Source organism: Sporosarcina sp. D27, from assembly GCF_000586555.1.
Classification (GTDB): Bacteria; Bacillota; Bacilli; order Bacillales_A; family Planococcaceae; genus Sporosarcina.
Genome location: NZ_AZUC01000045.1, coordinates 173015 through 224779 on the forward strand (window position 1 = coordinate 173015; position 51765 = coordinate 224779).

Here is a 51765-nt window from a genome sequence, read left to right on the forward strand (position 1 = left end):
TGGGAATTTCGGCGCCGCCATTGCTTCTTGTTTCCCAGCTGTCGGAGCACATTCCCCTGCTATTAGAGCAAATGTTGGTATCATTGCTACACAAGGATGGGTGAATCCAGCTTTAGGTTTAAGAGGGATGCACTATTTAAAAGAGGGACAGACGGCAAACGAAACGTTAAATACATTGCTCCACAGTGATCCCGGCAGAGAGTTAAGACAGCTTGCGATTGTAGATAGATTCGGCAATAGTGCAGTCTATACTGGAATTGAAAATGATGAGGAAAAAGGACATATTATAGGAAAACAATATGCCATACTAGGAAATTTGTTAGCTCATAAAGATATTCTTGAAGGCATGGAAGAAGCATTTTTAAAAACAGAAGGTAAATTAGAAGACAAACTAATTGCATCGTTGAAAGTTGGAGACAGTTTAGGTGGGGATCGACGAGGGAAACAATCAGCCATTCTCAAAGTGGAAGCTGTTGAAGGGTATCCTTATGTAGACTTCCGAGTGGATGATGAAGATGAGCCAGTTTTAAAATTAGAAAGTATTTATAAGAAAAATAAACACGTCTTAATAGATCGATACGATGAATGGATTGAGTCCATCGAGGTTGGGGTTCGACTAAAGTAAATTCGTAAGAGCGGAGGATCCAAGATGAACAAAACATACTCACTGATGACAGATAGTAGATTATACAAAGTTCTATCCTCTGCCGTTTCGAAAATAATGGACGCTGTAGGTAATGAAGATTTTGAACAAAGTATCGTAAATGAGATTCTACATGTCATACCTCAACTTGACGTAGGATTTTTACTGATTTTCAACGACAAGACGCAAAAGCTTATTGTTAAGCACGCAGTTGGTTACGATAAGGAAAACTATCGTAAAACACAACTCACTTCAGGTGAAGGCATTTCCGGTGAAGTATTTGGTACTGGAGAACCGATGTTTTTGACAACACAACAAGACATCACTCTCGCAATGCGTTCCATGAGCCCTATAAATCTTTCACACTATTTGCATTCAACAACCAAAGCAGATTACCCACAACAAACAATCGCTATTCCTTTAAAAGATACAGAAGGTACACTAGGCGTGATCACTCTAAGTAGCCATGATAACAACAGTCACTATCCCTCGAATTTCATGGATATTCTCCATTCGTTCACACCTATGATTTCGTTAGCTTATCGGCATCATGTATTGAAAAAGAAAGAAGTCGCTCTCGAAAAAGAGCTCTTACTAACAGCAAAGGCTTTAAGGAAAGAGCATGATCAGCAACAGAAAACAGCAGATTTATATAATGAACTGACAACATTAAGTAATCAAAATAAGGGCATTCAAACAATGATGTTGGCATTTCAACACTATATAACGGCTCCCATCTCCCTATACGATGAGCTATTCAATCGTATAGCCGATGTGAACCAGGCTCCAACTTTACTTCCACCTGGATTCATTTCAACCAAAGAGGTACAGTATGTTATTTCCATGAAGAAGTGGCAGGTTTATAACCAGACAGATGAAACATCGATAATTATTATCCCTATCGTCGGTTCTAATTCAGTTATCGGGTTTTTATTGACCTATATTGAAAAAGAGAAATTTCATCATGTCGATCGGATGTTGCTGGAATATGGCTCTTCCTTAATATCATTAGAAATGATGAAGCAACAATCTATATTAGAAGCACAGCGAGTCATCTACGGTGATTTATTTGAAAAAATAATTTTTGGTGCGTCTGACAGTCAATTAGATCAACAAGCGAAAAATTTGGGATTTCAACCTGAAGATTTTTATGTTGCTTTGATTTGCAGTGAAATAGAACATAATTCAAAAAAAGATAACCGGTTTGAAAGAGAAAAGTGGATGAGATGGATTGAGGAGGCACTAAAACTTTATAAAATTAAGGGCATAGTCACTCAAAGAGGAGACCAAGTCATTGCCTTTCTGTCATTCCCTGAAGTAGAAGGAAAAATAAGCGCTCGAAAAGCTCTGACGAATTTTACCGAGTATCTGAACAAAGTAAATTTTCCTGTCTATATTGGATTGGGAAGAATGTATGAAAGTTTTCATGATATTCGAAAGTCATATGGAGATGCAGAGAAAAGTTTACTACTACTGAAAAAAAGGAAAAATAGACGCGTACATAAGTTTTCCGATGGCGGCATCTATCGAATATTACTAGATTTCGACAACAAAGAACTAGAAACTTTTTTAGAGGATCATTTAGGAGCGTTACTTGACTACGAAAATAAAAAGAACGGAGATTTACTCGAAACGCTTATTGTATATGTAGAGAATAACAGAAATTTGAAGAACACAATAGATGCGTTAACTATCCACCAAAACACTCTCTATTATCGAGTTAAGCGAATCGAAGAAATTCTTGATATTTCATTAGCCAATCCAGAGCAGTGGTTTGATATCCAGCTCGCATGTAAAATTTATGAGTATGTGTATTTATGAGTTCCTGTTTTTGTTGAATAACTTTTATTTTATAGAATGCTTTGCTAGTTACCAGTATTGATTTTTAAAAATAGGTGGCAGAGGTGACGCTTGCTGTAACCAACTGCCACTTTGTTACGATGTATACTATTTAATGGGCTTGCCCGCATTATTTGTGGTACGGTTCTCCGTAACTAGTCTAAGTACGGTACTATTTTAATATTTGCGCTACATTCTAACTTGTAATCGGCAATGCCTATTTAAATTTCCCTAGTTTCTTCTCTTAGCCATACTCTCTCTTCTTCATTTAAATAAGGAGCTAGCTTTCTGTATACCTCTTGGTGATAACTGTTTAACCATTGCTTTTCATTCTCTGTTAACATATCTTTATTGATACCGGCTAGATCAATAGGGCAATACGTGATTTCTTCAAACCTCATAAATTGACCAAACTCCGTTTTCTCGTCTTCAACTACTACCATCATATTTTCAATTCTAATCCCATGTTTGCCTTCAAGGTATATTCCCGGTTCATTCGTAATAATCATGCCTTTTTCTAAAATTACATGATTACTATTCCTAATGCTCTGTGGTCCTTCATGAACATTCAAGAAAAATCCTACCCCATGTCCTGTCCCACATTTATAATCCAAACCATGCTGCCAAATTGGTTGTCTTGCTAAAACATCTAAATTAGAGCCTGTTGTTCCGTATAAATATTTTACTGCGCTTAATGCAATAAATCCTTTTAACACCAAAGTATAATCTCTTTTTTGTTCATCAGTAAGTTGTCCTAAAACAATTGTTCTTGTAATATCTGTTGTTCCATCATAATACTGTCCACCAGAATCAATTAAAAATAGGCCTTCATTTTTAAGAGTAAATTGCGTTTCTTTATTAGCTTTATAATGCATCATCGCAGCATGTTCTTTATAACCTGCTATCGTATCAAAGCTAGGTCCAACAAATCCTTCCTGCTCTCTTCTGAAATCTTCTAATCTTTCTTCCGCCGTAATCTCTGTAATTTCCTCCTTGTCTACAGAATCTTTTAGCCATTTGATAAATTTCACCACGGCTAAACCGTCTTTTATTTCACACCATTTTAAATTTTTTATCTCCACTTCATTTTTAATAGCTTTTAAATCAGTTGTGATGTCAGAACTCTCCATTTTCGTCGCATTACTGTTTATGGCATTATATAATCTGATATTTGTCTTATTCGGATCGTAAATAACGGCAGCTTCGTCTGCTAGTTTTTCTAGGAATGTTTGAATTTCATCATACGCTTTTAACTGAATACCCTCAGTCTCTAGCTCTAATTTCACCGCAGAAGGAACCTTGCATGAATCAATAAATAAGTAACATTGATGTTCTGCTACGATTACATTCGCTATTGCAACTGGATTGTTAGGCACATCAGCCCCTCTAATATTCAACAGCCATGCAATATCATCAAGGGAAGTTACGATATAGAAATTGGCTCCTTTATTTTTCATTTCTTCTCTTACTTCATTTAATTTTTCTACGCGCGATTTGCCTGCATATTTTACTTCATGAGTAAAAATCGGTCCTTTAGGAATCTCCGGTCTATCTTCCCACAGGTCATTAATTAAATCTTGATTCATTTTTAATAAGATACTCTTTGCTTGTATATCCTGCTCCATCCTTTTAACCAAGCTAGTTGAGAAAACATTGCCATCAAAACCAATCGTACTTCCTTCTTTAAGAACATCCGCTAGCCATTCTGAATAAAACGGGACCCCTGGATCTGCCATTCTGAATAATCTGATTCCTGAGTTTTCAAGCTGCTTTTCCGCTTGAATATAATATCTGCCATCTGTCCATAACCCAGCATCCTTTAATGTAATCACGACAGTACCAGCAGATCCAGTAAATCCTGATATCCATTCTCTACCTTTCCAATGCTCTGCTACATATTCACTCTGATGTGCATCAAAACTTGGAATTATATAAGCATCCATTTGATTTTCTTTCATTAGCTGTCTTAACTTTTCAACCCTATCTCTGATATTCATTACTAATACCTCCATTTTCATTAAACTAAATTCATTAATTTCACTGTCATATAGCCATGCAGTTAGTACTATACTAATTATTCCGCCAGCATTGCAAAGTATAGACACATATTCATTTTACCTGAATATATGTCTAGCTGATGATTAAAAATGTAAACACTTGCTCAAAATCATAAGAATAATCGAGGTTTCATTACTCTTTAAAGAAAAACATTGCCACATCCCATCATTTCACTAAGTAAACGATACCTTTTGCAACATAGAGTTCAAAATTGTGTATTGAACAGGAACCTAATTTTTGGAATCAATTACCGTCTATACAAAAAGACAGACATAAAAAATTATTATGTCTGCCTCATATAATATTATTTTATTTATTAAAATCTACAACGATAAACGGTTGTAATTGGAATGGTTTAGGTGCGATATTTCGGTCATTCCATTGCGCGAACCAGCGCTCTAATGGATAGAAGAAATATCCATCTTGCCAATGATCTGATGTATCATATGGGTCAGCAAAAATTAGCATATCATCACCGATACCCGTTGTACCGTTGTTATCATAGCCAATAATTGATTGCCAATGACCATCCCAGTCCGTCCACTCAACCATGATTGGACGATTATTTTCTAAATGATCTGTTAACCATTTTATGAAATAGCTGTCTTTGGCATCTGTTACCCAAGCCTCTGTTGTCTCACTATTTTCAGAAGCATACAAGCTATTCCAAGAGAATGTTGCTGGTAGGTTCCCTACGTTATTACCTGTTGCCCCAGAATTATCCTGGATTAAATCCGCATCTGTGTAATCTGCACGGTAACTTGTTTCTACTACTTCAAAACCTTCAATACTTGTGAAAAAGTTATATAGTTGAGAAACATCTGCACCATATTCATGAAAGTTATTCGCAGATCCAGGTAATGCACCTTCTACATCTAGATCAGTCATTGCTTTCATTTGAATAGCAATATCCATTTCTGTCATTTTATCGTAACCGAAATGATTCGCCACCATCAATGCTGTCGTTGGGCCACAAGACCATTCCGTTGTTTGCTGCATCGTTTGGTAGTTTTCGATAATTGTTAAATTGTCATCTGATTTTAAATTATAAAAATCAGGTGCTTTATAGTAGCGAGATTCTGTATTATCTCCAGCATTTGCGTATGCATCTGCACCGCCTGCCTCATCATAATCGTCACCTTTAATCGGGGTTGGTTTAACTGCCACAGTAGTTTCCGCTGATGTGTTTGTATCTAGTAAAGCCTCCGCATTATCTTTCGTTCCTTCACCTGAGCATGCCCCCAGTAACATTGCAGATGCTAAAACTGCTGTAAGAATTCTTTTCATCTATCACTCCACCTTTTCTTTTTGTTCTATGCTTTTTTGCACTGGAATTTATTATAACTAAAATGATAAATTTGACAATATATTTTTTTGCGCTTAACAATATTCGTAACAGGGTGAAATTTCAGTTAAAAAAGTAGACAATTGAACAATCCCCGAAAATGAAAGATATGAAAATCAAATATAAACTTAAAACCACCTAAACGCTGTAATTCCAACGTTTTAGGTGGTTTTTTCATAAACTGTACTTACTTGTGGTACGGGTCACCGAAATGTAAGTGCAGTTTAGTATTCATCATCTATGTTGGAACCGTCACATAAAATTATTCCATTCAATATTAAATAATACGTCATCTTTCCTGTATTCATTACATGCCTGATCAGCTACTGCATAAGTCCAATAGTACTCTTTGAATTGTTGACTATCTAAAGAATAAAAAAAAGAAGTTAGCGATAACTTCTCATTTCTAGTTCGTTATTATTAAATTTAGGCGGCTTTATGCACCCTTTATACGCTAAAGACATTTCTACCTAAAATGAGAATTACCAAACCTATTCTTGATAAAGTCCGCCCACTTTAACCTATTATTAATTCCACAATCCTGCTTTTACAAATTTCTTTTTTCCTTTAAATGCGAGGATAATGGCTCCCACATTCAGGAGAAACATTATAAAAATTCCATATAGCACATATGTGTAACTACCTGTCATTTCAAATATAAAGCCATATCCAGGTAACGCAACAATACCTGCAACTGCCAATCCCGTAATTGCAAGTCCATAAATTTGACTGAACTCTTTACTACCAAATAGAGCTGTTGTTAAAAGCGGCCCCAATGTCCCAAGAGATGCAACAACAAATCCATATAGGCTAGTAGCTAATGTAAACATCACGGGGTTTTCAGGAACTATTATAAGGATTCCTACTGGAACTAACCCTAGAAGCATGGCGATAATCGCTGTATTCTTCACTCCAATTCTATCACTGAGAAAACCGAAGAAGATCGCTCCAATTACAATACCTACGGACCATGTGCCCATTGCATTACCCGCAAACTTGATATCATAGCCCAAACCCATCGCGAATGGCGCAACATGTTGGTTAAAAGCAGCTATTGATGTTTCAAAGAAGAAGAAAAATAGTAAATAATATAATACACTTGATTTTTTTGCTATGGCAGCAGTAACCCCGCTATTTGTTGTAGTTTGAACTTGAACCTCTGCATTTTGCTGAACTACAACCTTACCATATGGCTCTAAACCTTTATGTTGTGGGGCCTTTCTAATCGTTAATAACACAACAGGAATAACAACCGTCATTACACCTAACCCTAAAATAATATACGTATTTCTCCAACCCTCACTTGCGATTAAGTTACCTGCTACCGGTTGAAGAAAAGCACCTATTAAACCTCCAGCTCCCACCATAATACCTATAGCCACGCCTTTGTGCTTTTCAAACCAATTATTAATAAGAACTGGACCCGCCAATTGTGTTACAAATACAGATCCCATTGCCATAGGTATAGCAAACAAATACCATCCCCATACGGAGTTCATTAATCCAAACATCGCAAAGGAGCCTGCCTCCAAAAATACAGCTGTCACTAAAATTACTCTAATATTATATTTCGCTATCATCTTACCTGCAATTGGTAGTGATATCATGGTTACGATTGATGAAATACTAAAGTACAATGTTAAACTTCCCATTCCAATACCTAAATCTTCTGTAACCGGAGTTAGAAATAGTCCACCGGTAGTCAAAATGCCACCTTTTGCAGCTCCGACCATTACAACTAATCCTAATAATACCCACCAAGCATAGTGGATTTTTTTCTTTGACTGACTCATGATGTTATCCCCTATTCCATAGTTTATTTCTATTTTCAAAACAAACCTCTAACTTTTTTCTACTTTGAAAGAAGTTTTACGATTAAAGTTTTTTTAAAAAAGAATCCTTCAGTTTGATATATCCATCACTAAATTTATAAATACCGTCTTGTTTGTTAAATAAATTATTTTATTTAAAATACAACCAACATTCACAATTATAGTGACTTTAAATAACCAAGTTACTTTTCGTAACAATAATAACTCGCTCGGTATAATGTGTCAATACTATGAATTTCGTTGGAATAATACGATAAATTTAAATAATCCTTATGTATACCATTTGCGAGGTCAGTTATTAATTCATAAATTACACATAAGGGTTTTTAATAAATTCATCTCTGTCCTAGTCTTACTTCAAAAATAAATAATGAAGTAAATTTAGCAATTCTATTAAAACAAAAAAAAACCCGTCTTATTGAATCGACGGGGTTGCATATTGTCAAACACGCAAATATAAATCAACTACACATTTCAATTAAATAGGAACACACGTTGTAATAATATCTCTAAGAAACAACTACAACAGCTATTTCTTTATAGTTCCTCACTTATTGGGTCTCGCATTAGTTTAAAAGAAACGATAGAATTTCAATGGAGAGTAACTCAAGTAAACCGTGCATAATTTCTGCTAATCAACACGACTAATAAAAAACAATAAAAACCTCATTTACTTTGATACGGTTCTCCTTCACAGGGATAAGTACAGTTTAATACGGCACTTCTATAAGTCCAACGAAGCCTCAATCTCAGGATTTGTAGTAGGCTATCCTTCATTACCCTCACTTACTTATGCTCTGGTTCTCCGTACTACATGTAAATGAGTATTTTCAGCTTCAGGCATTATTTTATAAGTTCTATAAATGATTTTGCAGCACGCGTTAGTGGAACATTCTCTAAATGGCATAGGCCAATAATCCTCTTTGGAATTTCCTCTACTAGCTGTATCTCGTATAATTCTCCACTTTCTAAATAATTTTTTGAGAACTCCTTGATCACACACGAAATCCCTAAATTTATTTTTGCGAATTCTAAAACCAAATCAAACGATCCTAATTCAAATACAGGAGAAAATTTGAAACCTTTTTTTTCAAAGAAATGCTCCACAAACATTCGTGAATTCGATTTCTTTTCTAAAAAAATGAGTGGCATTCTCATTAAATACTCAAAACTAACCGGTTGTTCAGTAAGAGTTTTATATTTTTCTCCGCAAACAAAGATATCTTGAATTTCCTTACAGGGAATGACTTGTAGATTTTCTTCATTGATTGGTAAATTACACACACCAATATCTACCTTTCCTGATTTTATTAAGTCACAAATTTCTGTTGTAGTTCCGTTTAATATATTTAATTTGATCCCAGGATATCCCTTATGGAATGTTTCCAAATAAGGTAATAAGAAATAGCGAGAGATGGTGTCTCCAACTCCGATACGTAATTGTCCAGTCTTTAATGTTTTAAATTCTAAAAGTTTGTCTTCTGCGGCGTTTATGATTCCCAATGCTGACTTAATGTGCTCATTTAACAGGTTGCCTTCATTTGTTAATACCACTCCCTTTGATGTTCGATGGAATAGCAGAATATCTAATTCTTTCTCCAATTTCGATATAGCTTGACTAACAGCTGGTTGTGTCATGTAAAGTTCTTGTGCTGCTTTTGAAAAACTTTTATTAGAGCTAACAACGTTAAATATACGGTATAAATCCAATTTCCCTATCATATAAGCCCTCCTTATATCCGATATAATGAATGTTAATTTTACTTATATCACGTTGTAAGGGTATAGTAAACATATAATGTTTAAATATATGGACATAATTATATTAAACATACTCGATTAGAGGAGAGATTAAATTGACAAGAGCCGTTGGAACAGTAGTTCGTGGGCTTCGCAGTCCCATCATCAACCAAGGTGATAATATGGAACAAATCACTGTTGAAACAGTATTAAATGCAGCAAAGCTCGAAGGCTTTTCGATAGAGGATCGCGATATTGTTACAATTACTGAATCCATTGTTGCTCGTGCGCAGGGAAACTACGCGACAATCGATCATATAGCAACAGATATAAACACTAAATTCGGTGATGATACAATTGGTGTCATTTTCCCGATTCTTAGTCGTAACCGATTTGCAAACTGCTTGAGAGGGATTGCAAAAGGAGCAAAAAAAATAGTCTTAATGTTAAGCTACCCTTCTGATGAAGTGGGCAATCACCTGGTAGACATCGATGAGCTAGATGCGAAAGGCATCAATCCATGGACAGATGTATTAACTGAAGCCCAGTTCCGTGAACATTTCGGTTATGGTAAACATACTTTCACAGGTGTTGATTACATCGATTACTATAAATCCTTGATTGAAGCTGAAGGTGCAACTTGTGAAGTTATCTTCTCTAATAATCCAAAAACAATTCTGGACTATACAAAGAACGTTTTAACATGTGATATTCACTCACGCGTAAGAACAAAACGTATATTAACAAGCAATGGTGCTGAAAAAGTATATGGCCTAGATGATGTTCTTTCAAAACCAATTAACGGCAGCGGCTTTAATGAAGCCTATGGCCTACTTGGTTCAAATAAAGCAACCGAAGACAGTGTAAAACTATTTCCGAACAACTGCCAACCAGTTGTTGATGGTATTCAAGCAAAACTCAAAGAATTAACTGGTAAAACTGTTGAAGTAATGGTTTATGGCGATGGAGCATTTAAAGATCCCGTCGGTAAAATTTGGGAGCTTGCGGATCCAGTAGTATCACCCGCTTACACAAAAGGACTTGACGGTACTCCAAACGAAGTGAAACTAAAATACTTGGCAGATAATAACTTCTCTCATCTTCAGGGTGAAGAGTTAAATCAAGCTATTACTGAATTCATTCAGAATAAAAAAGAAGACCTCGTAGGTTCAATGGAAGCACAAGGCACTACACCTCGTAAACTAACTGACCTAATTGGATCTTTATCTGATTTAACTTCAGGAAGTGGAGATAAAGGAACTCCAATTGTCTACATTCAAGGTTACTTCGATAACTTTACAAAATAAACTCATCATAAAAGGATGTCTCTTCAGTCGAGACATCCTTTTACTTTTTCTTATGTTACGGATCAACTAGCATTCTCTAGTTTATAATCTACTTTGCATATGAATCTTTATTGTCATGTATTACATCACTACTTAATAATTGAGAAAAATATTTTTAAACGAAGTAAACTTTAGCTCCATGGGTTAATCATCATCTAAGCAATTGCCAAGGAACAGATTTCCCGGCATATTAAGCGGTGGGGCTTGTCCCGTTATTATTCCCTTGAATAACCAATTTCGAGAAATAGCGTTGATGTTTTGTTATTGAAGCAAGAGATTCTTTAAGAAATGTGAGACATCACTTTTTGCTAATGCAAATAATGCTTAATTAAAACTTGGTACTCTACACCGGTAAATGCTTCTACTTCTCTAAAGATATAATATACTATAACTATGTAATTATTATTTTTGATATGGAGTGAATTCCTATGATAATCGTAACAACCGAGAATATTGCTAATCATCAAATCACAGAAGTGCTAGGCCCCGTATTTGGTTTAACCGTAAGAGCTAGAGGAATTGGCAAAGACATCGTTGCTTCTCTTAAAGGACTAGTAGGTGGAGAAATCAATCAATATACAGAAATGCTTGAAGATGCCAGAAAGCAAGCAATGGATCGTATGGTTCAAAATGCTACAGCAATGGGAGCAAACGCTATTATTATGATGCGTTTTGACTCTGGAGAAATAGGTCAAAATATGAGTGAAATTGTAGCCTATGGAACAGCAGTTATTGTAGAAAAGAGATAACGAATGAAATGGATTATAGGATTTTACGGTATCCAGTTTCTCATTCTGATTGTCTTAATCTTTGGATCATGGTTCATTTGGGATCGCCGTTTCAAAACAAAACATGGCAAGCAAGTACCAAAAGGATTTATACGGACAAATGAGATTTCCATTGATCCAATTACAAATAAAAGACTCGTCGTTTATTTCAATCCAGAATCCGGCGAACGGTTTTATAAAGAGGAAAATAAAAATTGACTAGGAGCCTGATTTCAATTGGCACTGCCAATTTTTTTAATAACGAAAATCGCTTTTTAACATGGGAAGATGTACAAAAGATACTACGCTCATTTACTAAAACAGCCGTTATTGAATTTAAATACATGAAAGGGACCCCCTAAAGCGCTGACATGTCAACGTTTTAGGGGGTCCTTTTCATAAACTGCACTTACTTATGATACGGTTCATTCCTCATAATTCTAAACCCACGATATACCTGCTCCAACAAAATCAACTTCATCAACTGATGCGGGAACGTCATCTTCGAAAACGACAGCAGCTCATCTGCCCTCTTGTAGACATCTGTATGTAATCCCAATGATCCGCCAATCACAAAGGTGATTTTGCTTTTACCATAAGTCATCAGTGATTGCAGATTTTCTGCTAGCTGCTCGGATGTTTTCTGTTTTCCTTCTATCGCTAATGCAATGACATGGGCATCTGGTGAAACTTTCGCCAGAATGCGGTCTGCTTCTTTTTTCTTAACGATTTCCATGTCAGCCTCGCTTAGTTGCTCGGGTGCTTTTTCATCTGCCACTTCGATTAAGTCGATTTTGGCGTATGCACCGAGTCGCTTGGCATACTCCTCGATGCCCATTTTCAAATACTTCTCTTTTAGTTTTCCTACAGTCACAATTGTAATATTCACAGCCTTGTCCACCTTTTTTGAAAAGTTATACACCGAAGTTATACACATATCCACAACCACTTCTAGATGTTGTGCCCGATTATATGTTCGTCACAAGATAGACAGGTGGTGCTTCACAGTAACCACATGTTGTGGATAACTTCTCTCCATCTGTAATTGTTTCCATGCTCGGAAATGTCTCCTCTTTTGCAACAAATTCGTCAAGTGCCCGGTTTATATGGGTTTCACAGCTATGAATTTTCATATTATTCACCTCTTTTTCACTTTTATTTCCCCACAGAGTTATGCACAAATTTTCAGTTTTATCCACAAACATAGAATTGTTGATAAAAAAAGCAGACACAATAGCTATTTTTCTGCTATCGTGTCTGCTGTGGATAACTAAATAGTTATTTTATGCACATGTGCATTAGAACGAGTTTCCATCTTTCAAAACCATTTCAATTGTGACAGGTTTCCCATCGCGATAGACTTTCATCGTCATACTATCGCCGACTTTCTTTTCGTTGTACAAGTGCTTGCGCAACGTCACCATGTCTTCAATCGGCTCTCCGTCCATTTCTACAATTGTATCATATTTTTGGACTCCTGCAGTTTGTGCTGGTGTATTGCGGAAGACTTCTGTAACCACAACCCCATTTTTAACGTCTTTGGGCAACTTCAGTACGCTCTGCTGTTGAACAGGGATGTTTCTTAAGTCAAGTAGGGATACTCCCATTGTTGGACGATTTACTTCACCTGTCTGTTCAAGTTGCTCAATTACTGGTAAGGCTAAGTTGATAGGAATCGCTAGACCAATTCCTTCTACCGTCTCTTCTGTAATTTTCATGGAATTGATGCCAATCAGCTGGCCCGCCATATTGATAAGAGCTCCCCCTGAGTTTCCAGGGTTAATGGCCGCGTCGGTTTGGAGAACGTCCGCTTGCCAGTCAACGGCGCCATCTGAGTTAATGTCTATAGGAATCGAGCGGTCTTTACCTGAGACGACACCTACTGTGACAGAACCAGAAAAACCAAGACCTAACGGATTCCCAATCGCAATGACCGTTTCGCCACGTTTTAACGCATCAGAATCTCCGAACTCCATAGTTGACGTGATATCTTTGTCGTCAATTTCAACAACCGCAAGATCTGTCCATACGTCACTTCCAATTAACTTCCCAGCCATCTTCGTTCCATCATCAAGTGTCACTTCTAATTCTTCTGCATCTTCGACAACATGATGATTGGTCACGATATAGGCTTTCCCATTTGCTTTCTTGTACAGGACACCAGATCCTGTTCCAATTGCTTGTGGTGTGTCAGATTGGGTCCAGAAATCTTGACCGCGTTGTAAATTTGTAATCCCAACAACTGCGTCAGTTGATTTTTCTACTACTCCTGTTAAATCACTGTTGATCTCAACACTCACTTGCTTAGAGCTTCCCGAATCCTTTACTGTACCCGTCGTCTTGTTGTCATTATTATCCGATCCACCTACGGTAAACATGAGCAGCCAGACGAGCAGTCCACCTATTATGGCTCCTAATAATGCAGGAAAAAATCCACCTCGTCGTTTGGGTGATTCTGGAGGTGGCGGTGGCGGTGGTGTCGTATTTTGTGCTCTGTACATGGGCTCGCTCTGTGGTGTTTCATAATTCTTCTCATGTAGCGGTTCATTCTGCGGGTCAGATGACCTCGGTTGTTCCTCTTCCCGATCCCTGTTGTATTCGTCCATGGCTCTCGTCCTTTCGATTCCATTCTCTCTTTACACTTTACCCCATTCTGATAATTTTAAAAGAAATATGGGGACTTCTATAAAAAAGACGATGGAATGGAGTAAATCGTTCCCATTTAGCTTAGGAGGTTATAAAGTATGTACCGCTCGAGTTTTGTATCTATTAATTTTTGGTGACGTGTTCTCTAAGAGGGAATAATCAGGTTCAGCCTTAGAACGGGCGGGTTGAACGAGAGAACGATCGGGTTCAGTCGCGGAACGGGCGGGTCGTCGGGCTAATCGAGCGCCAAATCGTTTTCTTCCCATCAAAAAACCGCATCGCCTTTAGCGATACGGTTTTCTCCTCAAACAGTGATTAATTCAGTTGGTTCTTCTGCATCGGTGTCATGCAAATGCACAAACTCTCCTGCTATAATGCCGCACGTTTGTAACGTCTGTTCAACGCTCATGCGGGCAAGATCTTTCATGTTATTGTCGCGGCTTAAGTGAGACAAATAAATCTGTGTCTCTTTTTGTTCGATGACATCATTCATCGCAATCGCTGCATCTTCGTTCGATACGTGACCGACATCGCTCAAAATACGTCGCTTGACACTCCATGGGTAACGCCCCATTTGGAGCATACCGACATCATGATTCGATTCAAACACAAAAGAATCCGCACTCTTAATGATCCCTTTCATGCGATCGCTCACGTATCCGGTGTCTGTAATGATCGCAAGTTTACGATCCTCTTCGTGAAACACGTAGAACATCGGATCCACAGAGTCATGGGAAACGGCGAACGATTCAATCGAGATCGAACCGAAAGAATGGACCGTTTCCATATCGAATTGAAACCGTTGTTCAAGCGAGATGTCACCAACTAACCCATCCATTGCTTGCCATGTCTTCTGGTTCGCATAAATTGGAACGCCATGCTTTCTCGCTAAAACACCGACACCTTTAATGTGATCGCTATGCTCATGCGTGACAAAAATAGCGTTAACGTCTTTCATAGATCGACCAATTTTCGCAAGCTGTGCTTCGATTCGTTTTGCCGTTAAGCCTGCGTCCACGAGATAGGCCCCTGAATCATTTTCTATATAAATTGAATTACCAGTACTACCACTGGCAAGTATGCTGAATCGCATCGTAAAAACTCCTTATTCGGATTGCTCTTCCTCTTCTTCCGGATCCTTTTCAAGTTGGAACTCAATCACTTTACCTTCGTTAGCACTGAGGAAGTGGTGCTCTTTTTCCCCACTATCTAATTTTACTTGAACATCCCACGTTGGGGCAAACACTTGGGTTTCTGTTAAGCGTACAAGTGTTGAATAGCCCATTTTGACATTGGTCACTTCAGAGTTCTGTTTCAACAGACCTCGCGAAGCGAGAGATCCAATAATTTCTAGTGGCGACAGCAAGTCTTTCTTATTGAAGTTCGTAAACTTCTTCAACATGCGTTGCTCATAAGATTGAATTTTTTCATCATCATCCCACGAGACCACAAGCATGGCGCTCGGACTATAATAGATCGGGCGTCCCTCGAATTGTTGGAAGAAGAATGCCTTCTTTTGTTCTTCCTGCACATCCCACAGTACGTATTCCGTTCCATTCAAAACGTATTGGGAAAGGAATGATTTGAAATCATCTTTCTTCGCTTCTTCAAGTGTTATTTTATCGGTTATTGTTGACCTTAAGAGGTTATCACTCATGATGGAAGTTTTTTGACCCTTTAAATCTTTTAGTGATTCTTTGTTAAAATCAACAACATCTGCAGAAACAAATGATGCTTCTTTGTCTACAAATGGAGGCAGCTTGTAAGTGATGTTTTCTTGCTTTAGGACATCTTCCATAGATGTTTTCCCCGCCACTTCAAGATTTTCAATATTAGCGTTCCGGTTCAAATACAGGAAACAAAGTAATACATTCAATATCGAAAACACAATGATGAAAATTGTTTTGGTTTTACTCCAATCCAAGAAGGCCGCCTCCCTTCCGATTTAGATCTTCCTCATACACTTCCCAATTTCCGTTGATGTAATAGAACCAATGGGGTTCGAATTTCAAGACACCAACATCCGTATCATGAACAAGTGAATAACCAGGCTTTATTTCTTCGATTGCTGTGAAATCGAGATCGTCTGATGCTTCTAGGTGACGGGCAACCTCCGTTGCTGGAGGGAGTGTCACTTCATAACTTTTGATAGGCGAGTTGAGTGTGAAATAAGGTCGTCTATAACTGGATACTCGGTTATCTCCCAGTATTTCCGTTATCTCTGCACTGTCCGGGCCGTCACTAAAGACTGGTAGTCCATTGTCATGGAGCTGAAACTGAATGTAACGCGAAACTGGGTTCATGTAAGAATAGCGGTAATCATCTGTCCAGCCGCTGTGATCATTTACAAAATCAATTGCAGTTGTCATCAGTTCAGAAGGAATCGCTAATTCCTGACTTTCAGGAGGGTAGAAGAAGTTCAGAACTTTCGATTTTGTGTTTACCTTCATCAGCGCATGATCATCACCATACTCTTCTTTATTGGAATCGACTAAATTTCTTCGGACAACATTTGGATCATTAAACAGCGCATCTTTAAACAAGGAAGGGTTGATTTCCTCTTCAATGTACGTCGAGTGGATCGCTGTAAGGGGTTCACTTGAAATCGCTAATGTCTTGGTTTTATTCACCTGGACTTCTTTAAATTGAGACAACTTTTTGCCTTTATCAATAATCGATTTTTGGAACCGTTGTGTATCCTCCATTTTCACTTTAGCTTTATAATGCGTCCTGCTAACTGTACTGACAAAGTGAACCTCGGGGAGACTGTCATCTGGATCCCAATTGACAATAAGTTTATTGAACATAACTTCAGGTACAGTTTTGTCTTCAATTTCTAGTACGTCCTTATAGACGGAAACTGGTACTTCTCCTGGATAATAGAGGACATACTGATTTCCTTTTGTGAGTAAGTCATGCATCTCATCTTTCGTTAGATCCAGGTTCACTGCAGTAAATCCAAACACTTTCCAGCGCATCATTTCCTCAAGCACAGGTTGAATTACTGTGGTATCTGTTGTTCCATATAATTCTTCATCATTAAACTTGAACACCCATTTGTAAGGAAGGACAATATCAGATATTGGTTTCTTATTTTGTATGCTTGTAATAGATCCATCCACTGACTGATTTTGATCAAATGGATCGAACTGTGGGGTATACGACCAAATTGAAAACGTAAACGTAATGCTCAGAAGGACGAGTAGTAGCAGGACGACCGATTTGATTGTCTCAATATGTCTCACACGTCCCACTCCCCATCATCGTTTTGTTCATAAGGCAATGTGAAGAAAATCGATGTTCCTTCGCCTTCGACACTATGCGCCCAAATCTTACCGCCATGTGCACTAATCATTTCTTTCGCAATAGCAAGACCTAGACCAGTTCCCCCCATTGCACGGGAACGTGCTTTGTCTGAGCGGAAGAAACGATCAAAGATCCGATTCACGTTTGCAGCCGGGATACCAAGGCCTTCATCTGATATACTTACGCGGATCGAGTTCTCCAATACTGCAACATTGAAGCGGACAATTCCACCGTCTGGCGAATACTTGAGCGCATTCGAAATAATGTTATCAATTACTTGTGTCATTTTGTCTGTATCAATTTCAACAAACAGATCCACTGGTGGGACAATTCTCCGGAAGCTCACTTCTTGTGATTTGGAAAACTCGAATCGATCAATGATTGAGTTGAAGAATGTATTGAAGTCTACCCACTCTGTGTTGAGCTCGTATTCGTTACTATCCATTCTAGAAAGTTTCAGCAAATCATTTACTAGCCGAATCATCCGTTCCGTCTCCGTTTGTGTCACATTCAAGAAGGCAGGTGCAATGTCTTCGTTTCTCCATGCCCCTTCAGCCAGCGCCTCCAAGTAACTGCGCATCGTAGTGAGTGGCGTCCTTAGTTCGTGTGAAACGTTTGACACAAACTCACGACGTTCCATTTCAATTTTTTCTTGCTCAGTGTTATCGTGCAGAACGACTATGAGACCATTCACAAAACCTGTCTCTCGTTGAGTCACAGAAAAGGTTGCGCGTAAAATTGACGGTTCTTCTTCCGTACTAAAGTCTAGCGGGATCGATTCACGCATCTCTATCAAATCTTCAAAGGAATACTCTTTCTCAATTCCGAGAATGGTATTAATCGGCCGGTTCAACACGAGATCACTGGTCATCCGAAGCATGCCGAGTGCCGAGTCGTTAATGAGACTCACACGGCCTTTCCGATCTGTTGAAATTACCCCGTCTGTCATATTCTCCAGCACAGATGCCAATTTCCGTCTTTCCGCCTCTGTGGTCGATTGAGACTCCAATAGCTGATTTGTTAAATGGTTGAACGCAATGGCCAGCTGCCCCATCTCATCATTTCCATAAACCCGGACTTTCCTGGAGTAATTACCTTTTGCCATCGCTTGTGCTTGCCTGCGCATGTCAGAAATAGGACGAGTGAACGTCTGTGCAATGAAAATTCCTATGATGATGGTAATCGTAAGCGAGACCGCAGCCGCTCCTGCAAGGATTCGATTGATTTCGTCGATCTGCTTAAAGACTTTCTCAATGTTTGACTCCACGTAGAGTGCTCCAATGACTTCACTGCCGTTCATAATCGGAGACGTCCGCTTTTGCACTCTTTTATTGGTTTCTTTATTGAAGTTAATAACACTTTGAGGACTTTCAGAGACAATGGCCCTTTTGACGATATCATCGGTGGATTTCTGTCCAACCATCGTTTTCTGATGATCCAGTATAGAGGACGATAAAATACGATATTTCGAATCGATTACTCGTACTTCAATAATATCATCCGAACTAAAACCTAAAAGGACGGTCCGCAAACTCGTTTCGAGTGACGGATCGTCCGAGGTTCGTTCTTTCAGCATTTCTTCACGTACGCTAAATTCAACGAGGTTAATACGATCTTTAATCGAGTTTGTGAAGTTATCTTTTAAGGTTTCTTCCAACTGCTGTGAAAAGTACAGGCCGATAATCTGCAAGGCAAGTAAGATAAGCATGACGTAAATCAACACAAACTTAACATGAATGGAATTGAAGATCCCCACTTTTCTCATTTGGTTACTCCTGTTCCGGATCTCGCAAGTAGTAGCCAACGCCACGGCGTGTCACAATCCATGTTGGGTGACTTGGTGTATCTTCGATCTTCTCTCGAAGTCTTCGAATGGTAACATCTACTGTTCGGACATCGCCGAAGTAGTCATAACCCCATACCGTTTGCAACAGGTGCTCACGTGTCATCACTTGTCCAATATGATTGGCTAAGTAATGCAACAGTTCAAACTCACGATGGGTAAGTTCGATTGTTTCCCCTCGCTTTTGTGCAAGATACGCATCCGGCTGGATGACAAGACTGCCGACAGCAATATCATTTGTAGCTTCTTCCGCGTCCTCAGCTGCAGCCTTTTGGTGTCTCCGCAAGTTCGCTTTGACGCGAGCAATTAGCTCTCTCGTTCCAAATGGTTTCGTGACATAATCATCTGCACCGAGCTCCAATCCAAGAACTTTATCGATTTCAGAGTCTTTTGCTGTTAGCATGATAATTGGAAAGTCATACTTTTTACGAACTTCACGACATACTTCCATCCCGTCTTGTTTTGGTAACATGATGTCGAGCAACATGATATCTGGCTGGACCTCTTCTACTTTCGCCAGTGCCTCATCTCCGTCATAAGCTGTATAGACGGTAAAGCCTTCTTTTTTCAAATTGAATTCTAATATATCCGCAATGGGTTTCTCGTCATCTACAACGAGTATTGTTTTGTTTTGCATGAGTTCTACCCTTTCCGGCCGAGTCGGCACATTTACTTGGTATCCTTTTACTCTACCATTCTTCATGCATTTTCGCACGTTCCAATCGTTTCCCAAACTGCTTAGGAAGAGCCTTTATTCTACGTTGTCAATTTATTTCCCGGGGAATATTTCCCGACTTTTGTCGAAATTCCCCGTAAGTAAAAAACGCTTCCCCACTCCGCCAAATAGGCAGAAACTGAGGAAGCGTTTTATAAGTTTAAGTTATGCACGCCAAACGCTTTTTACAACGTTTGTTTGTGTACGATCCGGACCTACTGAGAAGATGGAAATTGTTACGTCTGTGAGCTGCGCAATACGCTCTAAATAGTGACGCGCGTTGGCTGGTAGCTCATCGAGTGATTTACATTTTGTTATGTCCTCTGTCCAGCCTGGTAGTTCTTCATAGATTGGTTTACATTCAGCTAGCATCCGCAAGTTTGCAGGATACTCTGTAATTGTTTCACCTTTGTACTCATAAGCCGTACAGATTTTAACTGTATCCAAACCTGTCAATACATCAATTGAGTTTACCGATAGATCTGTCAATCCACTAACACGACGCGCGTGACGAACGACAACACTATCAAACCAACCGATTCGACGTGGACGACCTGTTGTTGTACCAAATTCTTTACCGACTGTACGGATCTGATCGCCAACTTCATCAAATAGTTCAGTTGGGAAAGGACCGTCACCAACACGAGACGTATAGGCTTTACATACACCAACGACGTGATCAATCTTAGTAGGGCCGACACCAGAACCAATTGTTACGCCACCCGCAACTGGGTTGGATGATGTGACAAATGGATAAGTTCCTTGGTCGATATCGAGCATAACACCTTGTGCACCTTCAAAAAGGACACGACGTGCTTGGTCAAGTGAATCATTTAACACTTTAGATGTATCTGTAACATACTTCGAAAGTTCTTGACCGTAACCGTAGTACTCTTCTAAGATGTCTTCAATATTGAATCCTTCTGTATCGTACATCTTTTCAAACAGGCGGTTCTTTTCTTTCAGGTTCATGCGTAACTTCATCTCAAATACTTCGTGGTCAAGCAAGTCTGCTATACGGATTCCGATTCTTGCAGCCTTGTCCATGTAAGCTGGACCAATTCCTTTACCCGTTGTTCCGATCTTGTTTTCCCCGCGGCTCTCTTCTTCCACAAGGTCTTGCTTCAAGTGGTAAGGTAAAATGACATGTGCACGATTAGAAATACGTAAGTTGTCTGTGTTAACGCCTCGGTCTTGAAGGCCTTTCAATTCGCCGACGAGTGCTTTTGGATCGACAACCATGCCGTTCCCAATAACAGACGTCTTCTCTTTGTAAAAAATGCCGGATGGCACGAGGTGAAGTTTGTATGTTTCCCCGCCGAAGATAATCGTATGACCCGCGTTATTCCCGCCTTGGTATCGAGCTATTACTTCTGCATTTTCTGAAAGGAAATCTGTAATCTTCCCTTTCCCTTCGTCTCCCCACTGTGTTCCAACAACTACTACTGATGGCATTATCAGCACCTCCGTTGGATGCATAAGCATCCTCATTCAAACAGCTATTATTGTAACAAGCTTGGTGTACCGCGTCAATAAAAAACACGAACGTTAGAGAACTACTATTCTCTTACATTCGTGTTTAAGCACCAAAGGACTCATGTTGCGACCAATCGATATTTAAGAACTTGTTATATTCCTTTGCAAATGCTAACGTCACCGTTCCTGTTGGGCCGTTACGTTGCTTTGCAATGATAATCTCAATCATATTCTGGTTTTCAGTCTCTTTGTCGTAATAGTCTTCACGATACAAGAACGAAACGATATCCGCATCTTGCTCAATACTTCCAGACTCTCGTAAGTCAGACATCATCGGCCGTTTGTCTTGACGCTGCTCAACACCACGGGACAGCTGTGACAATGCGATTACTGGCACTTTCAATTCACGGGCAAGAGCTTTCAGTGAACGGGAGATTTCCGATACTTCCTGCTGTCGGTTCTCACCCGATCTGCCACTCCCCATAATAAGTTGCAAGTAATCGATCATAATCATTCCGAGTCCATGCTCTTGCTGCAGACGTCGACATTTTGACCGAATTTCGTTAATGCGTATACCGGGAGAGTCATCAATGAAGATTCCTGCGTTGGACAGGCTGCCCATCGCCATCGTCAGCTTACGCCAATCCTCTGCCTCAAGATTACCTGTCCTTAGCACAGATGCATCAATATTACCTTCTGCACATAGCATACGCATAACGAGCTGCTCAGCACCCATCTCAAGACTAAAGATCGCAACGTTTTCATCTGTTTTAGTTGCAACGTTCTGTGCTACGTTCAAGGCAAAAGCTGTCTTACCTACGGAAGGTCTCGCCGCCACAATGATCAAGTCATTGGGTTGGAAACCAGCAGTTATTTTGTCAAGATCGGCGAAGCCCGTTGGAACACCTGTAACGTCTCCCCTGCGCGTATGTAAAATTTCTATGTTGTCATACGTATCCACAAGTACGTCCTTGATATGACGGAAGTCTCCGGCATTTTTACGGTTCGCAACTTCCATCATCTTCTTTTCAGCTTCTGATAAGAGTGCTTCCACTTCGTCTTCTCTCGTATAACCATCTTCCATAATTGTCGAGGCCACTGAAATCAGACGTCTCAGTAAAGACTTTTCCTCAACGATGCGAGCATAATGTTCAATGTTCGCTGCAGTTGGTACGGAGTTTGCGACCTCTGTTAAATATGAAAGACCTCCGACGTCTTCCAATTCTTTTTTTGCAGATAGTTCTTCCGTGACAGTGACAACATCGATCGCCTGCCCCTTATCACTTAAGCCAATCATAGTTAAAAATATCTTATGATGTGCAGTCCGGTAGAAATCCTCGGGCATCAAAATCTCAGCCGCTGTAATGAGGGCTTGTGGATCCAAGAAAATTGCACCTATGACGGACTGCTCGGCTTCGTTATTATGAGGGGGAATACGATCTATCATTTGATCCATCAGACTATCTCCTTATCATTCTTCTGTTACGTGGACTTTCAATACCGCGTTGACATCATGATGTAATTTTACAGGTACATTTGTGTACCCGAGTGCACGGATGGCATCAGGTAGATCCATCTTACGCTTATCAAGCTTAATGCCATGTTGTTTCTCTAGAGCTGCTGCAATTTGTTTGGAAGTAACCGATCCAAATAACCGACCGTCTTCTCCAGATTTTGCTGTCAATTCAACTGTGAGCTCTTCGATATGAGCTTTTAGCTTCTTCGCATCTTCCAACTCTTCTGCAGCATCTTTTGCCTGGCGATTCTTTTGCCCTTCCAACTTGCTGAGAGCTGCTGGTGTTGCCTCAACAGCCACATTGTTTTTGAGTAAGAAGTTTTGAGCATATCCTACAGAAACCTCTTTTACATCACCTTTTTTACCCTTACCTTTTACATCTTGTAGAAAAATAACTTTCATGTTCAATCTCCCCTTTCCTGATCATCCATAATTACTTGTTTTAATTGTTCTTCAGCCTCTTCCACAGTCTCTAAAGTAAGCTGCGTTGCGGCGTTCGTCAAATGCCCACCGCCGCCAAGCTGTTCCATCACTCGTTGGACATTCAGTTCACCGAGTGAACGGGCGCTTATACCAATTTTACCATCTGACCGTGGTGCGATGACAAAGGATGCAGATACTCCTTGCATCGTTAGAAGGATGTCAGCGGTTTGTGCAATCAGTACGGAATTGTATGGCTCACCATTTTCACCTTTCGCAATGGCAACACCACCATCCATGATTTCAACCGTTTCAATTAGCCTCGAACGCTCTACATACGTTTCAATATTCTCTTTCAACAACCGTTGTACGAGAACTGTATCTGCACCGTTTGTTCGTAAGTATGAGGCTGCTTCAAACGTACGGGAACCTGTCCGTAATGTAAAGCTCTTCGTATCGACCACGATACCCGCAAGCATCGCAGTCGACTCAAGCATCGTCAATTTCTCGTTTTTCGGCTGATACTCAATAAGCTCTGTCACCAGTTCAGCGGTCGATGACGCGTATGGCTCCATGTAAACAAGCATTGTATTTTGTACAAACTCTTCCCCTCGACGATGGTGATCGATGACAACTAGTTTTTCTGCCTTATCAATCACTCGTTCATCGATGACCATGCTCGGTTTATGTGTATCCACTATGACCACAAGTGATTTGTCCGTCATTTTAGCTAAAACCTCATCGGGATGAATGAAATGGTCATACAGATCAGGGTCTTGTTCAATCTCGTCAATTAGTCGATTAACACTTGCATCCAATTCATCGAAATTCACGACGACATATCCTGGAACATTATTCATCCGTGCCATCTTACGCACACCAATCGCTGCACCAATCGCATCCATATCGGGCATCTTGTGACCCATCACAAAAATTTGGTCACTCCCCTGGATTAAGTCACGTAATGCATGAGAGATGACTCGCGCTCGCACTCTCGTCCGCTTCTCGACTGGATTTGTTTTCCCACCGAAGAACTTCAACTTTCCGTCTGAACGTTTAATGGCAACTTGATCGCCCCCACGTCCGAGCACAAGGTCCAAACTGGATTGAGCCAGCTCACCTAATTCAATCAAGGACGGAGAGCCTGCGCCTACCCCGATACTTAAGGTAAGACCATTACTTTGTTTCGCAGTTTTTTCTCGAACATCATCTAAAATTGCAAACTTACTCTTTTCTAACTCATTTAGCATCGATTCATTGAACACCGCGAGGAAGCGATCCGAAGCTACGCGCTTCACAAAGATTCCATTGTCCGCACCCCAGCTATTAATAAGCGAGGTCACAAGAGAGTTCAGCTGACTTCGTGTTTGGTCATCCATCGTCTGTGCGAGTTCGTCATAATTGTCGACAAGTAATATACCGATCACTGTTCGATCTGCATAATACAGGGATTCAATCCTCTGCCTTTTCGTCACATCAAACAAGTAAATCAGGCGATCCTCTGGCTTGTAAGCCAGTCTGAAGGAACGTTCTCCCACCGTCAACGTCAAATCATCAGGTACATCGTCTTTTAAGAAAGAACGAAATTGTTCAGCTAGCTCAAAAAGCTCTTCACCAATTAAGGAATCCTCTTCAAAGATTTGTGCAGCATAAGGGTTGGCCCATTCAATGATTTGCTTATCATTGAGTAGAATAATTCCTATTGGCAGTTCAAGAAGCGCTTCTTCCCCTACCTTTTTCATCCGATACGACATTGTCTCAATATGTTTTTCAGTATCCATATACGTTTGTTCTTCAATCTTCCATGAAGAGCCAATCAGTGCAAAGAAAATCACTGTATAGATCAGCCCGATCCAAAAGTTAAACATGAACAAAAATACTGCCGCTAGGACGCCGAGGAGTGAGACGGCAGCAAGTGGATAACGAATCGCTCTCCTTCTAAAAAAAGATGTCATTGTCTCATCCTCCTAGTTCACCTTGTCTTTTCCTATCCAAGCCCGAATGTCAATGGCCGTGTCCAGTGTCCCAAGCAGTATCGTCATTGGATTCAACATCACCGCAAATACAGTCGCAAGCACAGTGATGAAACCCGGTAGCTTCCGTTCATGTAAAAAGTAGTAAATCAATGAGAGTCCTTGTAATAAGAAGACAAATCTCAAAATAATCATCGCATTAATGTAAATCAGATAGCCTGTTGAAGTTGTATCATTTCCAATGAGAAACGATGACAAGATAACAAGCGCATAAATGACGATTGTCATGAATGGCAATTTCATATCTCTAAATTGAGTGAACTTCGGAACTTTTGTCCCTATCCGTTCAGCAGTATAAAAACTTGCAATAACAAAAAGGTACCCAGTAAGAAGGGAGCCTAAAATCACCAAGGCAGGGATAGTTAAGCGATAAAATAAAAACGTGTCTGCAATTGTTTTTTCATAGTCTTGAGGAAGGAATTTGAGATCAGACGAATATTCTATCATCTCTTGTTGTGACTTTTTTAAGATCTCCATGATTACTTCCATCGCGTTGAATTGGAAGAACAACACTGCGCCTACGTAGGTTGCCACCAATGAAATGAGAATAGTCAAGCCTACCGTCATCACTGTGTAAAACTTCGATTTCCCAGCCTGTATGGTTTCTCCCATCACAAATCCGAGGAAAACGAACACAAATGCAATTGGAATCGTAAATAGTCCTCCGAATAATGAAGACACTAAAATAGCAACGACAGCAACAAGTAGACTGGCGTTTCGATCATAGCGAAGTCGGTAAAGTAAGATTGGGAGCGGTATAAAGAACAGCAATACACTACCAAGTAGCGGTATAAAGAGGCTCCCCGTTAATAGGACTGTAAACAGTACAATCATCATCGCTCCATATGTCAGTTTTCGTGCATTGTCTTGCATAATTTGGATTCCTCCGGTTCGTAGTACATCATCCATGTGAAAAGCTCTATGAGATTCATACAGATGTCCTCCTCTGATTGTATCACGATTAGAGTGTAGACACCAAAACCACACAGCTGTTCTCTGGATTTTTGCTGGGAATAAAAAAACCACCCCTCACCCTGGGGAATCCCAGGCTGACAAGGTGGCTTGTGTAATTATCTTTCTTCTGCTACGAATGGTAGAAGTGACATAATACGTGCGCGTTTGATAGCGGAAGTCAGCTTACGCTGATACTTCGCGCTTGTACCTGTAACGCGACGTGGCAAGATTTTTCCACGCTCAGAAATGAATTTCTTGAGCAAGTCTGCATCTTTGTAGTCAATGTGTGTAATGTTGTTAGACGTGAAATAACATACCTTACGACGTCTTTTTCCTCCACGACGTGGTGCCATAATCGTTTCTCCTCCTTTTTATCCGTATAAGTGAAATCCGGATCAGAACGGCAAATCATCGTCCGATACTTCAATCGGACCGCCACCTGATTGGAACGGATCCTCATCAGTACGTGTATAGTTTTGCTGGTTAGGCTGATAAGATGGCTGATTCTGTTGCTGATTCTGATTATACGGACGGTCTGACTGTTGGTTTCCGTACGCAGGTGCGCCACCTTGTGAGTTAGGTCGGTCAGAGTTAGCATTACGTGGTTCCAAGAATTGAACGCTATCTGCCACAACTTCCGTCATGAAGACACGCTTGCCATCTTGTCCTTCGAAATTACTCGTCTGAATACGCCCGTCTACACCAGCTAGACTACCTTTGCGTAAGAAATTCGCAGTGTTCTCCGCCTGTTTTCTCCAAGCTACACAGTTAATGAAGTCCGCTTCACGATCGCCTGACTGGTTTGAGAACGGTCTGTTCACAGCCAGTGTAAAGCGAGTGACCGCGATTCCACTTTGTGTATATTTGAGTTCAGGATCTTTTGTCAATCGGCCGACCAATACGACACGGTTAATCATCAGAATTCAGCCTCCCTCATCGTTTTTTACGTTGTTTTTTATGGATTATGCGTCAAGACGAACAGCCATATGACGAAGGATTCCTTCGTTGATGTTCGCAAGACGTGTAAATTCGTTGATTGCTTCTGTACCTGCGTTAAGAGTTACCAATTGGTAGAAACCTTCACGCAAATCGTCGATTTCGTATGCAAGACGGCGCTTGCCCCACTCTTTCGACTCGATGATCTCCGCACCGTTCGAAGTCAAGACTCCGTCGAAACGTTCGATCAATGCTTTTTTCGCGTCGTCATCTAGACTTGGGCGAATGATGTACATAATTTCATACTTTCTCATCTGTAGTCACCTCCTTATGGACTTGGGCCCTGCTGCATGCAGCGGGCAAGGAGTAAGTAAATTTGTTTACTCACATCAATACATACTATCATAGGTTCCATCGTAATTCAAGTGTTTCTCCTGTATAATAAAGAAAAAGTGAGCTAGTAAAGTGATCAATTGAAGAAAGAGGTGATCCAATGCTTGTGTCTAGTGAACCTGCACACATTGTGGACTTGGACCTAAAAAGAGTAGCAAAAACAGGACTGTGGGTTACCTTATGGACAACAGTTGGATTATTTGCACTCGATATCCTATTTCAACTCCTAATCCAATCTGAGCTTACGGTTTCGTTCTCTTTTTGGAAAATCCTTTTTGTAGTCATTGGATATATCGTACTGATTGTAGTGCATGAGTTGTTTCATTTACTAGGATTTCGTATCTTTGCGGGCATTCCCTGGAGGAAGATGATTGTTGGAGTAAATTTAAAGCTAGGCATCGCTTATGCTACGACAGATGAATGGATGACCAATGCTGCCATTCGCAAGGCATTGCTCCTGCCCTTCTGGACAACAGGGATTATTCCAGCAGCTGTCGGCTTGTACCTTTCTGACGGTGTATGGCTATTGCTCGGCGGCCTACTCATAGGGGGAGCTGCCGGTGATTTTGCGATGTACAAAGAACTTAAACAATTTCCAGATGAATGGCTCGTAAAAGATGATCCAGAACGTCCACGTCTCTATTTGTATGAATCTGTTCGATCTGTAGATTAACGCGTTCAGTCCTTCTTTTTAAACAGGGTATAAAGATAGCTAATCATTTTAATATAAAAAGCCAGACATGGAGGATTTCGCGTCCTCGCATGCCTGGCTTTTTTCAATCCTACTTACACATTAAAACGGAATAGCATAACATCGCCATCTTTAACGATGTATTCTTTTCCTTCAAGACGTACTTTGCCCGCTTCTTTTGCAGCCGCCATAGAACCTGCTGCCATAAGATCGTCATATGCAACCGTTTCAGCACGGATGAACCCACGCTCAAAGTCCGTATGGATGACTCCGGCACATTGAGGTGCTTTCATGCCTTTACGGAATGTCCATGCACGAACTTCCTGCACGCCTGCCGTAAAGTACGTTGCCAATCCAAGCAACTGATAAGCAGCACGGATCAACTGATCAAGACCAGACTCTTCGATGCCAAGCTCGTCTAGGAACATTTGCTTCTCATCGTCATCCAGCTCCGCCATCTCTTCTTCGATCTTCGCACAGACAACGATGACCTCTGCATTGTCTTTTTGCGCGAAGTCACGAACGGCTTGTACATACTCGTTGTTTGCAGCATCTGCAATTTCATCTTCCGAAACGTTTGCTACATAGAGCATCGGTTTAATCGTCAACAAATGCATGCCTTTTACAACTGCTGTTTCTTCTGGCGTGAGTTCTACAGAACGAGCAGACTCCCCTGCTTCAAACGCATCTTTCAATTTCAGCAACACCGGTTCTTCGATCATTGCTTCTTTGTCTTTCTGCTTTGCCATTTTGGTAACACGTTGAAGACGCTTATCCACGCTTTCCATATCTGCGAGTATCAATTCAAGATTAATTACTTCGATATCAGACAAAGGATCCACTTTACCACTTACGTGTGTAATATTGTCATCTGCGAAACAACGAACAACCTGACAGATTGCATCCGTTTCTCTGATGTGAGACAAAAACTTGTTTCCAAGTCCTTCCCCTTTGCTCGCTCCTTCTACAATCCCAGCAATATCTGTAAACTCAAAAGCAGTAGGTACTGTCTTTTTAGGTGTGACAAGTTCCGTTAGCTTTTGAAGACGCTCATCGGGTACTTCTACGATTCCAACGTTTGGATCGATTGTACAGAACGGATAGTTTGCAGCTTCCGCACCAGCTTTTGTAATTGCGTTAAACAACGTGGACTTTCCTACGTTCGGAAGTCCTACGATACCAGCTGTCAATGCCATAACTTTCCCAACCTTTCATCTATACCAATTTATTATGTTCGATTATTCAATGCAGCTCTTCCATTATAAGGAGAGAACGTCTTTCTGTCCATTCAGTTTTCCGTTTGTCCTTGCTGGATAACACGCTTCATTTTTTTAGTGAATTCGTTACGTGGAATCATAATACTATGACCACATCCTAAGCATTTAATGCGGATGTCTGCACCCATTCGAATGACTTTCCAAGAATTTGTTCCACATGGATGTTGTTTTTTCATCTCCACAACATCATTGATACCAAATTGCTTCGCTTCCAATCTATTCACTCCAATCATCCACTCTTATAATTTCGCTTGAGATTAGTTATTTACGTATAATCCAGCTTTGTTTTGAGTATACTGCAGGACACCACACATTCCTACTACTATTCCTAGACAGGAGCCTGATTATGCAAAAACTTGAACAAGCTGAATTGAACTCACGTATTCACTACAAAGAAACTGGAGCCGTTTGGAAATTGAGCACATTATTCCTAGAGAATATCCCTTTTACAACACGTGAAATCCTATTCCTATGTATTGGAACAGATCGTTCAACTGGTGATGCACTTGGTCCGCTCATTGGCTCGCTACTCACAGAAACTCGATCCTTTCCCTATCGTGTCCTCGGTACACTAGAAGAACCGCTTCATGCTCTTAACATTGAACAAACAATAACTGAGCTTGCTTTTACTCATCCAGATGCATACCTCGTCGCAATTGACGCTTGCCTGGGTAAAAGTGATTCTGTAGGACATCTCCTTATACAAGACGGTCCATTGCAGCCAGGAAAAGCTGTCGGCAAAGAGCTCCCTTCCGTTGGTGACATTGCTATAAAAGGGGTCGTCAATATCGGTGGCTTTATGGAGCATTCCGTCCTTCAAAGCACACGGCTTCATCTATCTTATGAAATGGGACGAACCATCTCAAGAGCACTGCAACTTGCTCATGGTCGACTACAGTCAAAACGCGTATATGATACTTACAATCAAAGCCACTACCGGAATAGCGGGAATGAAATTAGCTACTCGGATCTTAGTCAAGCCGATTAAGTTGAGTCCAATTGCCAAAATCATAAGGCCCCCGGTTGCCGTCATCTCAGATATAAAAAGCTCAAGTAGTTCGTCCGGAACAAAACGACTAATTTGTGTGGAAAATAATGTGATGAGTCCTTGATAAAGCAATACGGGTACTGCTGAAAAAACGACTCCGATCCCAAGTGTTGAACTGAGAATGATTGCTGTGAACCCGTCAATTATCCCTTTCATCACCAACACATCGTGATCATTTCGCAACCCGCTGTCAATGGCTCCTATTATCGACATAGACCCAATGACAAAAATCATTGTTGCTGTGATGAACCCTTGGGAAATGCCTTGTCCACTTTTTGGGGCAGGCATTTTTGATTCCAGCCATTTCCCTGCCTGTTCCATCATTTTATCGACGTTTATCCATTCCCCAATTACAGAACCAATCACAATACTAATAATTACAATGAGCAATTGCGTGCTTTCGAATGTCATTTGGATCCCGATTGCCATGACGGCAAGTGCAATTCCATACATAACTGTTTGTTTCATACGATCAGGAATATTTTTAAAAACTCTACCAATCAAAGCACCTACGATAATTAGTGCTACGTTCACTAGCGTACCGTAAAACACCACGTTAACCACTTCCCGACCATTAAAAAATAGTACCTATTCCGCTAGTGCGAAATAGGTACACGTTCAATCATTCAGCAAATCTAATATACGTTCAAAATCTTCTTCAGAGAAAAACTCAATTTCAATTTTTCCTTTGTTTTTTGTTTTCTTAATAGATACGTTTGTTCCAAAGTGTTCACGTAACGATGTTTCCTGCTCTACGAGAAACAAATCTTTCTTTTCTTTCTTCTTATTTGTTTCACGTGAAACATGTTCATTCAGTTTTTGAACTAACGCTTCCAGTTGACGAACATTTAAGCCCTCTTTCATCGTCTTTTCAGCGATAATATTAATCTGCTCTTTCTTACGCAAACCGAGTAGTGTACGACCATGTCCCATCGATAACTTCCCTTCCGTAATATCTTTACGGACCTTTTCAGGAAGTGCGAGTAATCTAATATGATTTGCGATATGCGGACGGCTTTTTCCTAACCGAAACGCAAGTTGTTCTTGGGTAAGCTCTAAACTATCCATTAAGTTCTGGTACGCTTCAGCTTCTTCAATAGGTGATAAATCTTCACGTTGAAGATTCTCCAAAATTGCAAGTTCCATTGACTCAGTATCTGTTAGTTGGCGAACGACTGCTGGAATTTCTCTAAGTCCCGCTAACTTTGCAGCACGGAACCGGCGCTCACCTACAACGATTTCATGTGCGGATCCGACTTTACGTAAAATAATGGGTTGCAAGACACCGTGTTCTTTAATGGAAGCACTGAGTTCTTGAATTGCAGCCTCATCAAAACGTTTTCTCGGTTGATATGGATTTACTGTAATACTTTTAAGATTGATTTGCTCCACTGATTCTGCTTTTACAAGCGACTCTCCCGGAAACAATGCATTAATCCCCTTACCAAGACCTTTACCCATTGTGAACCACTTCCTTTGCCAGCTCTAAGTAAACTTCCGCTCCACGTGACCGCGCATCATATAATATGATTGGCTCACCATGACTCGGTGCCTCACTCAACCTTACATTCCGTGGAATAATCGTTTTATATACTTTGTCTTGGAAGTATTTCTTTACTTCGTCAATCACTTGTATTCCTAAATTGGTACGCGCATCAAACATTGTGAGTAACACACCATCAATAACAAGATTTTCGTTCAAATGCTTTTGTACAAGACGAATCGTGCTAAGCAATTGACTTAATCCTTCCAGTGCGTAATATTCACATTGCACTGGGATGACAATAGAATCTGATGCAGTCAGAGCGTTAATCGTTAATAATCCTAGTGATGGCGGACAGTCAATGACGATGTAATCGTAATCTGCTTTCACTTCTTGAATGGCATGTTTCATGCGAACTTCCCTTGAAATCGTTGACACTAATTCAATTTCAGCTCCTGCCAAAGAAATTGTTGCGGGAATACAATCCAATTGAGGTACTTTCGTCGGCAAAATCACGTCTTTCATTGGAACATCATCTATAAGGATGTCATAAATACAATTTTGGACGTCGCCTTTGTTAATGCCTACCCCACTAGTTGCATTCCCCTGTGGATCTGTATCAATTAACAATACTTTTTTTCCAATATGTGCAAGACAGGCGCTGAGGTTTACCGAGGTAGTTGTCTTGCCAACGCCGCCTTTTTGATTGGCTATTGCGATAATTCTTCCCAAACGAGCACCTGCTTTCTTCCATACATGCTGTTCGATCCCTGCATATTTGTTCTATCTATCAGTTTACCAAAAAAGTGTTGTAAATGGTATGAATAACAGAGCAAAAACTCTTGCTACCTGAAAGCAAGAGTCAATTCCACTCTTAGTCACCATCGTTAACGACTGGCGAATCGTATTGACTGCAATGCGGACGTCTTTACTCACTGACTTCCTCCGTGGAGCTTTCTTTTTTTCTTTAGGCTCAGGAGGTGTTAACACTTCTTTAATTCTTGCTTCTAATTGTTTTACGTTGAGACCATTTTCTATTGCTTCCTGAAATACTTGTTTCTGAAGTTCAGGATCTTTCAACGCAATCAGTGCTCGAGCATGACGCTCTGATAACTCTTTTGTTAAAATTGCTTGTTTAATTTCTTCAGGTAATTTTAGCAATCTCATTTTATTTGCAATAGTTGACTGCCCTTTACCTAAACGTTGTGCCAAAGCTTCTTGAGTCAGCGCATGTAGCTCTAATAACTTTTCATAAGCATATGCTTCTTCAATCGCTGTAAGTTCTTCCCGTTGTAAGTTTTCAATTAAAGCAATAGAAGCCGTTTCTTTATCGTCCAAGTTACGTACAATAGCAGGAACTTCTTCCCACCCGAGCTTTTTCATTGCCCGGTAACGACGCTCCCCTGCGATGATTTCATATGCGTCTTCATCAGTCTGTCGTATGACGATTGGCTGGATGATCCCGTGTGTATGAATCGTACGAGCCAGCTCCTCGATTTTCTCTTCAGAGAAGATGGTGCGCGGTTGAAAACGATTCGGCTTAATACGATCAATTTGAATTTGTTCTACGGATTCATTCACCATAGGTTCCGCCTCTTCTATCGGGGGGAGTTCTTTTTCTCCATTCCCAAAAAAACGTGAGAACGTATTTTTCATTCCAGACACCACCTTTTTAAGACTATCCTCTGTTGTGAACACGAACAGTCGCTGCAGAGAGGATGATTTCCATCCATCATTCGTTCAACTTAATCCTTATTGAAACGTTTTGACGGCAGTCCACTTCCTTTGAATTGGACTGAAAACCTATGTAAGAAAGAGAGCAGCACATTCACTCTCCTTCTATATGGCCTACAATGTTCCACGTGAAACAGTTCAACAGATTGGCGTCTTATTTGGCATGCCTGGTTTTCGTGGATACTTTTTAGGCGTTTTTTTAACTTTTGAGAAAACAAATACAGTCCGTTCACTCTCTTCAAGTGGAAGAGAGAATGTATGCTTATCTTCTAACACAACGCCGAGAGTTTCAAGTGCTTTTTTTGCATCAACCATTTCGTCAGCTGCTGCAGCGCCTTTCATCGCAATGAAACGTCCATCAACTTTAAGTGCTGGGACGCATAATTCTGCGAGGACACTTAGTCGTGCTACTGCTCGTGCAGTTACAATGTCAAATTGTTCTCGATACTCTTGGTTTTGTCCGAAATCCTCGGCACGCGCATGGACGAATCGAACATTTTTTAACTCTAGTTTTTCTGAAAGTTCATTAAGGAAATTAATACGTTTGTTTAATGAATCTACGATTGTTACGTGCAGATTTGGGAAGCAAATTTTCAACGGAATGCTTGGGAAACCTGCACCTGCTCCTACATCACAAAGTGTAAGCTCTTTCGTCAAATCCGCGAAAAATGCTGCTGAAATTGAATCGTAAAAGTGTTTAAGATAAACAGAAGGAGCATCAGTAATTGCCGTCAAGTTCATCTTTTCGTTCCATTCTACGAGCAGTTTAAAATACAGATTAAACTGAGAGATTTGCTGATCACTAAGGGATATCCCCTTCTCCTGCAAAGCTTCAATAAATTGTTCTTCGTTCACTGAAATCCACCTTTCAAAAAAGCTAATACGGACTTCATATCCGTATTAGCTGGGGTTAGCCGGATATTTTAGCGATTTTACCTTGTTCAATGTAAACAAGAAGGATGGAAATGTCTGCTGGATTCACTCCTGAAATTCGGGAAGCTTGTGCAATTGATAATGGACGTACATCACTTAAATTCGCTCTTGCTTCTTTTGCAAGACCTGAAATTGCATGATAATCAATGCCTTCTGGAATCTTTTTGTTCTCCATCTTCTTCATACGATTCACTTGTTGCATCGCTTTTTCAATGTATCCTTCGTACTTAATAGAAATTTCGACTTGCTCCGCTACGTCTGGTGTACACGCCGTTTCCGGAGGGACGACCTTACTAATTTCGTCGTATTTCATCTCTGGACGCTTCAACAAATCTGCGGCTTTCATTGGCTCGCGAAGTGCTGTTCCACCTGCCGCTTCAATAATTGTCTGAACAGCTTCTTCGGGCTTCACAGATACTTTACGTAACCGCTCAATTTCTTCTTCAATTTGTTGTTTTTTCACTACAAACTTCGCATAGCGCTCATCAGAAATCATACCAAGTGTATGGCCAATTTCAGTGAGACGTAAGTCCGCGTTGTCATGACGCAACAATAGGCGGTATTCTGCACGGGAAGTGAGTAGACGATAAGGTTCGCTTGTTCCTTTAGTTACAAGGTCATCGATCAGGACGCCAATGTAAGCATCCGCTCGTCCAAGAACCACTTCTTCTTTTCCGAGAACACGACTCGCTGCATTAATACCTGCCATGATCCCCTGTGCAGCGGCTTCTTCATAACCAGATGTTCCGTTTAGTTGACCTGCAGTATACAAATTCTTAATTTTTTTCGTCTCCAGTGTTGGCCATAGCTGTGTCGGAACAATTGCATCATACTCGATTGCATATCCCGCACGTAGCATTTGTGCCTTCTCTAACCCAGGAACACTTTCAATCATTTTACGTTGTACGTGTTCAGGTAAGCTTGTAGACAATCCTTGAACGTACATTTCACGTGTATTTCGACCTTCTGGCTCAAGGAAAATTTGATGCCTAGATTTATCTGCAAAGCGGACAATTTTGTCCTCAATTGATGGACAGTAGCTTGGTCCTTTACCTTTTATGACACCTGAATACATAGGGGACAAATGAAGATTTTCGTTAATAAGTTGATGCGTTAACGGTGATGTATATGTTAACCAGCATGGTAGCTGATCTGTTATGAATTCAGTCGTTTCGAAACTGAATGCACGCGGTGTCTCATCGCCAGGTTGAATTTCGGTCTTGCTATAATCCACTGTATTACTATTCACACGTGGAGGTGTTCCAGTCTTGAATCGAACTGTGTCAAAGCCAAGTTCACGGAGGCTATCCGCTAATTTGATAGAAGGCATTTGGTTGTTTGGGCCGCTAGAGTATTTCAAGTCCCCGATGATGACTTCGCCCCGTAAGAACGTCCCTGTTGTAACTATGACTGTTTTCGCACGATAGATGGCTCCAATTTGTGTGAGCACACCTTTCACTTCTCCGTCTTCCACAATCAGTTCTTCAACGACACCCTGATGAAGAGATAAATGCTCTTCGTCTTCAAGCATGCGTTTCATTTCTTGTTGATAAAGGACTTTGTCTGCTTGCGCTCGAAGTGCACGAACTGCAGGTCCTTTTCCTGTATTCAACATCCGCATTTGGATGTGTGTTTTGTCGATTACTTTACCCATCGCTCCGCCTAGTGCATCAATCTCTCGGACGACAATCCCTTTTGCAGGACCCCCGAGTGATGGATTACAAGGCATAAAGGCAATCATATCCAGGTTCATGGTTAGTACGAGTGTGCTCGCTCCCATTTTTGCTGATGCATATGCTGCTTCTACGCCTGCATGGCCGGCGCCGATTACGATAACATCGAACGTGCCTGCTTCAAATTGTGGCATGCTCGTTCATCCTTCCTGTATGTGAATCACGTGGCAATCGCCAAGCGTTCAATTGTTTATTTCCCGAGGCAAAACTGAGAGAATAGCTGGTTAATGAGACTATCTTGAACGGTATCTCCAACAATTTCACCGAGCAGTTCCCACGTCCGTGTAATATCGATTTGAATCATATCGATAGGAACGCGCGCTTCTGCTGCTTGAATAGCATCTTCAATAGATGTTTTCGCTTGGTGCAACAGTGCGATATGCCGCTCGTTTGAAACATACGTCGGATCTTCTGCTTCGATTCCACCGCCAAAAAATAGGCTCGCAATCGTTTCTTCCAGCTCATCTACTCCTTCATCTTGAAGGATAGATGTAGTTATGACGTGCTTTTGACCTGCCAGTTGTTTGACGGTCTCTATATCGATTTGCTGAGGTAGGTCCGTCTTGTTAACGACAATAATCGCATCCATTGGACGAATCGTTTCAAGTAACCGTTCGTCTTCAGGAGACAATGCTTCAGAACCATTCAACAGCAATATTACGAGGTCTGCTTCTTTTAGTACTTGTCGTGAGCGTTCTACACCAATTCGCTCCACCAAATCTTCCGTTTCACGAATCCCCGCTGTATCGACCAATTTTAACGGTACGCCTTTAACATTCACGTACTCCTCAATAATATCACGAGTTGTCCCCGCTATGTCAGTTACAATTGCTTTATTTTCCTGGACAAGGCTGTTAAGCAAGGAAGATTTCCCTACATTCGGACGTCCAATAATAACTGTCGAAAGCCCTTCACGAAGAATTCTACCTTGAGAAGAAGTTGAGAGAAGCTTAATAATTTCACTTCGCACCCACTCGCCCTTCTCAATCATGAGCGGAATCGTCATTTCTTCTACGTCATCATACTCTGGATAATCAATATTCACTTCGACTTGTGCAAGCGTCTCAAGAAGTGCCTGACGTAACTCGCCAATCAGACGGGACAATTTCCCGTCCATCTGATTCAATGCAACATTCATAGCCCGATCGGTTTTCGCTCGTATTAAATCCATCACAGCTTCTGACTGAGACAGGTCAATCCGCCCATTTAAAAAGGCACGCTTCGTAAACTCACCTGGTTCAGCTAAACGTGCACCATATTGGAGTACCAGTCGGAGTACTCGATTCACGGACACCAAACCACCGTGACAATTCAATTCGATCACGTCTTCACGAGTGAACGTTTTCGGCGCTTTCATGAGAGACACCATAATTTCTTCCACGGTTTCGTCAGTCGATGGATCCACCAAATGACCGTAATGAATCGTGTGGGATGATGAATCTACTAAACGCTTCCCAGACGGTGAACGGAACAATCTATCCGCAATTTCAACAGCTTCATCTCCGCTGATTCGGACTATCGCAATTGCTCCTTCTCCCATCGGCGTCGAAATTGCCGCTATTGTATCAAATTGCACGCTGACTCACCTTCCTATTTTTCGTTATCCACATGTGTACAACCATTTTTCGGGCGTAACTATCTAACTGTAAATTTTATCATAAATCGGTCTGTTGTCCTAGCATGTGGTACGAAAAAATGTGGATAACTTGAAATTTTTGTGGCTGTCTCCTCTTTAATGTCGATATAACCGCTTTACCGCAAAGTAAAATTGCATATAAATGTCGTTTTCTCTACTTGAAATAGTTCGTGGAAACTGGAAATTTTGCATGTCAATTCAAGTTATGATGAGTAGGTTGGAAACAATTCAATGTAATGCAGATAGGAACTTATAGATTTCACAACCCTTTTAACCTTTTTCAGCTAAAAAAGACATAAAAAAAAGGGCTTTTCAGCCCTTTTTACACAATCGGTTCTATTACTAAATAACGACGCGGATCTTTACCTTCTGAGTACGTTTCAATGTCAAGTCGATCTGCTAATGCATGATGCAAGACTTTCCGCTCGTTCGAGGGCATCGGCTCCAGCTGAACCTTTCGTCCGCTACGAATGGCTTTATCGGCCATTCGCTCTGCAAGTTGCATAAGTGCCTGTTCACGGCGAACTCGGTAATCTCCAACATCAACTCGGACTACTTTGTAAGTCCCAGTTCCTTTGTTTGCGACTAATTGTGCCAATTGCTGTAACGCATTGAGTGTACTTCCTCTTTTACCTATCAAAAATGCTGCTTTTTCACTTTCTAATTGAAAGTGAATGACTTTTCCATCTGTTTTATGGCTAAGTTGAAGATCTTCCACACCCATATCGTTTGCAATCTGAGAGAGATATGCACTAGTTTCTGCGATAATTTCATCGTCCGTCAAGATGGGTTCCGACAATGCTATTGAGTCGGTTTTTGCTTCAGAATCTAACTTTTCGGTTCGTTCTTTAACTATTTCTATAGTAGAAACTTGAACGGAAGGCGGTTCTTGCACAAGTTCTTCCACACCCTCTTCTTCCTTTAAAGCGGAGGTTGGTGAAGTATTTTGAACCGGTTCTTCAGGAAGACGTTTAACTACTACTTCGGCAGGTACTGCACCAAATCCTAGAAAACCTTTCCTTCCTTGGGTGATCACTTGGACATCGACTTGGTTCCGCAAAGTATTCAATTTCTCTAACGCAGAGGCGATTGCGTCTTCAACGGTTTTGCCGGTCTGTCTGATCTCACTCATTTCCGTTTAGTTCCCCCTTTCCTCTTGGGTTGCTCAACCACAACTTCTTTTTTCTTGAATGGTTTGTAGATGAAGAAGTTTTGAATAATCGAGAATGTATTTCCGACAACCCAATATAACGCGAGTGCTGCTGGTAAAAATGAACCAAAAATCATAATGAAAAACGGCATGATGTACATCATGATCTTCATCTGAGGATTATCCATCGCTGGACCCGTGCGCAATACGATGAATTGCATAATTCCGGCAAAAACAGCTAACGCAATACTTGGTGCTGCTAGATCAAACACAAGGAATTTACCTAGTGGAATTTCTGGTGTTGCATTCATACGGCTAATTGCATGATAGAAACCAATCAATATCGGCATTTGAACAAGTACAGGGAGACAACCTGCTACTGGATTGACTTTGTTTTCCGACATGACAGCTTGCATTTCTTCACGGTACTTCTGTTGAGTAACCGCATCTTTTGACTTGTACTTCTCTTTTAATGCCTTCAGTTTCGGTTGGATTGCTTGCATTTGTTTTGAACTTTGAGTTTGCTTCAATGTTAGTGGCAGTAAGATGAGACGAATGATAATCGTTACTGCGATAATTCCGAGCCCATATGTGCCAAGTAATTCTTTAAACGTTTCGATTAAAGAAACGAGTGGCCAAACAATATATTTGCTCCAAAACCCTTCACTGGTAGCAGATATCGGCTCCTTAAAATCTGAACAGCCCGCCAAAAAAACGGACATTGCCGTTAGCATGAACAGCAACCCTGCTTTTTTCTTCAATATAGTTCCCCCAAATCTCATTCTTTTCTAGACAGTCTTAGTGTCAGTGTATCACGAACGCTGATTTTAGTTCTACTTCTTCTTTAAGACACGTGCGATTCGTAGCACATGCTGCAAGCTCTTTTTTGTTTCATGAAAATCTAATTTGGCCGCCGGATGTCTGGCGATAATGACATAATCTTGATCTTGCAGAAGATCTTCCTTCATCTCTAAGAAGGATTGTCGAATGCATCGTTTTATACGATTACGCATGACGGCGTTCCCAATCTTTTTGCCTACAGAAAGTCCAATTCGGAATTCACGCTGATTTTCTGCTTTACATACGTACACAACGAATTGTCGATTCGCAAATGATTTGCCGGTTTTAAAAACTTTTTGAAACTCTTCGTTCTTTTTAATACGTTGACTCTTTTTCATTAGGCACCTGCTCCATCGCGTGGTAGTAGTAATTTTGTGACTTTGGCATAAAAAAAAACCACTGAATGTGTCAGTGGCTTACGCTGAAAGAACTTTTCTTCCTTTTCTGCGACGGGCTGCAAGGACTCTGCGTCCGTTTTTCGAGCTCATGCGTGCACGGAAGCCGTGGACTTTTGCGCGTTTACGTGTATTTGGTTGGAATGTACGTTTCATATTAGAAGACACCTCCTGCTTTACTGACTCAATTACATGTTACATATAACAGTCTTGACAAGTATAGCTTTCTGAAGGGTCATTGTCAAACGATTTTTCCAGTACCACATGAGTTCTTTCTCGTGATTTGGTTCATCCTCTCCAAATTTAAGTACTTATAGTTATCCACAATGTTTTCCCGAGACGAAATTTTGTTCTGTGCATCAATGCCTTTTTGATTTTTTCAAAAACCAACATTTGTCGACAGCTTTTTCACATATCCCTGCTTGTGGATAACACTTCTGTCCACATTTGCCGGCAATGTGCATAACTCATTCAATCCCTTGCGATATAAGACCATTGCTGATACAATGAGAAAGATTTTGTTGTGTATATAATTTCATACATCTTCCCTTATCCACAATTGTTAATAAGTTGTGGATAATTTTTTCAACAACTTTGAATAATAGTTACCCACAAGCGTGGAAACTGTGTATAATACATACTTCCGGGTTTAGTTCGCGAAAAGGAGGTTCACTTGTGGAGCATTTAGAAAACCTTTGGCAGGATGTTCTGTCGAAAGTAGAAGAAAAAATCTCCCGGCCCAGTTTTGAAACGTGGCTGAAATCGACAAAACTTTTATCGTACGGATCTGAAAATGTAACAATTGCTGTGCCAAATTCATTTTCAAAAGAGTGGTTGGAGACCCATTACGTACATTTAATAACGGGAATTCTCTCAGAGTTGACTGGCGAAGACCGGTTAATTCAATTTGTAGTTCCTGAAGACATGGCCGAGAAAGACTTTGCCGTGCCTAAACCAGTCGTAAAAAAAGTAGAGAAATCAGCTGTTGCTACGACAGCTGCAATGCTGAATCCCAAGTATACGTTTGACACGTTTGTCATCGGATCAGGAAATCGCTTTGCGCATGCGGCATCACTAGCGGTAGCAGAAGCGCCCGCCAAGTCTTACAATCCGTTGTTCATCTACGGTGGTGTAGGACTTGGGAAAACTCACCTTATGCATGCAATTGGACATTACGTATTGGAACAAAACCCTGCCCTTAAAGTGGTTTACTTATCGAGTGAAAAGTTTACAAATGAGTTCATCAACTCGATTCGTGACAACAAAGCGGGAGAGTTTCGTGACCAATACCGAAGCGTAGATGTGCTGCTAATTGATGATATTCAATTTCTTGCGGGAAAAGAACAAACGCAAGAAGAATTCTTCCATACTTTTAATACATTGCATGAGGAATCCAAGCAAATTGTCATCTCCAGTGATCGACCTCCGAAAGAGATCCCTACATTGGAAGATCGGCTAAGATCTCGCTTTGAATGGGGACTAATCACCGATATTGCACCGCCTGACTTAGAAACACGGATTGCAATTTTACGGAAGAAAGCTAGAGCAGACGGTCTTATTGATATCCCAAATGAAGTGATGCTATACATCGCCAATCAAATTTACACAAATATTCGCGAGCTTGAAGGGGCACTGATTCGTGTTGTTGCCTATTCATCACTCGTCAATATGGACATCACACCAGATCTTGCTGCAGAAGCATTGAAGGATATTATTCCGAATGCTCGCCCACGTATGGTTACCATCGTTGATATTCAAAAGACTGTTGGCGAACACTTTAGCGTACGTTTGGAGGATTTCTCAGCTAAAAAACGAACTCGGGCCATTGCATTTCCACGTCAAGTTGCAATGTACCTTTCTCGTGAACTGACAGATGCTTCTTTACCTAAGATTGGTTCGGAGTTTGGGGGACGGGACCATTCAACAGTCATCCATGCACATGAGAAGATTTCTAAAATGGTCAAAGAGGATAAATCACTCCAACAAGACATACAAGATATTCGAGCAGCGCTAGGAAGAAGTTAACGAGACTGTGGATATCCTAGAATAACTAGTGCACGTTCACACACAAGTTATACACATGTGGAAAACCTTAATTGTTATTCATTCAAAGGGCTTTTCCACATATCCACAGCCCCTACTACTATTACTACTATTCTTTTAAGTACTTTAATTCATTATATAAGCGAGGGGTTCACATGAAATTTGAAATCATGAGAGATAAATTGCTCGAAGGTTTGAGCGATGTCATGAAAGCGATTAGTCAAAAAGTGACGATCCCGATTCTTACGGGTATCAAAATCGAAGTGAATGAAAAAGGATTAACGATGACAGGTAGTGATTCGGATATTACAATCTGTACATCCATTCCTGTAGAACAAGATGGTGAACAAATCATTCAAGTCATGGAAAGTGGCATGATTGTTCTTCAAGCAAAGTTCTTCAGTGAAATCGTACGCAAGCTTCCAACTAATGAAGTTGTGATTGAAGTAACAGAAGGCATGCATACACATATCCGTTCTGGAAAATCGGAATTCCATCTCATTGGATCTGATCCGTACGAATACCCGATACTACCTGAGGTCTCTGATGAACACCGAATGTCTTTGCCCTCAGATCTCATCAAATCTGTCATTCGAGAAACCGTATTTGCAGTCTCTCAACATGAGACACGTCCTATACTTACAGGCGTACATTGGGAGTTAAAAGAGGGAGAGCTCGTTTGTGTCGCTACTGATAGTCATCGTTTAGCTAGTCGAAAAACAAGACCTGAACAAGTTCCAGAGCAGCCATTCAGCATTGTGATTCCAGGAAAGAGTTTACAAGAGCTGAACAAGATCCTTCCAGATACCCAAGAGCCAGTAGAAATTATTTTTGCTGATCAGCAAGTATTGTTTAAAACACGTAATGTTTTATTCTATTCAAGATTGTTAGAGGGCAATTACCCAGATACATCACGTCTAATTCCTTCTGAATACAAAACATCTGTAACTGTAAACGGGAAACAGCTATTACAAGCAATTGACCGTGCATCGTTATTAGCCCGTGAAGACCGTAACAATATCGTTCGTTTTTCAGCGGAAGGTGGCAACACACTCGAAGTTTCTTCGAACTCACCTGAAGTCGGAAAGGTTGAGGAATTGATCGAGGCACAAGAAGTAACAGGCGAAGAGTTGAAAATTTCGTTTAGTGCTAAATATATGATGGATGCTTTGAAAGCGATCGATGGACAAAATATCGAAGTCCATTTCACTGGAACGATGCGTCCATTCATCCTAAAAGCAACAGACAATGATTCTATTCTCCAACTCATATTGCCAGTTCGCACATATTGAACAAAAAAGGATGGCCGTAAAGCGGCTATCCTTTTTACTTATAGTCAAAAGTCCGGTAAAATAGAAATACAAACTAACTTTGTGAGGGATTGAATGCAAATGGAAGAAATACACTTTAATACGGAATATGTAACACTAGGACAACTCTTGAAAATGGCTAATGTGATCAGCTCCGGAGGAATGGCAAAATGGTTTCTCAGTGAGAACGTAATTTACGTTAACGGGGAAGAAGAACAGCGAAGAGGTCGAAAACTGTATGATGGAGATCTTGTTATGGTACCAGGTGCTGGTAAGTTTAAGCTGATCGCTGACCCATATGGAACTCGGGATGTACATTGATCGCCTCGCGTTAACTGACTACAGAAATTACGCCTCCCTCGATTTATCATTTTCTCCGCACATTAACGTATTCATTGGCGAAAACGCACAAGGGAAGACCAATGTCATGGAAGCAATTTACGTGTTAGCTATGGCAAAATCACATCGAACGTCAAATGATCGTGAACTTATCCGCTGGGGCCAGGAGTATGGTAAAATAGAAGGTGATGTAGAACGCAAGTATGGACATCTTCCCATTGAGCTAGTAATTTCCAAAAAGGGAAAAAAAGCTCGTGTGAATCATATTGAGCAAAACCGGCTGAGTTTGTATATCGGGCAAGTGAACGTCGTCATGTTTGCGCCTGAAGATCTCAATCTCGTAAAAGGTAGCCCTCAAGTAAGACGGCGCTTCCTTGATATGGAGATTGGACAAATTTCGCCGGTTTATCTGCATGACTTACTGCATTATCAGAAACTCTTGAAACAGAGGAATGCGATTCTAAAAGATAACCGTGGAAAACGTCAATTCGAAGATGTCATGTTTGACGTCTATACCGAACAGTTTGTCGATAAAGCGGTGCAAATTATAAAAAAGCGATACTATTTTTTGGAGTTATTGCAAAAGTGGGCTGGACCGATTCACCATGGTATTTCTCGTGGACTCGAGAACTTGGAAGTCTCTTATAGCACATTAAAAGAATTATCGCCCCTGCAATCGGATGATGAGATGAAGGATATTTTGATGAAGAAGCTTGCGGAAGTCAAAACACGAGAACTTGATCGGGGTATAACTCTCATTGGACCACATCGCGATGATCTAACGTTTATGGTAAATGGTTATGATATACAAACCTACGGATCTCAAGGCCAACAGCGCACGACAGCCTTGTCGTTGAAGCTTGCTGAAATTGAGTTAGTACGTCAAGAAGTAGGGGAAGCACCTATATTGCTACTCGATGATGTGTTAAGTGAGTTAGACGATTATCGTCAATCTCATTTACTGAATACGATTCAAGGGCAAGTGCAAACGTTCGTTACAACAACAACCGTTGCAGGAATCGAACACGAAACCATTCGTCAAGCTGCCATCTATGAAGTTGAAGATGGAACAGTATCAAGACGAGACAACGTGTGAAACCTGTTTATGGATAGATACCGGAAAAATAAGACCGGGTTGCCGGCGTGTTCGGAAAGGAAAGGTGAACAGTTTGGCCATGGAAGAAAAAGAGTTGCAAAACGCATATGATGCCAATCAGATCCAAGTGCTGGAAGGGTTAGAAGCAGTTCGTAAACGACCTGGTATGTACATCGGGACAACGAGCGGTAAAGGGCTCCACCATTTGGTCTGGGAAATTGTTGATAATAGTATCGATGAGGCATTAGCGGGTTATTGTGACCACATCGAAGTGACAATTGAAAAAGGGGACTGGATCCGAGTCGATGACAATGGTCGAGGCATTCCTGTAGATATACAAAGTTCTACTGGACGACCTGCAGTTGAAGTTATTATGACTGTGCTACACGCTGGAGGTAAATTCGGCGGTGGCGGATACAAAGTTTCTGGTGGATTACACGGTGTAGGAGCATCAGTCGTGAATGCCTTGTCTATCGAGACAGAAGCATTCGTGAAACGAAATGGCAAACTATATGCGATTAAGTTCAGTCAAGGTAAAGTAGTTCAGGAATTGGAAGAAATCGGTGTATCTGATGAAACAGGGACTACAACTCGATTCAAAGCTGACCCTGAAATCTTTACGGAAACAACTGTTTACGAATATGGTGTTTTAGCAAATCGCCTTCAAGAACTTGCTTACTTGAATCGTGGTCTTCGAATTACGATTACAGATGATCGCGGTGAAGAAGTGCGTAAAGATACGTATTATTATGAAGGCGGCATCAAGTCATATGTCGAACACTTGAACGAAAACAAAGAGCCGATTTATCCTGAGCCGATTTTCATTGAAGGAGAAAAGGACGGAATTTCAGTGGAAATCGCGATGCAGCATAACAGCGGCTATGCTGATAACCTGCTCTCATTTGCAAATAATATTAATACGTATGAGGGTGGCACACATGAGTCCGGTTATAAAACAGCATTAACTCGTGTGATTAACGACTATGCTCGTAAAAATGGTTTGTTACGCGATGCCGATCAGAACCTTACAGGGGATGATGTACGTGAAGGATTGACAGCAATCGTCTCCGTTAAACACCCAGACCCACAGTTTGAAGGACAGACGAAGACGAAACTTGGAAACTCTGAAGTGAGCACAATTGTGAATTCATTGTTCTCAGAAGGATTCCAACGCTTCATGCTGGAAAATCCACAAGTTGCTCGAAAAGTAATCGACAAAAGTTTGATGGCAGCTCGTGCGCGTCTGGCTGCAAAAAATGCACGTGAGTTTACTCGCAGGAAGTCTGCACTGGAAGTTTCGAGTTTGCCAGGTAAACTATCCGATTGTTCATCACGTAATCCAGCGATTAGTGAATTGTACATCGTAGAGGGTGACTCGGCGGGAGGATCTGCAAAAGGGGGACGCGATCGTCACTTCCAAGCAATTTTACCGTTACGTGGTAAAATCCTGAACGTTGAAAAGGCCCGTTTAGATAGAATTTTAAGTAACGAAGAAATCCGTATGATGATTACTGCACTCGGTACAGGGATTGGAGAAGAGTTCAACTTAGAAAAAGCTCGGTATCACAAGATTGTGATCATGACCGATGCAGACGTTGACGGTGCACACATTCGTACATTACTTTTAACATTCTTCTTCCGTTTCATGCGCCCGTTAATCGAGGCAGGGTATGTATACATTGCACAGCCACCACTTTACCGGGTCAAACAAGGTAAGAACGAAGAGTATTGTTATGACGAAGAAGCACTTCAGGAAATCCTGAGCCGATTGTCGTCTACACCTAAACCAATCATTACTCGATATAAAGGTCTTGGTGAGATGGATGCTACACAACTGTGGGAAACGACAATGAATCCGGATCAGCGAACTTTACTTCAAGTACATCTTGAAAACGCAATCGAAGCGGATGCGATTTTCAATCGACTTATGGGTGATGAAGTAGCTCCAAGACGAAAGTTCATTGAAGATAATGCAATTTACGTGAAGAATCTAGATGCTTGATTGCCAAGCAGTGTGACTGTTATGGAGAGCCGCCCTTGTTTACTCATAAATAAGGGTCAGGCTGAAAGGAGTATGACAACATGGCAGATCTGCCAAAACGCGGTGTGCAGGAAATCAATATTAGCAAAGAGATGGAGACGTCATTCCTTGACTATGCAATGAGTGTTATCGTCTCACGGGCACTTCCTGATGTACGCGATGGACTGAAACCAGTTCACCGTCGTATTTTATATGCAATGCAGGATCTCGGAAATACGGCAGACAAGGCGCATAAAAAGTCAGCGCGTATTGTTGGAGACGTTATCGGTAAGTACCACCCACACGGTGATACTGCTGTTTACGACACGATGGTTCGGATGGCACAAGACTTCAACTATCGCTACATGCTCGTCGATGGTCACGGAAACTTCGGTTCGGTGGATGGAGACTCTGCTGCTGCGATGCGTTATACAGAGTCTCGTATGTCCAGAATCGCTATGGAACTATTACGTGATATTAACAAAGACACAATTGACTACAAAGATAACTATGATGGTCAAGAAAGAGAACCAATTGTATTACCAAGCCGTTTTCCGAACCTTCTCGTCAACGGTACATCCGGAATCGCAGTAGGAATGGCAACGAACATTCCTCCTCATCATTTAGGTGAAACGATTGATGGTGTTCTTGCACTTGCAGAAAACCCAGCAATTACGACGGAGGAATTGATGGAAATCATTCCGGGTCCGGACTTCCCAACGGGTGGTATTATTCTAGGTCGTAGCGGGATCCGTAGAGCTTATGAAACAGGTCGTGGCTCTTTGTTAGTACGTGGTAAAGTTGAGATTGAGCAAGCGACCAATGGAAAAGAGACTATTATTGTCCATGAGTTGCCATACCAGGTGAACAAAGCTCGATTGATTGAGAAGATTGCAGAACTCGTACGAGAAAAGAAAATCGAGGGAATCACACACCTTGCGGACGAATCTGACCGCACTGGTATGCGCATTGTCATCGAAGTACGTAGAGACGCAAATGCCCACGTGTTGTTGAATAACTTATACAAGCAAACGGCGCTTCAATCCAGTTTTGGTATTAACATGCTTGCACTTGTCGATGGACAACCTAAAGTTCTCGCATTGAAAGAAATTTTGTATCATTATTTGGAGCACCAAAAAGTTGTGATTCGTCGCAGAACACAATATGAACTGAAAAAAGCAGAAGATCGCGCGCACATCCTTGAAGGATTACGAATTGCACTCGATCACATCGACGAAATTATTGCACTCATTCGTGGTTCTAAAACTGCAGATGAAGCTAAACGTGGGCTAATGGAACGTTACAGTCTATCAGACCGTCAAGCGCAAGCTATTTTGGATATGCGCTTGCAGCGTCTAACAGGATTGGAACGTGACAAAATTGAAGAAGAGTATCAGCAATTGGTACTGCTAATCAATGAATTACGTGCCATTTTGGCAGATGAACTTAAAGTGATTGAGATTATTAAAGAAGAATTACTCGAAGTCAAGCATCGCTTTGCAGACAAACGCCGTACAGAAATTACGCTGGGTGGTACGGATATGCTTGAAGATGAAGATCTCATTCCTGAAGAGAACTCTGTCTTAACGCTTACACACCATGGCTATGTGAAACGTTTACCAGCAAGCACATACCGCAGCCAGCGTCGTGGCGGTCGTGGAATTCAAGGCATGGGTACAAACGATGATGATTTTGTGGAGCACTTGTTAAATACATCTACTCATGACACGATTTTGTTCTTTACGAGCAAGGGTCGAGTATTCCGGAAAAAAGGTTACGAAGTACCGGAATTTAGCAGAACAGCTAAAGGCTTGCCGTTAGTGAATTTGTTAGATGTTGAGAAAGATGAAAAAGTAACAACGATGATTCCAATCGAAAAGTTTGAAGAAGACCAGTACTTGTTCTTCACGACACGCGATGGTCTCGTCAAACGAACGTCTGTCATGGCATTTGCTAACATCCGTTCTAACGGATTAATTGCCCTGCGTCTTCGTGAAGAAGATGAACTCATTAACGTGAAGTTGACGGACGGTAGCGAGACGATTGCTATCGGTACAAAAGATGGTATGCTCATTCAGTTCACTGAAGAGTCGATTCGTCCATTGAGTCGTACAGCAAGCGGTGTAATTGGGATACGTTTACGTGAAGGCGATCATGTAGTCGGCATGGATATCGTCAAAGAAGATGATGAAATTCTTGTGGTGACGGAAAATGGATTCGGTAAACGGACTCCTGTCGCCGAGTATCGCTTGCAGTCACGTGGCGGATTTGGGTTAAAGACGCTTAATATAACGGAACGTAACGGTAAGATGGTTGCGATGAAATCTGTAGATGGCACTGAAGATCTCATGCTGATTACCCTCCATGGGATTTTGATACGCATGGACATTCACGACATTTCTATTATTGGTCGAAGCACACAAGGTGTTCGGTTAATTCGTTTAGGAGATGAAGAATTCGTTGCGACCGTTGCCAAGGTCGAAAAGGAATCACTAGAAGAACTAGATGAGACTGAAGACGAATCGATGGAAGATGGTCAAACCAGCACAACTGACACTGAAACTCATTCAGATGAGATTGAAGACCTTCCAGAAAATTCATCAGATACTGAAACTGAAGAGTAATACATTTAATACCGGTTTGGAGAAAATTCCAAACCGGTATTTTTTTGATGTTTAGAATAGAGTATGATGAGGAGAGAACAATCATCTGGAAAAGGAATGCGGTGACTAAAAATGGAAAACTACAAAAACTTAAGTGACCTTCGACCAGGTACAATAATTGCCGAAGACATTTACGCAAATACAGCATTTCCCATCATTCGAAAAGGAACAACACTTGAAATTGAGCATCTAGAAGTGCTAGATCTGTTTTCGATTAAAAGAGTGAAAGTTGAAGAACGTATCATCAATCGGGTTCAGACTGATCAACCTAAAATAGGAAAGACAGATGTTATTTCAAGCAATATAGAACAGTTGCTTGAAAACAAAATCAGTCGAACTTCAGATTTGCATACGATGTATAAAAAATCCGTAAATGAATATAAAAGGGAATTCACATCATGGAGATCTGGTGTGAAGTTAGACATTGCAAAAGTACGTTTACTCATTATGCCGTTGTTAGAGTCGTATATGGAACATAAGAAGATGCTCGTACTATTGAATGAGTATTCGAATAGGAAAGAATATCTCTACCATCATGCAGTCTCAGTAGGCATCTTGACTGCAGCACTCGCTAGTGAGCTTGACTATCCGAAAGGAACAACACTTCAACTAGGGCTAGCAGGAACTCTTACAGATTGTGGAATGTCAAAAATTAATCCGACTCTGTTGGAAAAAGCGGCATTTTTAACAAAGGATGAGTTTGCAGAAGTAAAAAAACACCCTGTGTTTAGTTATCAAATGATGCAGGATTCACCTTTGTTACGCCAAGAAATGAAGCTTGCTGTTTTGCAACATCATGAGAGATTGGATGGAAGTGGATACCCACGTGGAGATCAGGGAGAAAAAATTTCACAGCTTTCCCAAATACTTGCCGTTGCAGACGTTTTCCATGCAATGACGTGCGAACGAGTATATCGCGCAAAGGAATCTCCATATAGAGTTGCAGAAATGATGAAAGAAGAGGACTTCGGAAAATTCGATCCAACTATACTCAATGCATTGTATGAAATAATAGGTATGCCTTGTATGGGCGATAAAGTTCTTTTAACAAATGGTGATGTAGGAGAAGTTCTCTCAATAAATCATGATCATCCTTTGCGTCCAAATGTGAGATTACAAGGCAGAGCAGAAATAGTAGATCTAAGTCTGGATCGTTCAACTGCGATAGAAAAGGTATTAAACTAAATGAATAGTAGAAGATAATGAATCTTTATCGAAGCTTACCGTTTCACGGCAAACGTTGAAATGGTAAGCTTTAGTATGCTTTTTAGATATATATTTCTAGAAATATAAAAAAAGGGTTGCACTATAAAACTAGGCATGATATTATAGTAAACGTTCCTCTTACAGAAACCATTTCAGTAAGTGGCAACAATCAAAAAAAGAAGTTAAATAAAGTTGTTGACACAACGATTACAAGATGTTATGATGTAAGAGTTGTTAAAAACAAAAGAAACACTATGAACCTTGAAAACTGAACAGCAAAATGTCAACGAATTATCGTTTGGGAAACCGGTTCTGCCGGTGAACAAACACAAACAGATTTTAATCGATCTGATAGACATC

General features: G+C 40.7%; 47 protein-coding genes (1 of these 47 running past the window's edge). 14 read left to right on the top strand and 33 right to left on the bottom strand.

The window, feature by feature from the left end:
- Positions 1-625, top strand: partial view of a DUF1028 domain-containing protein gene (locus tag N693_RS0107820; RefSeq protein ID WP_025784242.1) — the 3' portion only. The gene continues 35 nt to the left of window position 1, outside the view; the window shows 625 of its 660 coding nt (coding positions 36-660); its start codon lies off the left edge, out of view; it ends in the stop codon at positions 623-625.
- A gap of 24 nt (positions 626-649) precedes the next feature.
- Positions 650-2464, top strand: coding sequence for a helix-turn-helix domain-containing protein (locus N693_RS0107825; RefSeq protein ID WP_025784243.1), 1815 nt, complete (start codon positions 650-652; stop codon positions 2462-2464).
- A gap of 239 nt (positions 2465-2703) precedes the next feature.
- Here the strand turns inward: N693_RS0107825 and N693_RS0107830 are convergent, their stop codons facing one another.
- From N693_RS0107830 to N693_RS0107845, 4 genes are all read right to left on the bottom strand, one after another.
- A complete protein-coding gene (locus tag N693_RS0107830) occupies positions 2704-4479 on the bottom strand; it encodes an aminopeptidase P family protein (protein WP_025784244.1) in 1776 nt (591 codons plus the stop codon).
- A gap of 370 nt (positions 4480-4849) precedes the next feature.
- Complete coding sequence (locus tag N693_RS0107835) at positions 4850-5827, bottom strand: papain-like cysteine protease family protein (protein WP_025784245.1); 978 nt, start codon at positions 5825-5827, stop codon at positions 4850-4852.
- A 585-nt stretch (positions 5828-6412) separates the two neighbouring features.
- Positions 6413-7678, bottom strand: coding sequence for an MFS transporter (locus N693_RS0107840; RefSeq protein ID WP_025784246.1), 1266 nt, complete (start codon positions 7676-7678; stop codon positions 6413-6415).
- A gap of 882 nt (positions 7679-8560) precedes the next feature.
- On the bottom strand, positions 8561-9439 hold the full coding sequence (locus N693_RS0107845) for a LysR family transcriptional regulator (protein WP_025784247.1): 879 nt from the start codon (positions 9437-9439) through the stop codon (positions 8561-8563).
- A gap of 134 nt (positions 9440-9573) precedes the next feature.
- On the opposite strand from N693_RS0107845, the gene N693_RS0107850 reads away from it, so the two are divergent.
- From N693_RS0107850 to N693_RS0107860, 3 genes are all read left to right on the top strand, one after another.
- On the top strand, positions 9574-10764 hold the full coding sequence (locus N693_RS0107850) for a coenzyme F420-0:L-glutamate ligase (protein WP_025784248.1): 1191 nt from the start codon (positions 9574-9576) through the stop codon (positions 10762-10764).
- A 467-nt stretch (positions 10765-11231) separates the two neighbouring features.
- Positions 11232-11552 (top strand): YbjQ family protein, encoded by a 321-nt coding sequence (locus N693_RS0107855; protein ID WP_025784249.1) that lies wholly within the window; start codon positions 11232-11234, stop codon positions 11550-11552.
- 3 nt (positions 11553-11555) lie between these two features.
- Positions 11556-11789 carry a hypothetical protein gene (locus N693_RS0107860; RefSeq protein WP_025784250.1) on the top strand — a complete coding sequence of 78 codons (234 nt, stop codon included), beginning with the start codon at positions 11556-11558 and terminating at the stop codon, positions 11787-11789.
- A 190-nt stretch (positions 11790-11979) separates the two neighbouring features.
- Here the strand turns inward: N693_RS0107860 and rlmH are convergent, their stop codons facing one another.
- The 16 genes from rlmH to rpsF all read right to left on the bottom strand — a co-directional run bounded on the left by rlmH (position 11980) and on the right by rpsF (position 27729).
- Positions 11980-12459 carry a 23S rRNA (pseudouridine(1915)-N(3))-methyltransferase RlmH gene (gene rlmH, locus N693_RS0107870; RefSeq protein ID WP_025784251.1) on the bottom strand — a complete coding sequence of 160 codons (480 nt, stop codon included), beginning with the start codon at positions 12457-12459 and terminating at the stop codon, positions 11980-11982.
- A 79-nt stretch (positions 12460-12538) separates the two neighbouring features.
- Positions 12539-12703, bottom strand: coding sequence for a CxxH/CxxC protein (locus N693_RS19955; protein ID WP_037592939.1), 165 nt, complete (start codon positions 12701-12703; stop codon positions 12539-12541).
- Between the two features lie 165 nt (positions 12704-12868).
- The gene (locus tag N693_RS0107880) at positions 12869-14176 is read right to left on the bottom strand and encodes a S1C family serine protease (RefSeq protein ID WP_025784252.1); all 1308 of its coding nucleotides are present in this window, start codon (positions 14174-14176) and stop codon (positions 12869-12871) included.
- Between the two features lie 344 nt (positions 14177-14520).
- Positions 14521-15309 (bottom strand): MBL fold metallo-hydrolase, encoded by a 789-nt coding sequence (locus tag N693_RS0107885; protein ID WP_025784253.1) that lies wholly within the window; start codon positions 15307-15309, stop codon positions 14521-14523.
- Positions 15310-15321: 12 nt separating this feature from the next.
- Positions 15322-16140, bottom strand: a complete 819-nt coding sequence (locus N693_RS0107890) for a two-component system regulatory protein YycI (RefSeq protein ID WP_025784254.1) — start codon at positions 16138-16140, stop codon at positions 15322-15324.
- A complete protein-coding gene (locus N693_RS0107895; RefSeq protein ID WP_025784255.1) occupies positions 16127-17461 on the bottom strand; it encodes a YycH family regulatory protein in 1335 nt (444 codons plus the stop codon). The genes N693_RS0107890 and N693_RS0107895 overlap by 14 nt, the downstream gene beginning before the upstream one ends.
- Entirely contained in the window at positions 17458-19287 is a 1830-nt protein-coding gene (gene walK, locus N693_RS0107900; RefSeq protein ID WP_025784256.1) for a cell wall metabolism sensor histidine kinase WalK, read from the bottom strand. Before walK ends, N693_RS0107895 begins: the two co-directional genes overlap by 4 nt.
- A 4-nt stretch (positions 19288-19291) precedes the next feature.
- Positions 19292-20002 (bottom strand): response regulator YycF, encoded by a 711-nt coding sequence (yycF, locus tag N693_RS0107905; RefSeq protein WP_025784257.1) that lies wholly within the window; start codon positions 20000-20002, stop codon positions 19292-19294.
- Positions 20003-20245: 243 nt separating this feature from the next.
- Positions 20246-21535, bottom strand: coding sequence for an adenylosuccinate synthase (locus N693_RS0107910; RefSeq protein WP_025784258.1), 1290 nt, complete (start codon positions 21533-21535; stop codon positions 20246-20248).
- Positions 21536-21659: 124 nt separating this feature from the next.
- Positions 21660-23012 carry a replicative DNA helicase gene (gene dnaB, locus N693_RS0107915; protein ID WP_037592940.1) on the bottom strand — a complete coding sequence of 451 codons (1353 nt, stop codon included), beginning with the start codon at positions 23010-23012 and terminating at the stop codon, positions 21660-21662.
- A 15-nt stretch (positions 23013-23027) separates the two neighbouring features.
- Complete coding sequence (gene rplI, locus N693_RS0107920) at positions 23028-23474, bottom strand: 50S ribosomal protein L9 (protein ID WP_025784260.1); 447 nt, start codon at positions 23472-23474, stop codon at positions 23028-23030.
- Between the two features lie 2 nt (positions 23475-23476).
- Complete coding sequence (locus tag N693_RS0107925) at positions 23477-25447, bottom strand: DHH family phosphoesterase (RefSeq protein ID WP_025784261.1); 1971 nt, start codon at positions 25445-25447, stop codon at positions 23477-23479.
- A 12-nt stretch (positions 25448-25459) separates the two neighbouring features.
- Positions 25460-26434, bottom strand: a complete 975-nt coding sequence (locus N693_RS0107930; RefSeq protein ID WP_025784262.1) for a YybS family protein — start codon at positions 26432-26434, stop codon at positions 25460-25462.
- A gap of 161 nt (positions 26435-26595) precedes the next feature.
- Complete coding sequence (rpsR, locus tag N693_RS0107935) at positions 26596-26832, bottom strand: 30S ribosomal protein S18 (RefSeq protein ID WP_025784263.1); 237 nt, start codon at positions 26830-26832, stop codon at positions 26596-26598.
- A gap of 42 nt (positions 26833-26874) precedes the next feature.
- Complete coding sequence (ssb, locus tag N693_RS0107940; protein WP_025784264.1) at positions 26875-27396, bottom strand: single-stranded DNA-binding protein; 522 nt, start codon at positions 27394-27396, stop codon at positions 26875-26877.
- A 45-nt stretch (positions 27397-27441) separates the two neighbouring features.
- The gene (rpsF, locus tag N693_RS0107945; protein ID WP_025784265.1) at positions 27442-27729 is read right to left on the bottom strand and encodes a 30S ribosomal protein S6; all 288 of its coding nucleotides are present in this window, start codon (positions 27727-27729) and stop codon (positions 27442-27444) included.
- Between the two features lie 179 nt (positions 27730-27908).
- Between rpsF and N693_RS0107950 the strand changes: the two genes are divergently transcribed.
- Positions 27909-28481 (top strand): DUF3267 domain-containing protein, encoded by a 573-nt coding sequence (locus N693_RS0107950; protein ID WP_025784266.1) that lies wholly within the window; start codon positions 27909-27911, stop codon positions 28479-28481.
- 113 nt (positions 28482-28594) lie between these two features.
- Here the strand turns inward: N693_RS0107950 and ychF are convergent, their stop codons facing one another.
- Positions 28595-29695, bottom strand: coding sequence for a redox-regulated ATPase YchF (gene ychF, locus N693_RS0107955; protein WP_025784267.1), 1101 nt, complete (start codon positions 29693-29695; stop codon positions 28595-28597).
- A 92-nt stretch (positions 29696-29787) separates the two neighbouring features.
- Positions 29788-29991: a DUF951 domain-containing protein gene (locus N693_RS0107960; RefSeq protein WP_025784268.1), complete on the bottom strand. Its 204-nt coding sequence runs from the start codon at positions 29989-29991 to the stop codon at positions 29788-29790.
- Positions 29992-30122: 131 nt separating this feature from the next.
- Here N693_RS0107960 and yyaC point away from each other — a divergent pair, with 131 nt between their 5' ends.
- Positions 30123-30764, top strand: a complete 642-nt coding sequence (gene yyaC, locus N693_RS0107965) for a spore protease YyaC (protein WP_025784269.1) — start codon at positions 30123-30125, stop codon at positions 30762-30764.
- Here the strand turns inward: yyaC and N693_RS0107970 are convergent.
- The 11 genes from N693_RS0107970 to rpmH all read right to left on the bottom strand — a co-directional run bounded on the left by N693_RS0107970 (position 30675) and on the right by rpmH (position 40884).
- Positions 30675-31379 carry a DUF554 domain-containing protein gene (locus N693_RS0107970; protein WP_025784270.1) on the bottom strand — a complete coding sequence of 235 codons (705 nt, stop codon included), beginning with the start codon at positions 31377-31379 and terminating at the stop codon, positions 30675-30677. The genes yyaC and N693_RS0107970 overlap by 90 nt on opposite strands.
- A gap of 63 nt (positions 31380-31442) precedes the next feature.
- A complete protein-coding gene (locus N693_RS0107975; protein WP_025784271.1) occupies positions 31443-32285 on the bottom strand; it encodes a ParB/RepB/Spo0J family partition protein in 843 nt (280 codons plus the stop codon).
- Entirely contained in the window at positions 32278-33039 is a 762-nt protein-coding gene (locus tag N693_RS0107980) for a ParA family protein (RefSeq protein WP_025784272.1), read from the bottom strand. Before N693_RS0107980 ends, N693_RS0107975 begins: the two co-directional genes overlap by 8 nt.
- 63 nt (positions 33040-33102) lie before the next feature.
- Positions 33103-33963 carry a nucleoid occlusion protein gene (gene noc, locus N693_RS0107985; RefSeq protein WP_025784273.1) on the bottom strand — a complete coding sequence of 287 codons (861 nt, stop codon included), beginning with the start codon at positions 33961-33963 and terminating at the stop codon, positions 33103-33105.
- Positions 33964-34179: 216 nt separating this feature from the next.
- Complete coding sequence (gene rsmG, locus N693_RS0107990; protein ID WP_025784274.1) at positions 34180-34896, bottom strand: 16S rRNA (guanine(527)-N(7))-methyltransferase RsmG; 717 nt, start codon at positions 34894-34896, stop codon at positions 34180-34182.
- A gap of 55 nt (positions 34897-34951) precedes the next feature.
- On the bottom strand, positions 34952-36841 hold the full coding sequence (mnmG, locus tag N693_RS0107995) for a tRNA uridine-5-carboxymethylaminomethyl(34) synthesis enzyme MnmG (protein WP_025784275.1): 1890 nt from the start codon (positions 36839-36841) through the stop codon (positions 34952-34954).
- Positions 36842-36897: 56 nt separating this feature from the next.
- Complete coding sequence (gene mnmE / locus N693_RS0108000) at positions 36898-38283, bottom strand: tRNA uridine-5-carboxymethylaminomethyl(34) synthesis GTPase MnmE (protein ID WP_025784276.1); 1386 nt, start codon at positions 38281-38283, stop codon at positions 36898-36900.
- Positions 38284-38665: 382 nt separating this feature from the next.
- Positions 38666-39475 (bottom strand): RNA-binding cell elongation regulator Jag/EloR, encoded by an 810-nt coding sequence (jag, locus tag N693_RS0108005; protein ID WP_025784277.1) that lies wholly within the window; start codon positions 39473-39475, stop codon positions 38666-38668.
- Positions 39472-40254, bottom strand: coding sequence for a membrane protein insertase YidC (yidC, locus tag N693_RS0108010; RefSeq protein ID WP_025784278.1), 783 nt, complete (start codon positions 40252-40254; stop codon positions 39472-39474). The genes jag and yidC overlap by 4 nt, the downstream gene beginning before the upstream one ends.
- Positions 40255-40326: 72 nt before the next feature.
- Positions 40327-40671, bottom strand: a complete 345-nt coding sequence (gene rnpA / locus N693_RS0108015; RefSeq protein WP_025784279.1) for a ribonuclease P protein component — start codon at positions 40669-40671, stop codon at positions 40327-40329.
- A gap of 78 nt (positions 40672-40749) precedes the next feature.
- Positions 40750-40884: a 50S ribosomal protein L34 gene (rpmH, locus tag N693_RS0108020; RefSeq protein WP_025784280.1), complete on the bottom strand. Its 135-nt coding sequence runs from the start codon at positions 40882-40884 to the stop codon at positions 40750-40752.
- Between the two features lie 519 nt (positions 40885-41403).
- Here rpmH and dnaA point away from each other — a divergent pair.
- The 7 genes from dnaA (at position 41404) to N693_RS0108055 (ending at position 51384) form a co-directional block, all read left to right on the top strand.
- Positions 41404-42753: a chromosomal replication initiator protein DnaA gene (gene dnaA, locus N693_RS0108025; protein WP_025784281.1), complete on the top strand. Its 1350-nt coding sequence runs from the start codon at positions 41404-41406 to the stop codon at positions 42751-42753.
- Between the two features lie 173 nt (positions 42754-42926).
- The gene (gene dnaN / locus N693_RS0108030; protein WP_025784282.1) at positions 42927-44063 is read left to right on the top strand and encodes a DNA polymerase III subunit beta; all 1137 of its coding nucleotides are present in this window, start codon (positions 42927-42929) and stop codon (positions 44061-44063) included.
- Between the two features lie 99 nt (positions 44064-44162).
- On the top strand, positions 44163-44402 hold the full coding sequence (yaaA, locus tag N693_RS0108035; protein WP_025784283.1) for a S4 domain-containing protein YaaA: 240 nt from the start codon (positions 44163-44165) through the stop codon (positions 44400-44402).
- Positions 44392-45516: a DNA replication/repair protein RecF gene (gene recF, locus N693_RS0108040; RefSeq protein WP_025784284.1), complete on the top strand. Its 1125-nt coding sequence runs from the start codon at positions 44392-44394 to the stop codon at positions 45514-45516. The genes yaaA and recF overlap by 11 nt, the downstream gene beginning before the upstream one ends.
- Positions 45517-45595: 79 nt before the next feature.
- The gene (gyrB, locus tag N693_RS0108045; protein ID WP_037592942.1) at positions 45596-47518 is read left to right on the top strand and encodes a DNA topoisomerase (ATP-hydrolyzing) subunit B; all 1923 of its coding nucleotides are present in this window, start codon (positions 45596-45598) and stop codon (positions 47516-47518) included.
- Positions 47519-47598: 80 nt separating this feature from the next.
- Complete coding sequence (gene gyrA, locus N693_RS0108050) at positions 47599-50160, top strand: DNA gyrase subunit A (protein WP_025784286.1); 2562 nt, start codon at positions 47599-47601, stop codon at positions 50158-50160.
- Positions 50161-50271: 111 nt separating this feature from the next.
- On the top strand, positions 50272-51384 hold the full coding sequence (locus tag N693_RS0108055) for an HD-GYP domain-containing protein (protein ID WP_025784287.1): 1113 nt from the start codon (positions 50272-50274) through the stop codon (positions 51382-51384).
- Positions 51385-51765 lie beyond the last annotated feature (381 nt).

Bases quoted from the DNA above. Each gene is read 5' to 3' on its own strand.
- N693_RS0107835 (WP_025784245.1), bottom strand. From the start codon at position 5,827: ATGAAAAGAATTCTTACAGCAGTTTTAGCATCTGCAATGTTACTGGGG.
- ychF (WP_025784267.1), bottom strand. From the start codon at position 29,695: ATGGCATTGACAGCTGGTATCGTAGGACTTCCGAACGTAGGAAAGTCC.
- yaaA (WP_025784283.1), top strand. From the start codon at position 44,163: ATGGAAGAAATACACTTTAATACGGAATATGTAACACTAGGACAACTC.
- N693_RS0107860 (WP_025784250.1), top strand. From the start codon at position 11,556: ATGAAATGGATTATAGGATTTTACGGTATCCAGTTTCTCATTCTGATT.
- N693_RS0107880 (WP_025784252.1), bottom strand. From the start codon at position 14,176: ATGGACGAATACAACAGGGATCGGGAAGAGGAACAACCGAGGTCATCT.
- yyaC (WP_025784269.1), top strand. From the start codon at position 30,123: ATGCAAAAACTTGAACAAGCTGAATTGAACTCACGTATTCACTACAAA.
- rplI (WP_025784260.1), bottom strand. From the start codon at position 23,474: ATGAAAGTTATTTTTCTACAAGATGTAAAAGGTAAGGGTAAAAAAGGT.
- N693_RS0107840 (WP_025784246.1), bottom strand. From the start codon at position 7,678: ATGAGTCAGTCAAAGAAAAAAATCCACTATGCTTGGTGGGTATTATTA.
- N693_RS0107855 (WP_025784249.1), top strand. From the start codon at position 11,232: ATGATAATCGTAACAACCGAGAATATTGCTAATCATCAAATCACAGAA.
- dnaB (WP_037592940.1), bottom strand. From the start codon at position 23,012: ATGGATCAAATGATAGATCGTATTCCCCCTCATAATAACGAAGCCGAG.
- recF (WP_025784284.1), top strand. From the start codon at position 44,392: ATGTACATTGATCGCCTCGCGTTAACTGACTACAGAAATTACGCCTCC.
- N693_RS0107975 (WP_025784271.1), bottom strand. From the start codon at position 32,285: ATGGGTAAAGGTCTTGGTAAGGGGATTAATGCATTGTTTCCGGGAGAG.
- ssb (WP_025784264.1), bottom strand. From the start codon at position 27,396: ATGATTAACCGTGTCGTATTGGTCGGCCGATTGACAAAAGATCCTGAA.
- walK (WP_025784256.1), bottom strand. From the start codon at position 19,287: ATGAGAAAAGTGGGGATCTTCAATTCCATTCATGTTAAGTTTGTGTTG.
- N693_RS0107930 (WP_025784262.1), bottom strand. From the start codon at position 26,434: ATGGATGATGTACTACGAACCGGAGGAATCCAAATTATGCAAGACAAT.
- N693_RS0107910 (WP_025784258.1), bottom strand. From the start codon at position 21,535: ATGCCATCAGTAGTAGTTGTTGGAACACAGTGGGGAGACGAAGGGAAA.
- mnmG (WP_025784275.1), bottom strand. From the start codon at position 36,841: ATGCCACAATTTGAAGCAGGCACGTTCGATGTTATCGTAATCGGCGCC.
- N693_RS0107845 (WP_025784247.1), bottom strand. From the start codon at position 9,439: ATGATAGGGAAATTGGATTTATACCGTATATTTAACGTTGTTAGCTCT.
- gyrB (WP_037592942.1), top strand. From the start codon at position 45,596: ATGGAAGAAAAAGAGTTGCAAAACGCATATGATGCCAATCAGATCCAA.
- N693_RS0107950 (WP_025784266.1), top strand. From the start codon at position 27,909: ATGCTTGTGTCTAGTGAACCTGCACACATTGTGGACTTGGACCTAAAA.
- yycF (WP_025784257.1), bottom strand. From the start codon at position 20,002: ATGCAAAACAAAACAATACTCGTTGTAGATGACGAGAAACCCATTGCG.
- rpsR (WP_025784263.1), bottom strand. From the start codon at position 26,832: ATGGCACCACGTCGTGGAGGAAAAAGACGTCGTAAGGTATGTTATTTC.
- N693_RS19955 (WP_037592939.1), bottom strand. From the start codon at position 12,703: ATGAAAATTCATAGCTGTGAAACCCATATAAACCGGGCACTTGACGAA.
- N693_RS0107825 (WP_025784243.1), top strand. From the start codon at position 650: ATGAACAAAACATACTCACTGATGACAGATAGTAGATTATACAAAGTT.
- rpmH (WP_025784280.1), bottom strand. From the start codon at position 40,884: ATGAAACGTACATTCCAACCAAATACACGTAAACGCGCAAAAGTCCAC.
- rpsF (WP_025784265.1), bottom strand. From the start codon at position 27,729: ATGAGAAAGTATGAAATTATGTACATCATTCGCCCAAGTCTAGATGAC.
- N693_RS0107885 (WP_025784253.1), bottom strand. From the start codon at position 15,309: ATGCGATTCAGCATACTTGCCAGTGGTAGTACTGGTAATTCAATTTAT.
- noc (WP_025784273.1), bottom strand. From the start codon at position 33,963: ATGAAAAATACGTTCTCACGTTTTTTTGGGAATGGAGAAAAAGAACTC.
- N693_RS0107925 (WP_025784261.1), bottom strand. From the start codon at position 25,447: ATGACATCTTTTTTTAGAAGGAGAGCGATTCGTTATCCACTTGCTGCC.
- dnaN (WP_025784282.1), top strand. From the start codon at position 42,927: ATGAAATTTGAAATCATGAGAGATAAATTGCTCGAAGGTTTGAGCGAT.
- N693_RS0107830 (WP_025784244.1), bottom strand. From the start codon at position 4,479: ATGAATATCAGAGATAGGGTTGAAAAGTTAAGACAGCTAATGAAAGAA.
- rnpA (WP_025784279.1), bottom strand. From the start codon at position 40,671: ATGAAAAAGAGTCAACGTATTAAAAAGAACGAAGAGTTTCAAAAAGTT.
- N693_RS0108055 (WP_025784287.1), top strand. From the start codon at position 50,272: ATGGAAAACTACAAAAACTTAAGTGACCTTCGACCAGGTACAATAATT.
- gyrA (WP_025784286.1), top strand. From the start codon at position 47,599: ATGGCAGATCTGCCAAAACGCGGTGTGCAGGAAATCAATATTAGCAAA.
- jag (WP_025784277.1), bottom strand. From the start codon at position 39,475: ATGAGTGAGATCAGACAGACCGGCAAAACCGTTGAAGACGCAATCGCC.